At 40.0% G+C, this 44,388-nt stretch carries 35 protein-coding genes and 2 pseudogenes (1 of these 37 cut by a window edge); 36 read left to right on the forward strand and 1 reads right to left on the reverse strand.

Annotated features, from left to right (window positions below; translation table 11 throughout):
* The 15 genes and pseudogenes from ACPC58_RS02685 to ACPC58_RS02755 all read left to right on the forward strand — a co-directional run.
* Positions 1–64: pseudogene (locus ACPC58_RS02685) on the forward strand (chlorophyllase/cutinase-like alpha/beta fold protein); its annotated part reaches 330 nt to the left of the window's first position; the annotation flags it as partial.
* Between the two features lie 160 nt (positions 65–224).
* The gene (gene tig, locus ACPC58_RS02690) at positions 225–1,508 is read left to right on the forward strand and encodes a trigger factor (protein WP_434065155.1); all 1,284 of its coding nucleotides are present in this window, start codon (positions 225–227) and stop codon (positions 1,506–1,508) included.
* Between the two features lie 251 nt (positions 1,509–1,759).
* A pseudogene (locus ACPC58_RS02695) lies at positions 1,760–2,134 on the forward strand (metal ABC transporter solute-binding protein, Zn/Mn family); the annotation flags it as partial.
* On the forward strand, positions 2,041–2,460 hold the full coding sequence (locus ACPC58_RS02700; protein ID WP_434065179.1) for a hypothetical protein: 420 nt from the start codon (positions 2,041–2,043) through the stop codon (positions 2,458–2,460). The pseudogene ACPC58_RS02695 and the gene ACPC58_RS02700, both read left to right, overlap by 94 nt.
* 176 nt (positions 2,461–2,636) lie before the next feature.
* Entirely contained in the window at positions 2,637–3,221 is a 585-nt protein-coding gene (gene rpoE, locus ACPC58_RS02705) for a DNA-directed RNA polymerase subunit delta (RefSeq protein WP_434065156.1), read from the forward strand.
* 166 nt (positions 3,222–3,387) lie between these two features.
* Entirely contained in the window at positions 3,388–4,989 is a 1,602-nt protein-coding gene (locus tag ACPC58_RS02710) for a CTP synthase (RefSeq protein WP_217374183.1), read from the forward strand.
* 200 nt (positions 4,990–5,189) lie between these two features.
* The gene (locus tag ACPC58_RS02715) at positions 5,190–5,444 is read left to right on the forward strand and encodes a DUF1912 family protein (protein ID WP_130555007.1); all 255 of its coding nucleotides are present in this window, start codon (positions 5,190–5,192) and stop codon (positions 5,442–5,444) included.
* 15 nt (positions 5,445–5,459) lie between these two features.
* Positions 5,460–5,846 (forward strand): helix-hairpin-helix domain-containing protein, encoded by a 387-nt coding sequence (locus ACPC58_RS02720; RefSeq protein WP_130555008.1) that lies wholly within the window; start codon positions 5,460–5,462, stop codon positions 5,844–5,846.
* 241 nt (positions 5,847–6,087) lie between these two features.
* Positions 6,088–6,477, forward strand: a complete 390-nt coding sequence (locus tag ACPC58_RS02725) for a VOC family protein (RefSeq protein ID WP_434065157.1) — start codon at positions 6,088–6,090, stop codon at positions 6,475–6,477.
* The gene (locus ACPC58_RS02730) at positions 6,474–7,046 is read left to right on the forward strand and encodes an AAA family ATPase (protein WP_217374180.1); all 573 of its coding nucleotides are present in this window, start codon (positions 6,474–6,476) and stop codon (positions 7,044–7,046) included. The genes ACPC58_RS02725 and ACPC58_RS02730 overlap by 4 nt, the downstream gene beginning before the upstream one ends.
* Positions 7,047–7,313: 267 nt before the next feature.
* A complete protein-coding gene (locus tag ACPC58_RS02735; protein ID WP_434065158.1) occupies positions 7,314–9,962 on the forward strand; it encodes a valine--tRNA ligase in 2,649 nt (882 codons plus the stop codon).
* Between the two features lie 181 nt (positions 9,963–10,143).
* Positions 10,144–10,350: a hypothetical protein gene (locus ACPC58_RS02740; RefSeq protein ID WP_434065159.1), complete on the forward strand. Its 207-nt coding sequence runs from the start codon at positions 10,144–10,146 to the stop codon at positions 10,348–10,350.
* Positions 10,335–10,889 carry a hypothetical protein gene (locus tag ACPC58_RS02745; protein ID WP_434065160.1) on the forward strand — a complete coding sequence of 185 codons (555 nt, stop codon included), beginning with the start codon at positions 10,335–10,337 and terminating at the stop codon, positions 10,887–10,889. The genes ACPC58_RS02740 and ACPC58_RS02745 overlap by 16 nt, the downstream gene beginning before the upstream one ends.
* Positions 10,890–10,904: 15 nt before the next feature.
* Entirely contained in the window at positions 10,905–11,405 is a 501-nt protein-coding gene (locus tag ACPC58_RS02750; protein ID WP_434065161.1) for a hypothetical protein, read from the forward strand.
* 84 nt (positions 11,406–11,489) lie between these two features.
* Positions 11,490–14,363, forward strand: coding sequence for a DEAD/DEAH box helicase (locus ACPC58_RS02755; protein ID WP_434065162.1), 2,874 nt, complete (start codon positions 11,490–11,492; stop codon positions 14,361–14,363).
* 24 nt (positions 14,364–14,387) lie between these two features.
* On the opposite strand, the gene ACPC58_RS02760 is transcribed toward ACPC58_RS02755, so the two are convergent.
* A complete protein-coding gene (locus ACPC58_RS02760) occupies positions 14,388–14,780 on the reverse strand; it encodes a (deoxy)nucleoside triphosphate pyrophosphohydrolase (protein ID WP_217374176.1) in 393 nt (130 codons plus the stop codon).
* A 74-nt stretch (positions 14,781–14,854) separates the two neighbouring features.
* Between ACPC58_RS02760 and ACPC58_RS02765 the strand changes: the two genes are divergently transcribed.
* The 21 genes from ACPC58_RS02765 to ileS all read left to right on the forward strand — a co-directional run bounded on the left by ACPC58_RS02765 (position 14,855) and on the right by ileS (position 44,188).
* Positions 14,855–15,904 (forward strand): MmcQ/YjbR family DNA-binding protein, encoded by a 1,050-nt coding sequence (locus tag ACPC58_RS02765; protein ID WP_434065163.1) that lies wholly within the window; start codon positions 14,855–14,857, stop codon positions 15,902–15,904.
* A gap of 83 nt (positions 15,905–15,987) precedes the next feature.
* On the forward strand, positions 15,988–16,980 hold the full coding sequence (gene asnA, locus ACPC58_RS02770; RefSeq protein ID WP_434065164.1) for an aspartate--ammonia ligase: 993 nt from the start codon (positions 15,988–15,990) through the stop codon (positions 16,978–16,980).
* Positions 16,981–17,197: 217 nt separating this feature from the next.
* Positions 17,198–19,048, forward strand: a complete 1,851-nt coding sequence (typA, locus tag ACPC58_RS02775) for a translational GTPase TypA (protein ID WP_434065165.1) — start codon at positions 17,198–17,200, stop codon at positions 19,046–19,048.
* Between the two features lie 14 nt (positions 19,049–19,062).
* Positions 19,063–19,341, forward strand: coding sequence for a DUF3165 family protein (locus tag ACPC58_RS02780; RefSeq protein WP_024391047.1), 279 nt, complete (start codon positions 19,063–19,065; stop codon positions 19,339–19,341).
* Between the two features lie 387 nt (positions 19,342–19,728).
* Positions 19,729–24,042 (forward strand): SpaH/EbpB family LPXTG-anchored major pilin, encoded by a 4,314-nt coding sequence (locus ACPC58_RS02785; protein WP_434065166.1) that lies wholly within the window; start codon positions 19,729–19,731, stop codon positions 24,040–24,042.
* A 16-nt stretch (positions 24,043–24,058) separates the two neighbouring features.
* Positions 24,059–25,660, forward strand: coding sequence for a SpaH/EbpB family LPXTG-anchored major pilin (locus ACPC58_RS02790; protein ID WP_434065167.1), 1,602 nt, complete (start codon positions 24,059–24,061; stop codon positions 25,658–25,660).
* A gap of 30 nt (positions 25,661–25,690) precedes the next feature.
* Positions 25,691–26,557: a class C sortase gene (locus tag ACPC58_RS02795; protein WP_434065168.1), complete on the forward strand. Its 867-nt coding sequence runs from the start codon at positions 25,691–25,693 to the stop codon at positions 26,555–26,557.
* Between the two features lie 271 nt (positions 26,558–26,828).
* A complete protein-coding gene (locus tag ACPC58_RS02800) occupies positions 26,829–31,289 on the forward strand; it encodes a starch-binding protein (RefSeq protein ID WP_434065169.1) in 4,461 nt (1,486 codons plus the stop codon).
* A gap of 178 nt (positions 31,290–31,467) precedes the next feature.
* Positions 31,468–32,820 (forward strand): UDP-N-acetylmuramoyl-L-alanine--D-glutamate ligase, encoded by a 1,353-nt coding sequence (gene murD, locus ACPC58_RS02805; RefSeq protein WP_434065170.1) that lies wholly within the window; start codon positions 31,468–31,470, stop codon positions 32,818–32,820.
* A gap of 3 nt (positions 32,821–32,823) precedes the next feature.
* Complete coding sequence (locus ACPC58_RS02810; protein ID WP_434065171.1) at positions 32,824–33,888, forward strand: UDP-N-acetylglucosamine--N-acetylmuramyl-(pentapeptide) pyrophosphoryl-undecaprenol N-acetylglucosamine transferase; 1,065 nt, start codon at positions 32,824–32,826, stop codon at positions 33,886–33,888.
* Positions 33,889–33,895: 7 nt separating this feature from the next.
* Positions 33,896–34,918 (forward strand): cell division protein FtsQ/DivIB, encoded by a 1,023-nt coding sequence (locus ACPC58_RS02815; RefSeq protein WP_418126697.1) that lies wholly within the window; start codon positions 33,896–33,898, stop codon positions 34,916–34,918.
* A gap of 143 nt (positions 34,919–35,061) precedes the next feature.
* On the forward strand, positions 35,062–36,438 hold the full coding sequence (ftsA, locus tag ACPC58_RS02820; RefSeq protein ID WP_274504224.1) for a cell division protein FtsA: 1,377 nt from the start codon (positions 35,062–35,064) through the stop codon (positions 36,436–36,438).
* Between the two features lie 23 nt (positions 36,439–36,461).
* A complete protein-coding gene (ftsZ, locus tag ACPC58_RS02825; RefSeq protein WP_217374164.1) occupies positions 36,462–37,697 on the forward strand; it encodes a cell division protein FtsZ in 1,236 nt (411 codons plus the stop codon).
* A gap of 1 nt (position 37,698) precedes the next feature.
* Positions 37,699–38,373: a YggS family pyridoxal phosphate-dependent enzyme gene (locus ACPC58_RS02830; RefSeq protein ID WP_434065172.1), complete on the forward strand. Its 675-nt coding sequence runs from the start codon at positions 37,699–37,701 to the stop codon at positions 38,371–38,373.
* 14 nt (positions 38,374–38,387) lie between these two features.
* Entirely contained in the window at positions 38,388–38,954 is a 567-nt protein-coding gene (gene sepF / locus ACPC58_RS02835) for a cell division protein SepF (RefSeq protein WP_434065173.1), read from the forward strand.
* A gap of 5 nt (positions 38,955–38,959) precedes the next feature.
* The gene (locus tag ACPC58_RS02840) at positions 38,960–39,223 is read left to right on the forward strand and encodes a YggT family protein (RefSeq protein ID WP_277837689.1); all 264 of its coding nucleotides are present in this window, start codon (positions 38,960–38,962) and stop codon (positions 39,221–39,223) included.
* A gap of 2 nt (positions 39,224–39,225) precedes the next feature.
* Entirely contained in the window at positions 39,226–40,017 is a 792-nt protein-coding gene (locus tag ACPC58_RS02845; protein ID WP_434065174.1) for an RNA-binding protein, read from the forward strand.
* An 8-nt stretch (positions 40,018–40,025) separates the two neighbouring features.
* Complete coding sequence (locus ACPC58_RS02850; protein ID WP_434065175.1) at positions 40,026–40,718, forward strand: DivIVA domain-containing protein; 693 nt, start codon at positions 40,026–40,028, stop codon at positions 40,716–40,718.
* Between the two features lie 226 nt (positions 40,719–40,944).
* Positions 40,945–41,199, forward strand: a complete 255-nt coding sequence (locus ACPC58_RS02855; RefSeq protein WP_434065176.1) for a hypothetical protein — start codon at positions 40,945–40,947, stop codon at positions 41,197–41,199.
* A 33-nt stretch (positions 41,200–41,232) separates the two neighbouring features.
* Complete coding sequence (locus tag ACPC58_RS02860) at positions 41,233–41,388, forward strand: GNAT family N-acetyltransferase (protein ID WP_289648223.1); 156 nt, start codon at positions 41,233–41,235, stop codon at positions 41,386–41,388.
* A gap of 10 nt (positions 41,389–41,398) precedes the next feature.
* Positions 41,399–44,188, forward strand: coding sequence for an isoleucine--tRNA ligase (ileS, locus tag ACPC58_RS02865; RefSeq protein WP_434065178.1), 2,790 nt, complete (start codon positions 41,399–41,401; stop codon positions 44,186–44,188).
* The last annotated feature ends 200 nt before the right edge of the window (positions 44,189–44,388 follow it).

Genomic DNA, 44,388 nt, shown 5'->3' on the forward strand with positions numbered 1-44,388 from the left:
CTTTATTGTCATTGGTACTGAGGAAGAATATTCTTGGAATAGATTTTCATCCGAAACGAGCTTGACTTACTGCAAGTGGTCGGCTTATGTTGGACAACAACCAGATTAGAAGATTAGTTTCCAGCTCTGCCAATTGCCCAAAACTCAATCATAAAATCGTTGAAATCCTTATCAATTGTGTTATAATGAAGAGTATGCAATAAAATTTTAAGGAGAATGACAGAATGTCTGTATCATTTGAAGCAAAAGACACAAACCGCGGTGTATTGACTTTCACAATCGGTCAAGATGCGATTAAACCAGAATTGGACCGCGTTTTCAACAAAGTTAAGAAAGATATCAATCTTCCAGGTTTCCGTAAAGGTCACTTGCCACGTGCCGTATTTAACCAAAAATTTGGTGAAGAAGCACTTTACCAAGATGTTTTGAATGCACTTTTACCTGCAGCTTATGAAGCAGCAGTTGCTGAAGCTGGTCTTGAAGTCGTTGCACAACCAAAAATTGAAGTAGTGTCAATGGAAAAAGGCCAAGATTGGACTATTAATGCTGAAGTTGTGACAAAACCTGAAGTAAAATTGGGTGACTACAAAAACTTGACAGTTTCAGTAGAAGCAACTAAAGAAGTATCTGATGAAGAAGTAGATGCGAAAATCGAACGTGAACGCAATAACTTGGCAGAATTGGTCATCAAAGAAGGTGCTGCTGAAGAAGGTGACACTGTTGTCATCGACTTTGTTGGTTCTGTTGATGGAGTTGAATTTGACGGTGGTAAAGGTGAGAACTTCTCACTTGAACTTGGTTCAGGTCAATTCATCCCAGGTTTTGAAGCACAATTGGTAGGTCATGCAGCTGGTGAAGAAGTAAATGTTGAAGTTACTTTCCCAGAAGATTATCAAGCAGATGACCTTGCAGGTAAACCAGCACTCTTCGTAACAAAAATCCATGAAGTAAAAGCAAAAGAAGTTCCAGCTTTGGACGATGAACTAGCTAAAGATATTGACGAAGAAGTAGAAACACTTGATGAGTTGAAAGCGAAATACCGTAAAGAATTAGAAACAGCAAAAGAAATTGCATTTGATGATGCAGTTGAATCAGCAGCTCTTGAATTGGCAGTTGAAAACGCTGAAATCGTTGAATTGCCAGAAGAAATGATTCACGAAGAAGTTCATCGTGCAATCAACGAATTCTTAGGTGGTTTGCAACAACAAGGTATCTCACCTGATATGTACTTCCAAATCACTGGTACAACTCAAGATGACTTGCATAAACAATACGAAGCCGATGCTGAAAAACGTACTAAGACAAACTTGGTTGTTGAAGCAGTAGCTAAAGCAGAAGGCTTTGAAGCAACTGAAGAAGAAATCAACAAAGAAATCGAAGACTTGGCAGCAACATACAACATGGAAGTGGAACAAGTTCGCAACTTGCTTTCATCAGAAATGCTTAAACACGATATCGCTGTGAAGAAAGCAGTAGAAGTGATTACAAGCACTGCAACTGTAAAATAATTGGTTATGATAAAACTCGACCTATGGTCGGGTTTTTTATTTGGGAAACTGTAGAGAGTTAGGAAATACCGTTTGCAAATAGGAATGAAATTGATCTAACTCGTTTCTATAAGAGATAGGAATACTGGGCTTGGTCGTTCTTGAGCAATAGTTTGATGTTGGATTGGTTGATGGAAATAAATCCAAACAAATATTTGACTGGTTAACTATCTTGTGATATAGTTAACTGGTTAATAAAAAAGAAGGACATTATGATAAAGAAAATAATCCATTGCGGTATCTTAATGGTACTTGTTTTTTTTCTTGCTGCTTGTTCAGTGCAGAAGGAGTGAAGTCAGGTTCTGTCTGGATTGAAGGTTGTCACTTCATTTTACCCAATTTATTCACTGGTTAAGGAGGTGTCTGGTGAAAGGAATGATGTCCGAATGATTGGTTCAAGGTAGGGGATTCATTCTTATGAACCATCGGCAGCAGATATTAAGGCTATTTATGATGCCGATGTCTTTATTTATCACTCACGGATTCTGGAGTCGTGGGCGAATCGGTTGGAACCGAATTTACAAGGGTCATCCGTCAAAGTCTTAGAGGCCTCAACAACTATACCCTTGATAAATATGGTAGGAGTAGTCGTCATACATGGCTAAGCAAAGAGCAAATCGCGACTATCCGCTATATCATGCAACACCCTGACATTCGACCATCCGCCTGGACATCAAGTGGACATGGTGATGTAGAAGCGACGGACATTGTGCCACCTATTTTAAATGCAACACCAAAAACCAAACGTGTAGGTTTGAAAAACTGGCAAATTATTTATACAGCAGAAGAAGTGATGGCTGCGCGTGCTCAGGGAAAATTTGCAACCAATGATGGGTATATCTTTATAGCTGAAGACGTCTTGGATCCAGCCAGTTCTGTTGCAGATTGTTCACTCTGCAACAGAACTGGCTGAAGCTAAGTCTGCAGGGAAATACACAACAAAAGATGGCTATATTTTTGATCCAGCAGATTTGTTAGACCCTAAAGTAAAAATTGGCAGTAATCATTTCCGAAAATTTCATCAGTTTCTTTGACTATTTGCTTGTTTTAGCGTAAAATAGAAAGGAAAGACAAAAAAGGAGAAAAGCCTTGGAACTTAACGTATTTGCAGGACAAGAAAAAAGCGAACTTTCCATGATTGAAGTAGCTCGTGCTATTTTGGAAGAACGTGGACGTGACAATGAAATGTATTTCAACGACTTGGTCAATGAAATTCAAAATTACCTTGAAAAATCAAATAGTGAAATTCGTGCAGCTCTACCAATCTTCTATTCAGATTTGAATGTGGACGGTAGCTTTATCCCACTTGGGGATAATAAATGGGGTCTTCGTTCATGGTATGCTATCGATGAGATCGACGAAGAAGTGATTACTCTTGAAGAAGATGATGATGCACCAAAACGTAAGAAAAAACGTGTCAATGCCTTCATGGATGGAGATGATGATATCATTGATTATGGTAATGATGATCCAGAAGATGAAGAAGGTTACGAAGATACGGATGAATCAGGATATGGCGATGAAAATCCTGATGATGAAAAAGATGAAGTGGATTCATACGATTCTGAAATAAATGAAATCATTCCGGAAGACGACTTAGTTGATGAGGATGTTGATTTGGTTGAAGTTGACGATGATGATGATTATTCTGACGACGAAAATTTGGAAGATTAAAATCAATTGACAAGATAGCTAAATTGCGATAAGATAATATCGGGCACCTCTTTTGAGGTCGGAGCTCCCTAGTTCATAGGGAGCTATTTTTGTTTTTTCGTCAGGTTGGTAAAAGGATTTTCCCCAAGATCTTTCAATTAGCTTGATTTGTAGAAAGGGAGTTTGCATGACAAAATATATTTTTGTAACAGGTGGTGTGGTTTCATCTATTGGTAAAGGGATCGTGGCAGCCAGCCTTGGTCGTCTATTGAAAAACCGTGGACTGAAGGTAACCATTCAAAAATTTGACCCATATATCAATATTGATCCAGGAACCATGAGTCCTTATCAGCATGGTGAAGTGTTTGTGACGGATGATGGTGCAGAAACTGATTTGGATTTAGGTCACTATGAACGTTTTATTGATATCAACCTCAATAAATATTCAAATGTTACAACTGGTAAAATTTATAGCGAAGTCCTTCGTAAAGAGCGTAAAGGTGAGTATTTGGGCGCAACTGTTCAAGTTATTCCACATATTACGGATGCTTTGAAAGATAAAATTAAACGAGCTGCCCGTACTACAGATGCTGATGTCATCATCACGGAAGTAGGTGGTACAGTTGGTGATATTGAAAGTCTGCCTTTCCTTGAAGCGCTTCGTCAAATGAAAGCGGATGTGGGTTCAGATAATGTCATGTATATCCACACGACACTTCTACCCTACCTTAAGGCGGCTGGTGAAATGAAAACAAAACCAACCCAGCATTCTGTTAAAGAACTGCGTGGTCTGGGGATTCAACCAAATATGTTGGTGATTCGTACTGAGCAGCCAGCAGGTCAAGGAATTAAAAATAAATTGGCTCAATTCTGTGATGTGGCTCCAGAAGCTGTGATTGAATCACTGGATGTTGAGCATCTTTATCAAATTCCACTCAATATGCAAGCCCAAAATATGGATCAAATCGTTTGCGACCATTTGAAATTAGATGTGCCACCAGCAGATATGACAGAGTGGACTGCAATGGTAGACAAGGTATTGAACTTGAAGAAAACGGTGAAAATTGCCCTAGTTGGTAAATATGTCGAACTTCAGGATGCCTATATTTCAGTTGTCGAAGCTTTGAAACATTCCGGGTATGCTAATGATGCTGTTATCGAATTGGACTGGGTCAATGCCAATGATTTAACAGCTGAAAATGTAGAGGAGCGTCTTAGCCAAGCCCAAGGGATTATCGTTCCTGGTGGATTTGGTCAACGTGGAACAGAAGGTAAGATTCAAGCTATTCGATATGCGCGTGAAAATGATGTGCCAATGCTAGGTATTTGTCTGGGAATGCAATTGACTTGTGTTGAGTTTGCTCGGAACGTTCTAGGTTTGGAAGGTGCTAATAGCTTTGAATTAGACCCAGAAACTAAATATCCGATCATTGACATCATGCGTGACCAAATTGGAGTAGAAGACCTTGGTGGAACACTTCGTTTAGGCTTGTATCCAAGTAAACTCAAACGTGGCTCAAAGGCTGCTGCTGCTTATGATAACCAAGAGGTTGTGCAACGTCGTCACCGTCACCGCTACGAGTTTAATAATGCATTCCGTGAGCAATTTGAAAAAGCAGGATTTGTCTTCTCAGGAGTATCACCTGACAACCGTTTGGTAGAAATTGTTGAAATTCCTGAAAATAAATTCTTTGTAGCTTGTCAATACCATCCAGAACTGCAATCTCGTCCAAATCGTCCAGAAGGTTTGTATACAGCTTTTGTTACGGCAGCGATTGAAAACAAATAACTGTTATGTTGAAGAGGAATACAGGGTTTCAGTGGATTCCTCTTTCCTATTTTTATCAATTAGATGCTATCTCATCACCAATTGATAGAGATATAATTATATTTGTGTAAGAAATGACTATTTTTTTGACTTTCCAAATGGTGATTTTATGGTATAATATGTCGGTGTGTTTTTTATTGAAACAGACGAAAGAGGAAAAAATGACAAAAGAACAAGAATTTTTAAAAGAATTTGAAGCTTGGGTGAACACTCAAATCAAGGTCAATGAAATGGCTGTTGAAGAAAGTCTCCGTGTTTTGGAAGAAGATAAGGATGAGCGTGCTGCAGATGCATATATTCGTTATGAGAGCAAGCTGGATGCCTATCGCTTTATTCAAGGGAAATTTGCCAACTACCACGCTGATAAAGGATTTCATGATTTACCAGATGAATTGCTTGGTCAACGGAATTACTAAGGAGAGGATTTAGCATTGTCAAAGAAAAAAGCAAATCGTAAAAAACAATTGAAAAAACAACTAGCAGACTTGAGACGAGCAGGGCGTGTCGGTCTTGAAACTGCTGGCGAAACTGTTGAGACAGTCGCACATCAGGCTGAAACTTTCGTAGAACATGCTGTGGAACAAGTGAAAGAAGTTGTAGCAGAGGTGACTTCTTCAGCGGCTTCATTGGAAGACTTTTTGGCACTTCCTGAGTTGGAAGGCATTGCAGCAGCGCGTTTGGAAACTTTCTATGAAGCTGGGATTCAATCTGTAGCTGATTTTGCAAGCCACACAGAAAAGGATCTCTTGGCTCTTAAAGGAATCGGACCAGCGACCATTAAGCAGTTGAAAGAAAAAGGGATTGAGTTGAAAGCTTAAATCCCTTGCTTTTCAAGGTTCAATTTGTTACAATAAAGCCATTCAGAGGTGTTTTGAGCCCCATTTGTCACAGGAAGCGGTGGTACTGAGAAATCCGCACAAATGTCAAAACTGGTTGCTGATGATGTGAATCGAATAAGCAAAGTGCAGATAAATTATCTGAACAAGGGTGGTACCGCGGAATAACTTCGTCCCTGTCTAGCAAGTCTAGGCAGGGATTTTTATTTTGGAAAGGAGAAATATGCTACATCATGTTGAAATTTACGTTTCAGACTTGGAAACCTCACGTGTATTCTACGATTTTCTTCTGACCAAGCTGGACTACTCTCTTTATCAGGAATGGGAGGACGGGCTGTCTTTTAAAAAAGCAGAGCAGTACCTGGTCTTTGTCCAAACACCACAGGACTTCCTAGAGCCAGGTTATCACCGTTGCCGTACAGGTCTCAATCATCTGGCTTTTCATGCGGGAACACCGGATGACATTGACCAATGGCGGAAGGAATTTTTGACCAGACGAGTCAAACTGCTCTACGATGACCGCTATCCCCACGCAGGAGGGCCAGATAACTATGCCCTCTATTTGGAAGATCCGGACGGGATTAAGATAGAGTTGGTGGGGGAGGGAGTATGAATCTAATTATTATTGGGGCACAGGCTTCTGGCAAGATGACCGTTGGGCAGGAGGTTGAAAGATTAACTGATTTGGTTTTATTTCACAATCATGAATCAATCGACTTTGTAACCAAATTTTTTCCAATGTCTGACGAAGCGAGAGAACTTATAAATGATATTCGTATGAAGTTTTTTGAAACCTCTGCGAAAACTGATTTGGGTTTGATTTTTACAGTTGTTATTGACTTTAATGATCCAGCAGATATATCCTTTTTAGAGCAGATTCAAGCGATTTATCTTAGTAGGAATCAAGCTGTTCTGTTTATTGAATTGGAAACAGACCTGCAAGAACGTTTAAGAAGAAATGTGACTGAAAATCGTCTGCAACATAAACCTTGGAAAAGAAATATTGAGTGGTCTGAAAAAGATATTCTAGATACTATGAAGTTTGTAAACTTTAATCCAGAATTTGCTCCTAAGCAACTCTACCATTATCATAAAATTAATAATACCCACCTTACTGCCAATGAGGTTGCTCTATTGATTATCCAAAAAATGGAGGAACTTGAGCAAGAAAAAACGAAATAGCCAGCCCAGAGGACTGACTATTTCAAAGAGAATTTATTTGCTATTCTTAGCTATATAGTTAGTATATCTCTTCAAACTTAAATGAATCTGAAAGCCTAATCCATCTAAGTGGAGAAATATACGATTCGTAATGAGAGAATCTAAAAACGAAAACAGCCGACCAAATCGACTGTTTTCTAGGAGATTATATGAAAAAGAATTGGGCTATTTCTAGCCTGAAGATAGTATAAACCAATTTTCTTAAAGAATACTAAAGGAGAAAAACTAATGTCAAAAGAATTATCACCAAAATACAATCCAGCCGAGGTAGAGGCTGGTCGTTACCAAACTTGGTTGGACCAAGAGGTCTTTAAGCCGTCAGGCAATGCGGAGGCGAAGCCGTATTCTATCGTCATTCCGCCGCCAAACGTAACAGGTAAGTTGCACCTGGGACACGCTTGGGATACCACCCTTCAAGACATCATTATCCGCCAGAAACGCATGCAGGGCTTTGATACCCTGTGGTTGCCAGGTATGGATCACGCGGGGATTGCGACTCAGGCTAAGGTTGAGGAACGCTTGCGGGAGCAAGGTGTGACGCGCTATGATCTTGGTCGTGAAAAATTCCTCGACAAAGTCTGGGAATGGAAGGATGAGTACGCGGCGACCATTCGTGAGCAATGGGGCAAGTTGGGTCTGTCTTTGGACTACCAACGTGATCGCTTCACGCTTGATGAAGGCCTGTCGAAAGCTGTTCGCAAGGTCTTTGTAGAACTCTACAAAAAAGGCTGGATCTACCGTGGCGAATTTATCATCAACTGGGACCCAGCAGCTCGCACAGCTCTTTCAGATATAGAAGTTATTCACAAGGACGTAGAAGGTGCCTTTTACCACATGAATTACATGTTGGAAGATGGTTCTCGTGCGCTTCAAGTTGCGACAACTCGTCCGGAAACCATGTTCGGTGACGTTGCGGTGGCAGTTAACCCAGAAGACCCACGTTACAAGGACTTGATTGGCAAAAACGTTATCCTTCCAATCGTTAACAAGTTAATTCCAATCGTTGCGGATGAACACGCAGACCCAGAATTTGGTACGGGGGTTGTGAAAATCACACCTGCCCACGATCCTAATGACTTCCTCGTTGGACAACGCCACAATCTGCCACAAGTCAACGTAATGAACGACGACGGTACTATGAACGAGTTGGCTGGCGAATTTGCAGGTATGGACCGCTTTGAAGCTCGTAAGGCAACGGTTGCTAAGTTACAAGAGCTGGGTGCCCTTGTTAAAATCGAAAACCGTGTGCATTCCGTTGGACACTCTGAGCGTACTGGTGTGGTAGTCGAGCCACGCTTGTCAACCCAGTGGTTTGTTAAAATGGACCAATTGGCTAAGAATGCCATTGCCAACCAAGACACAGCTGATAAGGTAGAATTTTACCCACCGCGTTTCAACGATACCTTCCTGCAATGGATGGAAAATGTGCATGACTGGGTCATCTCGCGTCAGCTTTGGTGGGGTCATCAGATTCCAGCATGGTATAACGAATCTGGCGAAATGTACGTCGGAGAAGAGGCTCCAGCAGGTGACGGATGGGTACAGGATGAGGATGTCCTAGATACCTGGTTCAGCTCTGCCCTTTGGCCATTCTCAACTATGGGCTGGCCTGACGAAAACGCGGCGGACTTCCAACGTTACTTCCCAACCTCAACCTTGGTAACAGGCTACGACATCATCTTCTTCTGGGTGTCTCGTATGATTTTCCAATCGCTTGAGTTCACAGGCCGTCAGCCATTTAAGAACGTGCTGATTCATGGTTTGATTCGTGACGAAGAAGGTCGCAAGATGTCCAAGTCGCTCGGAAACGGGATCGACCCAATGGACGTCATCGAGAAATACGGTGCAGACGCTTTGCGTTGGTTCCTGTCAAACGGCTCTGCTCCTGGTCAAGATGTTCGCTTCTCTTATGAGAAGATGGACGCGTCTTGGAACTTCATCAACAAGATTTGGAACATTTCCCGTTACATCCTCATGAACAATGAAGGCTTGACTTTGGATGCGGCGCGTGAGAATGTTGCCAAAGTCGTAGCTGGCGAGGCTGGCAACGTGACGGACCGCTGGATTCTCCACAACCTCAACGAAACCATTGTCAAGGTTACTGAAAACTTCGACAAGTTCGAGTTTGGTGTGGCTGGTCACATTCTCTACAACTTCATCTGGGAAGAGTTTGCCAACTGGTATGTCGAGTTGACCAAGGAAGTGCTTTACAGCGACAACGAGACCGAGAAAGTTATGACCCGCTCTGTCCTTCTCTACACGCTGGACCAAATCCTTCGCCTCCTCCACCCTATCATGCCGTTTGTGACGGAAGAGATCTTCGCTCAGTACGCAGAAGGCTCAATCGTAGTGGCGGCCTACCCTGTGGCCAACCCAGCCTTTGAAAACGCTGAAGCTCACAAGGGAGTGGAAAGCCTCAAGGATTTGATTCGTTCGGTGCGAAATAGCAGAGCAGAAGTCAATGTTGCCCCTTCTAAGCCGATTACCATCTTGATTAAGACAGCGGATGCTGAGCTTGAAACCTTCTTCAAGGCAAATGAAAACTATATCCGACGCTTTACAAACCCAGAGCAGTTGGAAATCAGCTCAAGCATCGCTGCACCAGAATTAGCTATGTCAGCCGTTATCACCGGTGCTGAAATCTTCCTGCCACTAGCCGACCTCCTCAACGTAGAAGAAGAGTTGGCTCGACTAGACAAAGAATTGTCCAAATGGCAAAAAGAACTAGACATGGTCGGCAAAAAACTCAGCAACGAACGCTTCATGGCCAACGCCAAACCAGAAGTCGTTGAAAAAGAAAAAGAAAAACAAGCCGACTACCAAGCAAAATATGATGCGACAGTAGCGCGGATTGAAGAGATGAGGAAACTGGTCTAGTGGGCTAACATCCCTTGATGCTGTGTCAATTTACCTTGCTGTACTCAAGTACTACCTGCGGTGTCGATTCCTATTCTCAAGCTGATTTTAACCGCACTAGATTAACTAAATGCCCAGCCTAAGGAGGCTGGGTTTTGTGTTATAATTATTTTTAATATATTATGTATAAGAGGCCAATCAAATGGATAATAATTTGGTATCATTAAATTATTTAATAGATCAACCTAGTAATTTGGAAGGTTTTTCTATATTATTGAATGGAGAAGTGCCGTCAGAAATTTCTGAGTTTAAAAGTTCGGTTTCTAATTTTTTTCAAGAATCTGCCCTATTTATGGAAAATTTTTCTCAACAAGGTTGGTGTTCCATGAAAGTATGGACTTTGATATAGTGCAGAGAGTAAACTCAGAATATGAAAAAAATGGTATTGATAAAGCAGAAAGAATACTGTTAGCTTACTTCAAAAATGAAGTAAGAAAAAAAGTGCCTTGGATTAAAAAAAGTTCCAAAGTTCTTTTAGATAGGTCTCATTTGATAGATGTATTTTTTGAGGAACATTTTAAAGGCAATTATATTTGTAGCGTGCCACTTGGTTTAATCATTGTTGACGGTGCAGTTAATGATTTTACAAAAAACAAAGATAACAAAGGTTTGTTTGCAGAAGGTTTGGAACTAAATGTATGGGATTCATTTGTGGGTAGTAATAAGTCTTTAAAAGAAATAGTATCAATTTTTACATCTAGTCGACGAAAAACGAATAAAGATGAAATTAGATTGCCATACAGAAATGGAATATTACATGGAAGGGATATTAACTTTGGTAATGAGTATGTATCTTGCAAGTGTGTTTCATTACTTTTTGCTGTCGCTGATTGGATAAAGCAAAAAACAAATGAGGTTGAGAGAAAAAATAGGTTTGTTAAATCATAAACAAATGTATCTATTGTGGATTTGATTAATAGATATCAGGAACTAAAGAAGTTTGATGATGAAATAGCAAATTGGAAAAGACGGGATATAATTCTCGGTACTGATATTCCCGTAAGTGGTGTAAGAGATGATTATGGCGAGTATTCATATTTATACCCTATATTAGATATGTTCGAATACTGGAGAGATGGAAATTATGGACAACTTTCGAAGTCATTAGAAGATGCAAAAAATATGAATACTTCCAATGGAAAATGGGCAGGTCAAATAAGAGAAATATTTAATGAAAAGAAATATAATTCATTTGAATTCATAACGATTGATGAAAAAACATATGCAAAGTCAGAGATTACTGTGAAAGTAGAATGGGAACAAGATAGTTCGATAAGAACCGAATCTTTGAGATTCAACTGCGTTTATACTGGTCTTAAAGAGGAGGATAATTTGGTTGCACCGTGGAGGGAAAATGGAGAGTGGAGGCTCATTCCCTTGGATGTGGAGAAAATTTTCTACTAAGTTATTAAAAAATTTGTTTCCTGACTTTACAATTTTCTGAATTTTACAGATAATAATTCTATATAGAGATAAAGGAAACCTATCATGTCCAACAACAACTTATTCCAAGACCACCTTCTTCACTCCTTACAATATGGTTTTATCGATAGAGAGATTTTTCAAGAAGGGGTCTATTCGCCTAAAATTTTAATAAATGATACAGAGACTCATCGTTATGTCTTAAATGATATTCAAGAAGAGTTAAGCAAAGCTAAATCATTTGCTTTCAGTGTGGCTTTTATTACTCAGTCTGGACTAGCCCTAATTAAAAGTCAATTATCAGATTTGGCGGATGAGGGAGTTCAGGGGAGAATTTTGATTTCCCCTTATCTAGATTTTAATGATCCCATAGCGATGAAAGAATTGCTTAAACTGAAAAATGTCCAAGTACGGATAACACCAGTCAATTTGCAAATGCATGCTAAGTTTTATCTATTTGAGCAAAAAGATAAACAAGTTATCATTTCAGGTAGTTCAAATTTAACTCATACAGCCTTGAAAATTAACTATGAGTGGAATGTGAAATTGACTTCAACACATAATGGTGATTTTATCCAGAATGCCAAAGAAGAGTTTGAACGTATTTGGGAAAAATCAATCATTTTAGATATAGAAGCAATCAATGCTTATTCGGCTCGTCGAAAGACAGTGATAAAAACAGCGTCGATTCAGGACGAGTCAATAGCATCTTACCAAGAAACCATTCGTCCCAACAAGATGCAAGAGCAAGCTTTGGAAGGCCTCGCAACTGTTAGGGAAAATGGTGCTCACAAAGCTCTGGTCATCAGTGCAACTGGAACAGGTAAAACCTATCTTTCTGCCTTTGATGTCAAACAATACAATCCAGATCGAATGTTATTTATAGTCCACCGAGAACAAATCCTACAAAAATCATTAAAAGATTTTCAAAAAGTGTTAGGATTTGAGGATGATGAGGGCTGTATTTATAAGAGTGGGATGGATATATCACAGAAGAGGTATATCTTTGCGACTATTCAGACGATTTCGAGAGCAGATAACCTTCAAGCTTTTGACCCAACTTTCTTTAACTATATTTTGATTGATGAGGTTCATAAAGCAGGTGCAGACTCCTATAAAAAAGTGATGAATTATTTTCAGCCAGATTTTTATTTAGGGATGACAGCAACACCAGAGCGAACAGATGGACAAAATATTTATGAGCTTTTTGACTATAATATTGCCTATGAGATCCGTTTACAAGAGGCACTTGATAATGATATGCTTTGTCCATTTATATACTACGGTGTTTCAGACATTAAGATTGATGGCCAGTTAATAGATGAGAAAGCCAGTTTTTCGAATCTAGTATCAGAACAACGAGTTAATCATATTTTAGAAAAAGTTACTTATTATGGAGTAAGTGGAGAAACGGTAAAAGGTTTAATTTTCTGTTCTTCAGTAAATGAAGCAAAAGAGCTAGAGGGACAGTTTAATGCAAGAGGACTCCGTACACGCGCTCTTTCTGGGGAACATAGCCAAGAGGAACGACAGAGAGTTGTTCAAGACTTAGAAAATGGAAACTTAGACTATATTCTGACAGTTGATATTTTTAATGAGGGAATTGATATTCCGAGTGTCAACCAGGTTGTCATGCTTCGCAATACCCAATCGAGTATCATTTTTATTCAACAATTAGGACGAGGCTTGCGAAAGCACGATTCCAAAGAATATGTTACGATTATTGATTTCATTGGAAACTATCAAAACAACTATCTAATTCCAGTAGCACTCTTTGGTGATCAGTCTATGAACAAAGACAATTATCGTCGTGAGGTCAGAGAGCCCAACATCTTAAAAGGATTGACGACAATCAACTTTGAGAAGGTTGCCAAAGAACAAATTTTTTCTTCTATCACAAATACGACACTCTCATCAATCAAAATTTTACGAGATGCTTTTAAAGACTTAGAGAATAAGTTGGGTAGAGTTCCGTATCTATCAGATTTCGTAAAATTAAACAGCATTGATCCGCTTGTCTTTTTTGAAAACTCCAGTTTTCAAAATTATGGAGATGTCATCAATAAGTTTTCAGAAGAAACAATCCTTCTATCAGAAGTTGAAAAGCGATTTTTGAATTTTATTACGTTTGAAATTTTGAACGGGAAACGAAAACATGAACTGTATTTGTTGAAGTTGCTTGTCGAAAATGAGGGACTAGTTTCGTCAGATAAATGGTTTGAATGTATTATTGAGCATGATTTAGATTTTCAAACAGATGTTTTAGATTCGGTAACAAGAGTGTTGGACCTATCATTTCTAAAAGCCCAGGAGCAAAAGAAATATGGTACGGATGCACTGGTTACTTTTGACGGTGAACTGTATCGGTTGAATGAAGAAATCCAAGAATCTTTGGTGAATAATACCAAATTCACTCAATTATTTTTGGATGTTATTGAAACAGGGATTCTAAAATCGAAAGAGTATCCTGAAATTTTTACACTAGGGCAAAAATATACCCGACGTGACGTGCTTAAATTAATGAATGTCTCAAAAGATGAGCCGCCTTTAAATATTGGTGGATACAAAATTGATAAGGAAACTAATTCTTGTCCGATTTTCATCACTTACCATAAAAGTGAAGATATTAGTGATACGATCAAATACGAAGATGAATTACTGAATGAGTCAACATTAAAGTGGTTCTCAAAGAACAAACGTACATTGGATTCTAATGATGTATCGACTATTATTCATTCTAATGAAAATGGATTGAGGCTAGAACTTTTTGTCATTAAAGATGATTCAGAAGCCGGAGAATTTTATTATCTTGGTCCACTAAGATACGTTGAAAATAGTGCAAGTGAAATAATAAAATCTGGAGACTCGGTAGTTCAAATGCTATTTAAGATAGGTTCACCTGTGGAGACAAACTTGTATAAGTACTTGACAGATAAATAAAAAAATAGAGATTCGCTGGAATCTCTATTTTTGTTGCAAACATTTGACGGCAGGAAGATCTACTGGAGCCCATTCTAATGTATCTAACTCTTCGATGGGAAGCCATTTAGAATCCTGGTGTTCTAATAATGTTAAATTTCCAGTGTGTAATTTTGAACGGTAAGTTTTCATTGTAACAATACCAAAATCATACTCATAGGAGGCTTCATTGATGAAGGAAACGATTTCAATTTCAGAATCAAATTCTTCTTTAATTTCGCGAATTAAAGCTTCTTCGGGAGTCTCACCTTGCTCAAGCTTTCCTCCAGGAAATTCCCAATAGCCTCCTAAACTTTTTCCTTCAGGCCGTTGAGCGCAAAATATTTTTCCATCTTTTTCAATTGCTGCAGCTACCACACTAATAATTTTTTTTGACAAGATTTGACCTCCACAATAAACTCTTTTACAGATTTTGTTATACTTTCTCTATATATTACTTTAAAGGAGTTAAAATGTCTAGACAAAGAGCCAACCTCCCCTCCCTCATTCCTTTCGGTTTCACCTTTGCCGACAATCGTTACACCTACCGTGAGGTGTTCATGGAGGGGCAGTTTGAGGCGGTGGTAGAGGTTGATGAGGCTGGTCAGCTGTCGTCCTTTATCTGGGATTGTGAGATGGAGGAGGTCTATACCGCCCATCTGGTGACTGCGGCAGTAGGGGCTTTTGTGGGGCAGGTGCGTGAGGCTTATCAGTCCATTTTGGCTCGGGTAGAGGATGATTGTTGTGTTGCTCTGCCATTTTCCAAGGACCAAAGCAACCGCATAGCCCAGCTCATCAAGGAGCAGTGGGGCGACCTTCCTGACTATCCCTTTGCCAAGTTGCCGACCTATGGGGCCTTTCGCCATCCCTCCAATAATAAGTGGTACGCCCTGGTCAGTCAGATTCCGAGGGACAAGCTGGATGGGAGCGCTGACCAAGAGCTAGTGGAGATTGTCAATCTCAAGGTCGATGTTCGGGAAATAGCAGAGCTGCTGAGTCAGTCGGGCATCTATCCTGCCTACCATATGTCAAAGAAGACCTGGGTGTCGGTCTTGCTGGATGATACGGTGGAGGACCAGGCGATTTTGGCCCTCCTTGAGAAAAGTCGCCATCAGATAGGACCAAAATCCTACAAGGCGGAGCAAGGGCCGGATTACTGGGTTATTCCTGCCAATCCAAAGGTCTATGATATTGATACCGAGTTTGCGGAAAATAAGATAGTCTATTGGCCACAAAAATCAACCATTCAAGCTGGAGATATTGTAGCCATCTATGTGACGACGCCTGTACAGGCCATCCGCTATGTCTGCCGTGTCTTGGGGGCGAACTTAGAAAAACGCGGGGAATCAGACATTCCTACAGAGAAGAAAGTTATGCAGGTGGAATTGATTGCGCAGCTATCTGATGCTGTCTTACCGAGGGAGCGTATGTTGGACTTAGGGGTCAAGGCGGTACGTGGTCCTAGACGCCTCACAAAGGAATTGATAGACGTTCTGAGATCGGAAGTGATAAATAATTATTAAATTATCAGAATATTTAATAAAACTCTTTACATCTGCAAAAAAAGCGGTATAATAAGACTATTAAAATTTAAGGAGGAGCAGGTATGAAGAAAAGCTTCATTCATCAGCAAGAGGAGATTTCTTTTGTCAAAAATACATTTACACAGTATTTGAAAGACAAATTAGATATCGTAGAAGTGCAAGGACCGATTTTGAGTCGTGTCGGGGATGGTATGCAGGATAATTTGTCCGGTGTGGAGAATGCAGTTACCGTTAATGTGAAGCTGATACCAGATGCTACTTATGAGGTGGTTCATTCGCTTGCAAAATGGAAGCGTCATACCTTGGCTCGCTTTGGATTTCACGAAGGAGAAGGTCTTTTTGTACATATGAAAGCCTTGCGTCCAGATGAGGATTCCTTGGATCCGATTCACTCGGTGTATGTGGATCAGTGGGACTGGGAAAAGGTCATCCCTGATGGTCGTCGCAACTTGGCTTATTTGAAGGAAACGGTCGAACAAATCTATAAGGCCATTCGATTGACAGAGCTTGCGGTTGAAGCGCGCTACGATATCGAATCTGTCTTACCGAAGAAGATTACCTTTGTTCACACAGAAGACTTGGTGAAAAATTTCCCAGACTTGACACCAAAAGAGCGTGAAAATGTGGTTACCAAGGAATACGGTGCGGTCTTCCTAATCGGTATCGGTGGTGAATTGGCAGATGGTAAACCACATGATGGCCGTGCACCTGACTATGATGACTGGACAAGCCCATCTGAAGCAGGTTATAAAGGCCTTAACGGAGATATTTTGGTATGGAACGAAGTTCTTGGGTCAGCTTTTGAAATCTCATCAATGGGGATTCGTGTTGACGAAGAAGCACTCAAACGCCAAGTTGCCATTACAGGCGATGAAGACCGTTTAGAATATGAGTGGCACCGTGCACTCTTGAATGGCTTGTTCCCATTGACAATCGGTGGAGGGATTGGTCAATCACGTTTGGCTATGTTCTTGCTTCGCAAGAAACATATCGGTGAAGTGCAATCTAGCGTTTGGCCACAAGATGTTCGTGACACCTTTGAAAATATTCTTTAATTACAGGATAAAGAATTGTGCAAAATGGCCTTGCCAGCGATAGGAAAATGATAAGAATGTTTGGACTTATTTTAGAAGTTCCAAACTTTTTTATTTTTATTCTCTTTTTGAATACTTGCAATTCATTGTTGAAAACATTTACAACATGATTATTTGTGATTTTTAGGCCAATCTATGATATACTTTTTTAGTTAAATTAAAATATACAGAGGATATTATGACAAAACTTAGAGAAGACATCCGTAACGTTGCTATTATTGCCCACGTTGACCACGGAAAAACAACCCTCGTTGATGAACTGTTAAAACAATCCCAAACATTGGATGAGCGTACGCACTTGGATGAGCGTGCCATGGACTCAAATGATATTGAGAAAGAGCGTGGTATCACCATCCTTGCAAAAAATACTGCCGTAGCTTATAACGGTACTCGTATCAACATCATGGATACACCAGGACACGCGGACTTTGGTGGTGAGGTTGAGCGGATCATGAAAATGGTTGATGGTGTAGTCCTTGTCGTGGATGCTTATGAAGGAACCATGCCACAGACTCGTTTCGTGTTGAAAAAAGCGCTTGAACAAAACTTGACACCTATCGTGGTTGTGAATAAGATTGACAAACCATCTGCTCGTCCTGCAGAAGTAGTGGATGAAGTGCTTGAACTCTTCATCGAACTTGGGGCAGACGACGATCAATTGGAATTCCCAGTTGTCTATGCTTCAGCGATTAATGGTACTTCTTCATTGTCTGATAATCCAGATGACCAAGAAGAAACAATGGCACCAATCTTTGATACCATCATCGAGCATATCCCAGCTCCAGTGGACAACTCAGATGAGCCATTGCAGTTCCAAGTTTCACTTTTGGACTACAATGACTTCGTAGGTCGTATCGGTATCGGTCGTGTCTTCCGTGGTACTGTTAAAGTTGGTGACCAAGTTACCCTTTCTAAACTAGATGGCACAACGAAAAACTTCCGCGTTACAAAACTCTTTGGTTTCTTCGGTCTTGAGCGTAAAGAAATCCAAGAAGCTAAAGCGGGTGACTTGATTGCCGTTTCTGGTATGGAAGACATCTTCGTTGGTGAGACAGTAACACCGACAGATGCAGTTGAGGCACTTCCAGTTCTTCGTATCGATGAGCCTACTCTTCAAATGACTTTCTTGGTGAACAACTCACCATTTGCCGGTCGTGAAGGGAAATGGGTAACTTCACGTAAGATTGAAGAGCGTCTCTTGGCTGAATTGCAAACAGACGTATCCCTTCGTGTTGACCCAACAAATTCACCAGATAAATGGACCGTTTCAGGTCGTGGTGAATTGCACTTGTCTATCTTGATTGAAACCATGCGTCGTGAAGGCTATGAGCTTCAAGTATCACGTCCAGAAGTTATCATCAAGGAGATCGACGGCGTGAAGATGGAACCATTTGAGCGCGTGCAAATCGATACTCCTGAAGAATACCAAGGCGCTGTTATCCAATCCCTTTCTGAGCGTAAGGGTGATATGTTGGATATGATTTCAACAGGTAATGGCCAAACACGACTTGTCTTCCTCGTACCTGCGCGTGGTTTGATTGGTTATTCTACAGAATTCCTTTCAATGACTCGTGGTTATGGTATCATGAACCATACTTTCGATCGGTATCTACCAGTTGTTCCTGGTGAAATTGGAGGTCGTCACCGTGGCGCCCTTGTCTCTATCGACCAAGGTAAGGCAACGACTTACTCTATCATGCGTATCGAAGAACGTGGTACCATCTTTATCAATCCAGGTACTGAAGTATACGAGGGAATGATCATCGGTGAAAACTCTCGTGAAAATGATTTGACTGTTAATATCACAACTGCTAAACAAATGACCAACGTTCGTTCAGCGAACAAAGACCAAACAGCGGTTATTAAGACACCACGTATCTTGACTCTTGAAGAATCACTTGAATTCTTGAATGATGACGAGTACATGGAAGTCACACCAAAATCCATTCGTCTTCGTAAGCAAGTCTTGAACAAGGCAGAGCGTGATAAGACTGCTAAAAAGAAAAAATTAGCGACTGAAGAAGGATAAGAAAAAGGAGAGGCATGTTTTATCTAATCTTAGCCATGTTGCTGGTGCTATTTTATATCTTTGCAGCACCAAACAATATTCGAGGAACCATTAATCTCATGGTTGCAGTATTTGTTTTGGTAGCACTTTTTATAGCCCTCTTATTAGCTTTTTTAAAGGTTTTAGAATTTTCTTCTCATGTCTGGGTTGCCATCATCATGCTCATGATTGCATTCTGGGCTATGTGGGATATACATCATTTAGATAAACCAAATACCAAACGTTCATCAAGAACGAAGAGAGATACCTACTAAAATTTGTGAAAACGTGAATGCCTCCTTTCGGCCACCAGCTTAACTTGCTGGTGGTTTTTTGCATGTTTAAAAATCTAACAAGACTATTTATTACAAATTTTATGCAAACGTATACATAATATTGTTTGTCAATAATGACACGAAAAATGGCTAATTTGCAAAATTGTTACCGGTAACAATATATTTTGAAAATAAATGCAAATAAATGAAAAACACCAAGAAAACATGTAGGTAAAAACCATATTTATGAAAAAACATAATATTTTAGGAGCTTGTTTTTTTTTATTTTTGATATGATACAATAAAGCAAACGTTTGCATGTTGTGTGCAGAATGATGTCAATTGGATACTAACTTGCTTTTTTTCATGAAAAGGAGAAACTGACTTTTGAAATTAATAAGGAAATTAGTGACAGGGCTGATGATTCTTCTTGTAGCTCTTGGGAGTAGTCCTTTGGAGGTGTTTGCGCTACCGAATAATGGTCTTACTGAGTGGCCAACGGGTGGTACTAACGGTGTTAAAACGGACTTGCCCCCACCACCTGCTGTGAATAATATCGTAGACCTAAGTTCAATGTTTAACTATCCAAAGTTGGATTACGGCGGATTGTCAGTACAGGATCAAAATAGAAAATATGAGTTAGATTCAATACGCTATTTGAAAGGTTATGTTACAAATGTTGATAGCTCTGTCGCAGTCATCACTCGTGATGCACCGTGGCAAGCTGGGGTAATGTGGAGCAAAGAGTCCAATAAGATTAACCTCGCTGAGCCATTTCAAATGGTATCTTATGTCTATTTAGGGATTCGTGGACAAGCAGAAAGGAATGCAGATGGAAATCGAGCTGGTGCTGATGGAATTACATTTACCATGCATAACGACAAAAAGCAACCTGTTGCTAGTGAGTCAGGAAGTACGACAAATACTGGTATAAATGCTTACGGTGCGCTTGGAAATGGTTTAGGGGTATACGGAAATAATTTCAGTGCCAATACCCTTTCAGAATACAACAACATGGCCTATATGACCAAGGGTGTTACCAATGGTATCGCATTAGAATTCGATACATTTTATAATGATGAAAAAAATTTGAATGGTAAACAGTTTACAGATACGGATCTCTGGCATTATATAGAATCGGGGGGTCTTCTAATAGAAGATGGTAAATCTGTTAGACAAGGGGCACCGAATACCAATTATGGGCACATAGCGATAAACTATCTTAACGATATACAATACAACCGTGCAAATGAAGACGTGACCACAGTAACACCACCAAGATATAAAAAATTTAGTAAATCCGTTTATGAATATAACTATATGATTAAGCATAATACCATGTTGGCTGTCGGATGGGACGGTGGTATTGAAAAAGACGGTGATATTGAAAGACTAGATTCCCAAAATGGTTGGCAAGTTTCGACATCAAATCCACCCAAAACGAAATTAGCTGACAATAAGTGGCACCGTTTAGAAGTGAAGTGGGAGCCTACCACTTCGACGACAGGAAAATTGACCTACAAAATTTACCGACAAGGTCACAATGGGAATCGTAATGTTCGTTCGATATATGATACATCAAATGATGGAACTAGTACCATTGATAAAATAGTGGATATCGATGTTAAAAAAGTATTTGATGTTCCTGATATAAATAATACAGTGTATTGGGGATTCTCAGGTTCAACTGGTTATTATCAGAACAACCAAGCTGTTCAGATGTTGCAATTGCCTGCTCCATATTATAAATCAGGGATTCGGAAAGTGGATCAAGACGGTAATCTTGTCAAAAAAGCTAAATTCCAACTTCAAGTTCTAAACGGAGGGACTTGGCAATCAGTCGTATTCCAAAAGGCAGTCGGATCAGAAACTCAGGACTACGTCTTAACAGGTGTTGATAATGGTCTAATAGGAGTCATTACTGATTTAGAGGAAACATCACCTACTTATGGAAAAGTAACTGCTACACAGTTACTTAAAGGAACCTATCGGTGGGTTGAAATTGAGGCTCCAGAAGGTTATCAGAAAAATAATGAATATTACCCAAGTGAGACTGGCGTTGTAGTTAATTATTCTGAGTCGCAAAAAGAAAATGCTTTTCAATACACAGCAATAAATACCAAACTCAGCCAAATAGAACTCTACAAGAAAGATAAGGACACTGGTGATCCGTTGAATGGCGTCAAGTTCACAATTTCTAAAGTGCTGAATGGCGTAACGTCATACCTGAAAGCTAAATCAGATAATTCTGATTTTGAGTGGACAAAGAATGAAAGCGAAGCAAAACAATTTGAAACGGGCATATCCTATTTTGTAAGAAATGGCAAAATAGTGGAAGAGGCTAAAAAAGATGGATATATTCGTATCGGCTATATTGAAAATGGTGCAGTTCTCAGATGGAAAGAGGTTTCAGTACCTGCGGGATATGATTCTTCTGGTACGTTGGAAGGTTCCTTTAGTACACCAGTACATAATAAGTATCTGTATCAAGCAACTCAAACCAACTCACGACTCTATCAAGTGAGTCTAGAGAAAAAAGCGAGCGACACCAATGCGGCATTGCCTGGAGCAGTCTTTTCCTTGGAACAATATGACGGTTCAGTATGGAAGGCAGTAGGTGATAACAAAACCACAGGTGAAGATGGTAAAATCACCATTTCAAATTTAAAGGCTGATACCTATTATCGTTGGAAGGAAGTTAAAGCGCCTGACGGGTATCAAATTTCACAAACATATTATCCAAACCAAGATGGATTTAAGGTGGTATATGATAGTACTTTAAAAGAAAAAATAGACCCAGGCACAAATAACTATATCTTTAATACTACAAGTGTGATAAATCCCCCTCGTGATTTTGAATTAACGCTTGAAAAGTTATCGTCTACCTTCCAAAAACCGCTAAAAGGTGTGGAATTTAAACTATATGATAGTGCAGGTGGGACTGACTTTTCAACTCTGACTCCGAAAGCTACCGTAACAACAGATGCTGACGGAAAAATTGTTTTGAATAAGGAACAGATTCAAGCAGATAAGACCTATTATCTAGTTGAAAGTCCAGTAGATGGTTTCATTCAATTAAAGGGTTACTTTACCATCAAGACTTCCAAAACCGATGGTTTCACAGACACGGCCGTCACCTATACGAAGGCTGGAACTGAAACCGATGCAAGTCCATTTAATTTTACGAGAAATGCTGATGACAAATACTCAGGACATTTGACAATCTACAATAAGCGGCGGGAATCAATCCTACCAACAACCGGTGGAAATGGTATTTTAGGCTATGTTGGTATTGGCTTGACGATGACCATCGTAGCTCTGCTATTTTTCATAGCGAGAAAACGTATCTTCAAATGGTTGATCATCCTTCTGGTAGCGACATCTGGTCTGGCTGGTTTGGCAGGGGGCACGCAAGTAGTGTCTGCTCAGGAACAGGAGCAGGTACAACTTGAAGTAAATCGTCTGGTTTATCAGCCGAGTGATAGGCAGTACAAGTCTGGAGTACCAGTTGCTGGTGCTAAACTTGAGGTTGTGGATGTGACCAAGAGCTTCTATGAACTCGTCAATCGTCAGAAATTAAGTCTGAAAGAGGCGCAGGAGGCAGTGAGTAAAAGCAACAAGATTGATGGACAATCGCTTGCTGTAGCAACTACGGATCGATCTGGTTTAGTTCGCTTCACGGTTTCGAAAACCAGTCAACAGCGCCCCACGGTTTATCTCATACGGGAATTGGTTACACCTGTAGCAGTGACGAAGATGGAAAATATGGTGGTTGTTCTACCTATATTGGATGAAAGTGGTAATGAAAAGTCACTCATATCTTTGTTTCCAAAGTCACATGGAATATTTACTTTTGATAAAACAATTGACGAGAAACAGTCTAGTTATAGCATTGGTAAGCCGATTCCCTATCGCTTATCAACAATCATTCCGCAAGACATGACGAATTTATCGTCCTATGAGATAGAAGATATCTACGATCAGGGCTTGCGATTTATTTCTGAAAGTTTGGAGATTTTTATTGACGGAGAAAAACAGTCAGATAGTATCAAAGCTGTAAGTCTGTCAGAAAATCAATTTAGAGTAGTGTTTGATGTAGCCAAATTGGCAGACTTTAGTGGGAAAAAACTTGAAGTAACCTATCAATTGGTTATTAAGGATGAGGCTGCAATTGACCAAGATTTGGTCAATAAGGCAACCCTTTATCCAGGAGATTTGACCCCGTTGGTCGATAGAGAAAATGTCCAAACAGGAGGTTTTCGATTCATCAAACGTGCAGCTGAGGGGAAACAAAATCCCTTAGCCAAGGCAACTTTTGTTATCAAAAATCCTACTGACGATACGGTCCTCACCTACAAGGAAGGAAAGTATCAATTCGAAAAGGTAGCTACAAATGCATCTGGGGTTGTTCGTTTAACTTCGGATGATGATGGCTATTTTGAGATAAGAGGATTGAGATATGGCGAGTATCTTGTCAGTGAGATACGAGCACCTTCTGGTTATGTCTTACAAGACAAACCAACTGCATTTACTGTTGGGGTTTCAACTTATTCCCAAGGTCCGGTCTTATCGATATTAAACGTCAAAAAACCGAAAATTCGATTGCCAGAAACGGGTACCGTTGCAACATCAACCGCATTTGTGGGATTGTTGATAATGGCTTCATCACTTGTGATGATTAGGAGAAGAAAAGATAACTAATTTAAGGAGAATAAAAATGAAGAAGATTAAAGTTTTTGCTTTACTAGCGACACTTTTTGTCGGTATCTTTAGCAATTTGTTTACCCCAGTCGTATCGGCTGAAGAACCGCCTGCAACTGCAAACGTAACAATTCATAAAGTTAAAGACTATAAAAACGATACCACTAAAGATAGAATCACGAATACTGGTATTGAGTTGAATTTGCAAGGTGTAAAATTCCTAGATGGTATCACATATAATGTCTATGATGTGACTGAAGCATACCACGCTAAGTACTACGAAGTTTACACAACAACAGATGCTAAAAAAGCTGATGATTTAGCTCGTGAGCATGTTCAAGGAACTGCGGGTCATGCTCCAACAGTTCCAGGCGCTACTCTTGTAGGTGAACCACAAGTAACAAAAAATGGCGGAGCTGCAACATTTACGTTACCTAAAAAATCTGGTGGTAAAGATGCAGTCTACGTCTTTGTAGAACAACCTAAAACTGGTATTACTGGGGCTGCAGATAACTTAGTACTTAGCTTCCCAGTATATCAATTAAATGGTGATGGAACATACACTGGCACAGAGTTGCCAACTATTCACTTGTATCCAAAAAACACAACCGAAACAATCATTCCAGTAAAAGAAATCATAGAACCAAATACAGATGGTGCTGAACCTGATGAACATATCAACTATAATGTTAATGTTGGTGAGGAAATTAAATTCAAATTATCAACAAAAATCCCTGCTAATATTGGCATTACAGAAGTTAATGGCGAAACACGATACTACAACACTTTTGGTTTAATCGATACACATGACACAACATTGACATTTAATCCAGCTGGGTATGAATTGAGAGTTACAAATGAAGCAAAAGAAACTGTTTCTACTCTTATTGAATCTAAAGAGAACGCACCTGCTCACTATACTATCGAAGTTGGTCAAGGTCAAGACACCTTCAAAGTGAAATTGACTCAAGCAGGTATTAACGAACTTGCTAAACAAAAACTACTAGGCGGTAAAACTCTTGAATTCACTTACACAATGAAATTGAATGCTGGTGCAAAAATAGACGAAGCAAATGTCAACCAAGTAACTGTTGAATATGGTCGTAATTTTGGTGATTTCAGTGACGTTGTGACAACACCAGGTAACGAAAAAGAAGTGTACACTGGTGGTTACCGTTTCATCAAGACTGACGTTAGCACAAACGAACCACTTAAAGGCGCAACCTTCGTTGTACGTGATGAAGATGCTCCTACTGCAAAATTCTTGAAGATTGATGACAAGAAAGAAATTTCATGGGTTACTTCTGATGCGGATGCAACTAAATTCTCAACTGAAGCTGACGGTATCGTTGACATCAAAGGTTTGACTTATGGTACTTACTATCTTGAAGAAACGAAAGCACCAACAGGCTATGTGAGATTGTCTAAACGTATTCCGTTCACTGTTGCATTTGAGTCATATAAGAATAAAACTACAACTCCACATAACGTTGCTAACACTCCTAAAGGTTTCCTTCCTTCAACTGGTGGTGCAGGTATCATCCTCTTTGTAGCTCTTGGTGCTGCTATGGTTGGTCTTGCAGGTGTTTACTTTACATCTCGTCGTAAAGATGCCTAATAATAATTAAATGAAAAGGGAGGTGAGAACATGGCTCGCACCAGAAAAAACGTCAAGCGAAAAATAATTGATACAATCATGGTATTGATTTTGGTTGCTGGTCTAGGCGTTCTCTCCTACCCATTTGTTCGGAACTCTTTAAATGACCTGATCAATCAACAGTTGATTCGTCATTATCAGGCAGAAGCCAATCAAAAAAGTAAAGAAGAGTACCAACAACAACTTGAAAAAATGGAGGAGATGAATAGGCAGTTTGCCTATCAAAATATCTCTCCAGGCTTTGATCCATTTTCGGAAGAAGCCAAAGAAATTGAGCAGACAAAGGTTATCTACGAAGATCATATCATCGGAGTAATTTCTATTCCTAAGATAGCGGTGCGCTTGCCTATTTTTGACCAGACGACAGAAGCTTTCCTTGCAAAGGGAGCTGCTTATCTAGAGGGGACATCATTTCCCATAGGAGGTGAGTCTACTCACTCGGTGATTTCTGGTCACCGTGGTCTGACGGAGGCAAAACTCTTTACAGATTTACCAGATTTGGAAAAGGGAGATCGCTTTTATATCGAGCTTGGGGAAGCTGAGATACATGCCTACCAAGTGGACGATATCAAAGTGGTAGAGCCGACAGATGTTAGTAGTTTGCAGATTGAGAAAGGGAAGGATTACATTACCCTTGTCACCTGTACACCTTATATGATTAACAGTCATCGCCTGCTCGTTCGTGGTCACCGGGTTCCTTATGTTCCAGAATTAATGGAAAGTGAAGTGAAGGAAGCAAAAGTTGACTACTACACCTTGATGCCGATAGTGATACTAGGATTAGTATTGTTCTTTATCCTCATAGTCATATTTAGAAAATTTAGAAGAAGCGGTAAATCTTCTCCTACACGTTCATAGCCCAAGACGGCGGACTCAAATTTTTTTATGACGAGAATGGATGATGACTTCACTTTGAGATAGGAATTCATTTCGATTGCTTGTCCTCGGTATACTTAATTTATTCTAAGAAAATCCCATAAAATAAAGTGGCTTTTCCGATAATGACAAATCGGTCCACTTTATTTTTTGAGTTCGAATGAAAACGGTTGCACAATTTCATTTGGTTTTGGGAAGACTGTAAAGTGCTTCCTAATTGTTGGAGATAAAAGAATGTTTAAAAAGGTGACGAATGAAAAAGAAACAGTTTGCAAGTAAAGTAACAAGGCTAACCATGTCAATGGTGCTTGGGGCGAGTATTATCGTTCCAAACATGCTTCCCCTGTATTCACAGACAGTCTCTGCAAATACTCAAAATACAGGTATTTTGTCAGCGAAAGATCGTGGGATTCTCTATGCCAATTCACGGACGGATTTTCGGGATGAAACCATCTATTTTTTGATTACAACTCGTTTTTATGATGGTGACTCAAACAATAATGCTCGCACGTCTGAAGACAAGAAGGCCAATAATCCTGAAAGTGATCCATCCTGGCGTGGTGACTTTGCCGGCTTAATTGAACAGTTAGACTACATTAAAGCATTGGGATTCACGGCTATTTGGATTACTCCTGTTGTCCAAAACAATTCTGGCTATGACTATCATGGTTACCATGCTTCTAATTTTAACGCGGTGGACTATCGGTACGAATCCAATGGAGTTGATTATCAAACTCTGATTGATGCCGTGCATGCCAAGGGGATGAAAATTATTCAGGACGTAGTTTTCAACCATACTTCCAATTTTGGTGAAGAAGGCCTGAACGAACTGGGTGGAGAAAGTCTGAAAACCCAAATTTCTAGCAATGATTATCCAACTCGCAACAAGGTAGTTATGAATGGTACAGGAGATCCTCTGAATATTTACCACCATAATGGGTTTGCGGGAGGTGGTGACTGGGATAACTATGAAGCTCAGCGGAAAACGATTGCGGATGACTGTTTTGATTTGGAAACGGAAAATCCGCTGGTCTACAATTACCTCATTGATGCCTATAAGAAATACATCAATATGGGTGTGGATGGCTTTCGTGTTGATACGGTGAAGCATTTATCTCGTTTGACCTTAAATACCACCTTCCTTCCTCAGTTACAAGGGGCAGCTGAAGCGAACGGGAACAATGATTTTTATATGTTCGGGGAGATTTGTACAAAAGGACACGATGTCTGGTACCGTGATGCTCCGCCGATTTCAACCTCTTTCTACACTTGGGATACGGATGCAAGTTATAAGGCAAGATGGAGCGATACCGATTTGGCGACCAATGAAAAGTTAGTCGAGTCTCACTATCTTGATCATATGAATACAGGGAATCAACCGACTTCTTCCAATGCGTTTTTGAATGGCAATGATTACCATGCAACAGATTATTCTCAAAAATCAGATCTCGGTGCGATTGATTTCCAAATGCACTGGTCCTTTAACAATGCCAACCAAGCCTTCAATACGGCAAAATCACAGGATCCTTATTTCAACGATGCGACCTGGAATGTGGTTTACGTGGATTCACACGATTATGGACCAGATAATTCTCAAACAGTACGTTACAATGGTGGTACAGATGCTTGGGCAGAAAATCTCTCATTGATGTTTTCATTCCGTGGGATTCCGACGCTTTACTATGGTAGTGAAGTAGAGTTTCAAGCTGGAAAACCAATAGATGTTGGGCCGAATGCGCCTTTGAGTGCAACAGGTCGTGCTTATTACGGGGATTACCTTGAAGGAAATGTCGATACGACTGACTTTACAGAGTTTGGAAATCTGAGTGGAAAAGTTGCTGAGACTTTACAGGCTCCTCTTTCTCAACATATCATTCGCCTCAATCGTCTCCGCCAAGCTATTCCTGCTCTTAGAAAAGGGCAATATTCTACTGATGGTATCTCAGGAAATATGGCTTTCAAGAGACGGTATACAGATGATAAGACAGATAGTTTTGCCTTGGTGGCTATTTCAGGCAATGCAACCTTCTCAGGAATCCCAAATGGTACCTATGTAGATGCTGTTACAGGCGATACAAAAGTGGTGTCAAATGGCACATTAACAGCTCAAGTTTCTGGTAAAGGAAACATGAAGGTCTATGTGTTAAATACAAGCAAGACACCTGCACCAGGCCGTGTCATTCCAAATGGTCAATATTTGACTGATGGTGGCGCAGTTGCACCGATTGATAATGGCCAAATTTCAGTTGTAGAACCTACAAACTTGGAAGTGAGCACGTCATCCGTTACCATCAAGGAAACAACTTCTACAAAAGTAACGGCTAAAGTAAGTCCTGTAGGAGCTTCTCCTATTGTAAAATGGACTTCAAAAAATCCAGATATTGCAACGGTTTCAAATGGTGAAATTACCGGTGTATCTGTAGGGAAAACGACAGTAACTGTAAAAACCACAAATGGCATTGAAAAAACGATTCAAGTGACGGTTGAAGAAAATCCAGACATTATCAAGCTGACTTCTATCACATTAAATAAGAAGAGTCTGACTCTATTGACCAAGGAATCGGAACAATTACAGGCTAAGGTTGAACCAGAAAATACCACTTATCCGGAGGTAGTTTGGGAAAGTTCGGATCCAACAGTGGCGAAGGTGGATGAGTCTGGAAAAGTGACTGCTCTGAAACCTGGTACAGCAACGATTACGGTGACAAGTCGGTATGGCAATCATAAGGCTCAATGTGAAGTAACCGTTGAGAAGAATACGAATGCAACAACCATTTACTTCAAAAATACGGCTAATTGGGCGATAGTAAATGCCTATGCATGGGATTCAACCAGCAATCCAATTCCGAAAAATGCAGCTTGGCCAGGTGAATCCATGGTTGCTTTAGGAGATGGAATCTATAGTATTGAATTGTCTCCTGAGACTAATTACGACAAAATTATTTTTAATAACGGTAGCCAACAAACCAAAGATTTGACAATTGATGTGGCAAAGACTCTCTATGATTTCGGTTCATCTTTATGGTCAACCTATGAGTCTGCTGACGTGAAGGCGGTAGAGGGCGTAACCTTGAATCAAGCAAGTTTAGAGCTTGATATTGATCAATCGGAACAATTAACAGCAACAGTTACACCAAGTGGTGCGACCAATAAACGATTGTTATGGACTTCTAGTCAGTCAGATATTGCGACTGTGTCACCGGATGGTCTTGTAAAAGCAATCAAGGCTGGAAAAACGGAAATAACTGTTACAACAGTGGATGGTTCACATGTGGCGACTTGTCAAGTGACGGTAAAGGAAGCGCCAGTGAAACCTGTTGTTCTTGGAGTGAAAGATCAATCTATGGATACAATTGACATCTCCAATACTGCAACATTGACATTGGAAGTGGCCAATGCGAAGACGGCTTCTTACAAGCTGGGAAATGGTCCTGCTGTCACATTCAGCAACGGACAAACCATTACAGTTGGTCAAAATTTGGCAGCAGGTAGCAGTGTGACATTGACATTGGCTGCAACATCATTGGATAACCACCAGTCCGTTACAAAAACCTATACCATCACGAAAAAAACGGTGGAGCTTCCAGAAGAGCCGAAAGAGGAGCCAATTACTCAAACGACAATCTATTTCGACAATCCAGACAATTGGACAGATGTCTATGCCTATATGTATGATGCCAAAGGCAACCACCTTCTTGGAGCATGGCCGGGTACTAAGATGACAAAAGAGGTATCAGGTGCATATGCTCTAAATGTACCTTCAACATACAGCACATTGGGTGTGAAAGTTTTATTCAGCAATAACAGGGGGGGCCAATACCCTCAATCTGTTGGTTTTGATTTTGTTGCAAAAGGAACCTATTCTAAGACTGGTTTGAAAGCGGCAGAAGAAGTTAGGGTTAAAGAGGAGGTTGTTACAGAATCCATTCCATTTGAAACGAAAACGGTGGAAAACCCTGAGGTGGACAAGGGTGTGACCAATACCCTTTCTGAAGGAAAAGCTGGTAGCAAAGAGATTACCTATAAAGTGACCTATAAAAATGGGGTTGAAGCTAGTCGTGAAAAAGTGAAGGAAGTGGTTGTAACGGAACCAACTCCAAAAGTTGTCGAAGTTGGAACCAAAGTGAGTGTAGATGAGGAAAAGATCGCTACACGTGTGTATTTCAGCAATCCTCAGAAATGGAACAAGGTCTATGCCTATGTTTATGACCAAAAAGGTCAACCTGTTGTTGGCACTTGGCCAGGGAAAGAGATGACCAAGGATGAGTATGGCTACTATATTGAATTGTCTGTTGATTTGGTGGGGGGAAGAATTATTTTCAATAATCCTGAGACTAAGGTACAATATCCTACGCAAAATCAAGCTGGCTTTACGATTGAGTTAGGACATTTGTATGATCAGACTGGGAACCATTATCCTGTCCTACCAGAGGAAGGATTTACCCGGATTCAGTTTGGAAATCCTGGTGGCTGGGATGCTGCCAATGTCTATGCATATTATGGAAATCCGATTCAAAGTCCCCTTGGGGCATGGCCTGGAAAACCAATGATAAAAGGAAATGATGGTCATTTCTTCATAGACTTACCAGAAGAATATGCAGAAAAGAATGTGAAAATTCTTTTCAATAAACCAAATAGCAATGTACAATTTCCATCTGCAGTTGGTTTTGATTTCAAATTGAATGGTCAATATCCGAAAGATGGATTGAAATAAAAATCATCTATGTAAAGAGGGAAGGTCACTCCCTCTTTTTTGATTTTATCAAATTTCGTAAAGGTTACTATTTGGTGACGGGTTGTTACCTAATTGACATAGACTTTCTACCCCTATGTCTTGAAAATGGTGCTATTTCAAGGTAAAATAGAGTGTTAGAAAGTCAAAGGTAAAGTATATGAAAATGATTGAAGAGTTTAAAAATAAAAAAGTATTAGTTTTGGGATTGGCAAAATCTGGTGAATCAGCTGCTCGTTTATTGGATAAATTGGGTGCGATTGTGACAGTGAATGATGGAAAACCATTTGATGAAAATCCGACGGCACAATCATTGTTAGAAGAAGGGATTCGTGTCATTTGTGGAAGTCATCCCTTGGATTTACTGGATGAAGATTTTGCGCTTGTTGTGAAAAATCCAGGTATTCGCTATGATAATCCGATGGTTGAAAAGGCTTTGCAAAAAGGAATTCCTGTGTGGACTGAGGTTGAATTGGCTTATTTGATTTCAGAGGCTCCAATTGTCGGCATTACTGGCTCTAATGGAAAAACAACTACAACCACTATGATTGCTGAAGTCTTAAATGCTGGACACAAACCTGCTAAATTATGTGGGAATATTGGCTATCCCGCTTCATCTGTGGCACAGACTGCAACAAAGGACGATACTTTGGTCATGGAGTTGTCTTCTTTCCAACTAATGGGAACAGAATCGTTCAGACCTCATATTGCAGTACTGACAAATTTGATTGCAAGCCATATTGATTACCATGGGACATTTGAAGACTATGTGGCTGCGAAATGGATGATTCAACGTCAAATGACAGAAGAGGATTTCATTGTCTTGAACGTCAATCAAGCTGAAATCAAAGAATTGGCTCTACATACCAAAGCCAATGTTGTGCCATTTTCAACCTTGGAAGAGGTGGATGGTGCATATTTAGCTGATGGAAAATTGTACTTCAAGGGTGAATATGTCATGGACGCAGATCAGCTGGGTGTCCCAGGAGCTCATAATATTGAAAATGCCTTGGCTACCATTGCAGTTGCCAAGATTTTGGGAGTAACGAATCAGGCGATTCAAGAGAGTTTGTCTGCATTTGGTGGTGTGAAACACCGCCTACAGTTTGTTGGTAAAATAAACAATGTGTCATTCTATAACGATAGCAAGTCTACCAATATATTAGCAACTCAAAAAGCTCTTTCAGGATTTGATAATCAAAAGGTAGTATTGATTGCGGGCGGTTTGGATCGTGGCAATGAATTTGATGATTTAGTACCAGATCTTGTAGGCTTGAAGAAGATGGTTATCTTAGGTCAGTCAGCACCACGTGTGCAACGGGCTGCTGAAAAAGCTGGTGTTGACTATATCACGGCTGATGAGATTGCGGATGCTACTCGTAAGGCCTTTAAAGTTGCTGAACCAGGGGATGTTGTCCTTTTGAGCCCTGCAAATGCAAGTTGGGATATGTATCCTAATTTTGAGGTACGTGGCGATGTATTCCTACAAACCTATGAGGAGTTAAGTAAATAAAATATGAAAAAAATTGTTTTTACAGGTGGAGGAACAGTTGGACACGTGACGCTCAATCTCCTTTTAATCCCTCGTTTCATCAAAGATGGTTGGGAAGTGCATTATATTGGGGATCGAAATGGGATTGAGTATGAGCAAATTAAAAATTCTGGCTTAGATGTCCAATTTCATTCCATCGCTACTGGGAAACTGCGTCGTTATTTCTCTTTCCAAAATGTGTTGGATGTATTCAAGGTTGGGTTTGGCATTCTTCAATCCATTGTGATTATTGCCAAAATTCGTCCTCAAGCCCTATTTTCAAAAGGTGGTTTTGTTTCTGTACCACCAGTAATCGCAGCAAACTTGTTAAGAGTACCGGTCTTTATTCACGAATCTGATTTGTCGATGGGACTAGCCAATAAAATTGCCTATAAGTTTGCGACGACAATGTATAGTACCTTTGAGCAACCATCAGAACTGACAAAAGTAAAACACGTTGGGGCAGTGACCAAGGTCGGGCAGCATACAGACAAGGTTACTCCAATCCAATTACCTGAAATCCTAAGCCATTTTGACAAACAATTGCCGACTTTGTTATTTGTTGGTGGTTCTGGTGGAGCCAAGGTATTTAATGATTTAATCAGTCAGCATGCTAAGACATTGACAGAAGGTTTCAATATTATTAACTTGACTGGCGATGCACGACTCAACCAACTGGATAAACATATCTATCGTGTAGATTATATTACGGAGCTTTATCAACCCTTGATGGATTTTGCGGATGTCGTGGTGACACGTGGTGGTTCCAATACCTTATTTGAATTGATTGCAATGAAAAAATTGCATCTCATCGTTCCACTCGGCCGTCAAGCAAGTCGTGGAGATCAGATTGAAAATGCTCTGTATGCGGAGAAAAAAGGTTACTCTCGACAAATTAGTGAGGAGCAATTTACAGTTGATACCTTGTTGTCTGAGGTGGAAGCTTTGCTAGAAAACAAAGACTTTTATATCCAAAATATGGAACAATCTACTGAAATACAGTCAGTTGATAGTTTTTATCGCTTATTAATGGAAGATATAGGAAGGTAGATGAGGTATGGATGAAAAAGACCCGAAAGAGTTGGTAGAAAATAAGAATTCAGAGCCATCTCTTGATTTAGAGTCCTCTGTTCCGACAATGGATGCCTCAGATGATGAAAAAAGTGCCTTCTTTGAACAATGGAAAGCACGGCATCAAGCTTATTTGGAGCAACATAATCAGCAAGATGAAGAAGTTTTTGTTCCTGTAGATGAACCGGAAAAGAAAAAAGATGGCTTCCTAAAACGCTGGGAAAAAAACAAGAAAACGAATGAAACACCAACTGAAATAATGGATGATGCATTAGAACAAGAGCCGGTGGCTTTAAAGAAAAAGGATCCACTTCCTAGAATGGCCCTTTTAAAAGCAATCCCAGTTTTGCTGGGTAGTTTGGTTCTGTTTTTGCTCTCGCTGTATTTTATCACACCATTTAGTAAGGACAAGATCATCTCCGTACAAGGGAATGAGCGGTTAACTGCCCAAGAAGTGGAACAGCTCAGTTTGATTTCGAATCAGGATTATATTGTTACGATAGCATTGAATGCAAAAAATTATGCTGAGAACATCAAAAAAGCGAGTCCTGAGATTTCTGAAGCAACCATAGCCTATCGTTTTCCAAATGCCTTTACTATTCACGTTAAAGAGTATAAGTTGATAGGTTATCTGGAAGAAAACAGTCAATATTATCGGATTCTTTCCAGTGGAGAAATAGCTAGCGAAGCAATCCCAGCAGATCAACTTCCTGAAACCTATCTTTTAGTAAAATTGACAGATAAGGCATCAATCAAATCGCTTGCGGAGCAACTGGCCAAGGTGGATGAAACAATTACTTCCAAGATTCAAGAAATCACTTTAACACCAAGCAAAGTTACAGCGGATTTATTGACTTTGACCATGACAGATGGCAATACGATTTTGGTTCCTTTAAGTGAAATTGATACCAAGTTGCCATACTATTCAAAAATTGTGTTGGATATTGTCGAACCGTCTGTCATAGATATGGAAGTAGGAATCTATAGATATGTCAAAACTAGTCAATAAAAATCTAGAAATTTTCTTAGAAAAAGCCATTCGAGACACTTTTTTTCTAGAAGATATGATATAATAAAAGATGACTAATTGCACTTTTTTTTGAAAATTGGAATTATGTTTGTTAAAGTTGAAAGTAAGAGAGGACGGATAGAATGGTAAAAAGCGGCTTTTTTACGGGTTTAGATATTGGTACAAGCTCCGTTAAAGTCTTGGTGGCTGAATATACAGATAATGAAATGAATGTGATCGGAGTTAGTAGCGTAAAAAGCGCTGGCGTTAAGGATGGCATTATTGTAAATATTGATGTAGCGGCAGGTGCGATTAAAAAAGCACTAGAACAAGCAGAAGAAAAATCAGGAATTCGTATTGATAGAGTAAATGTTGGTTTACCAGCAAATCTATTGCAAATTGAACCAACCCAAGGGATGATTCCTGTCACAACAGATTCTCAAGAAATTACAGATTTAGATGTTGAAAATGTAGTGAAGTCTGCTTTAACAAAGAGTATGACACCTGAGCGCGAAGTTATTTCCTTCATTCCAGAAGAGTTCGTTGTAGATGGTTTCCAAGGGATTAAAGATCCTCGTGGTATGATGGGGATTCGTTTGGAAATGCGTGGCATGCTTTATACTGGACCACGTACCATTCTTCATAACTTACGAAAAACAGTTGAACGTGCAGGTGTTCAGGTTGAGAACATTGTGATTTCACCACTTGCTCTTACACGCTCTGTTTTAAATGAAGGAGAACGTGAATTTGGTGCAACTGTGATTGACCTTGGTGGAGGTCAAACGACTGTAGCAGTTATGAGAAATCAAGAGTTGCACTATACGAATATTTACCAAGAAGGTGGAGACTACATCACTAAGGATATTTCTAAGGTATTGACAACGTCACAAAGTATTGCAGAAAACCTTAAATTCAACTACGGAATTGCATATCCGCAGAATGCAAGTGATAAGGAAAAATTCACTGTTGAGGTGATTGGAGAAAGCACACCTGTTGAAGTAACAGAACGTTATTTATCAGAAGTTATTTCAGCCCGTCTTCGTCAAATTTTTGATCGAGTAAGACAGGATTTGGAACGTACTCGTGCTCTTGATTTGCCAGGCGGTGTTGTCTTGGTTGGTGGCGGTGCCATTTTACCAGGTATCGCAGAATTGGCCCAAGAAGTATTGGGAGCTAATACAAAACTTTTTGTTCCAAATCAAATTGGTATCCGCAATCCTGCTTTTGCTAACGTGATTAGTTTTGTTGAATATGTTGGTGGTTTAGAAGAAGTTGAAAAGATTGCACAGCGCGCAGTAAATGGTGAAGCTGATTTGCGTCAAAAACCTATTGATTTTACTGTTTCTCGTCCTCGAGTTGTTCCAACTATTCAACCTGAGGTGACTATTCCTGTTGAGACCAACGAGGAAAATGAAAGATCTCTTCATGATTTTGAAGATGAGCATGATGAAACACAATCAGCGACAAGAAGCAATTTCACAGATCGTCTTCGTGGTTTGTTTGGTAGCATGTTTGAATAAGTATAGAAAAGGTGATAAAAACTATGGCATTTTCATTTGAAGCAGCAGCAAGTCATGGTGCTGTCATTAAAGTAATTGGTGTCGGCGGTGGCGGTGGTAACGCCATCAACCGTATGATTGAAGAAGGTGTGGCTGGTGTTGAATTTATCGCAGCCAACACAGACGTACAAGCATTGAGTAGCTCAAAGGCAGAAACAGTTATCCAATTGGGTCCTAAATTGACTCGTGGTTTGGGTGCTGGTGGTCAGCCTGAAGTTGGTCGCAAAGCAGCTGAAGAGAGTGAAGAAGCTTTGACCAATGTTCTTTCAGGAGCTGATATGGTCTTCATCACTGCTGGTATGGGCGGTGGATCTGGTACAGGCGCAGCTCCAGTGATTGCACGCATTGCAAAAAATTTGGGTGCTTTAACAGTTGCGGTTGTAACACGTCCATTTGGATTTGAAGGAAACAAGCGTGGCAACTTTGCGATTGAAGGAATTGAAGGTCTTCGTGAACAAGTAGATACACTCTTGATTATTTCAAACAACAACTTGCTTGAAATTGTTGATAAGAAAACTCCATTGTTGGAAGCCTTGAGTGAGGCTGACAACGTACTCCGTCAAGGTGTACAAGGGATTACCGATTTGATTACGAATCCTGGTTTGATCAACTTGGACTTCGCTGATGTGAAGACAGTGATGGAAAACAAAGGAAATGCTCTTATGGGTATTGGTATCGGTACGGGTGAAGATCGTGTTGTTGAAGCAGCTCGTAAAGCGATTTATTCACCACTTCTTGAAACAACAATTGATGGTGCTGAAGATGTCATTGTCAACGTAACTGGTGGTTACGATATGACGTTGACAGAAGCCGAAGAAGCTTCAGAGATTGTAAATCAAGCGGCTGGACAAGGTGTCAATATTTGGTTGGGAACATCAATCGATGAGTCAATGAAAGATGAAATCCGAGTAACTGTGGTTGCAACTGGTGTTCGTCAAGAACCAACAGAGCGTGCTAGCCGTTCACGTGTATCAGAGCATGTAGCACCTCGTCGCACTCAGCATTTTGATTTACCAACTAATCCTACGCCATCTGCTAGCCGTGGTGTGACTCAACCTGAGTCACCAAAAGCATCAGCATTTGGTGAATGGGATTTACGTCGTGAAAACTTAATCCGTTCTACAGAAGCAGAACCACAATCTGGTGTTTCCGTTGAAAAATTTACAATGGATGCGGATGAGGACGAATTAGATACACCGCCATTTTTCAGAAATCGTTAAAATGAATCTACAAAAAAATAGAGATGATGTGTTTGCTACTGTTGAACAAGCAGAGAAAAATGCAAATCGGCCTAGTCAATCAGTGAATGTCATAGCTGTCACAAAATATGTTGACAGCTCTATTGTTAGAGAATTGATTAAAACAGGCATTCATCATATTGGTGAAAATCGTGTTGATAAATTTTTAGACAAGTATCATGCCTTATCTGATCAAGAATTGACTTGGCATCTGATTGGTACACTTCAAAGAAGAAAAGTGAAAGATGTGATTAATTATGTCGATTACTTTCATGCTTTGGATTCAGTCAAATTAGCTGAGGAAATCAATAAACGTGTAGAAAAACCGATTAAATGCTTCTTACAATTGAATATTTCGGGTGAGCAAAGTAAGCATGGCTTCTCTGTTGATGAATTAGAGGAGATTATTCCTCAATTAATCCCTTTTGAGAAAGTGGAAGTTGTTGGTTTGATGACAATGGCACCTTTTGATGCTGATTCAGAAGAATTAAACAAAATTTTCTCAAAAATGAATGAGATACAGAAAACACTATCAGCGAGAAACATACCGCATATGCCATTTACTGAATTAAGTATGGGAATGAGCGGTGACTATGTACAGGCAATACAAAATGGGGCAACCTTTGTCCGTGTAGGCTCTGCATTTTTTACTGAATAGGGGATGAAGTAGGTATGGGAATTAAAGATACATTTAAAAATTTAGTTAACTATTTTGAAGTAGAAGATGCAAACGAGGTTGATGAACAGTACCAAGCAAATTCTACTGGTAATAAACGACCAGCAATGCATGCTGCTACAATAAAACCGAACAGCAGACCTGTTGAAAGACCAAGTCGTGGCGAATCACGAGGGGATGCAAACAGTGGATCAGAGTCGCGGTTGCAACGCTTACATGATCGTCAGAAAGAATTAATGTCTCATAGCGAACAAGGTGATTTGAAATCAACAATTGATATTAAGTTTCCAAAACGTTATGAAGATGCACCAGAAATGGTTAATCTCTTGTTGGATAATGCAAGTATTTTAATTGATTTCCAATACATGTCTGAACATCAGGCACGCCGTTGTTTGGATTATTTGGATGGGGCACGATCAGTTCTTTCTGGAAATTTAAAGAAAGTTTCAAATACAATGTGGCTGTTAACCCCTGTAAATGTAACGGTGCATATTGAGGAACTCCGTAACACAAATGTCGGTGCGAATCAAGATTCTCAATTTGATTTTGATATGAAGAGGTAAATTTTATGCAATTTTTGATTTTTCTTATTTTAAAAATTGTAGATATCTATTCGTATCTTTTATTGGCATATGCATTATTGAGCTGGTTTCCCAATCTCTATGCGACTCCATTGGGGCGTTTGATTCAGTGGGCTGTGGCACCTATATTAAAGCCCTTTAGACGGCTCAATCTACAGTTCATGGGCTTGGATTGGACAATTATGGTTGCAATGATTGCACTCAACATTGGAACACGGATACTGATTCGCATCCTGCTTTTGCTAGCTTAATCATGAAAAATGATAAACAAATAATGCAACATTTTGCCAAGGAAGAAAGGGAATTCGTTGAGAAAATAATGGATATGTGTCAGCAAGTTGAAGATACATATTCCTATAGATTAACGCACGTTCTACATCCCCGACAAGATGATATTGTATCTAAAATTGCGGATTACTATCAATTACAAACTTTGTCAAGTCGTGACTTCTTGCCAACTGAACATTCGAGAGTCATTATTGCTCCAAGTTACTATGAAATAGATACTCAGGATTTTAGGTTAACAGCTCTTGATTTATCTTTTTCAAGAAAGTTTCATACTCTTTCTCATTCTCAAGTATTAGGAACTTTTCTAAATCAATTGGGGATTAAAAGAGAATACTTGGGTGATATCATTGTCAATGAAGAACAGCTTTTGGTGTTTTTAGATGAAAAGTTTGGACAGATTGCTCAACAGTCTATCACCAAAATTGCTCGTGTTCCTGTCAAGGTACGAGAAGTTTCGTGGCTGTCAGTTCAATTATTGAACCAACAGGACTGGCATTCAAAGGATGTTCTTGTTTCCAGTTTGAGACTGGATAAGTTGGTTGCGGTTGCTTTTAATCTTTCACGCTCTACTGCGAATAAGTTGATAGAAGCAGGGCATGTAAAGTTGGATTATCTCCAATCCGATCAACCAAGTCGGACAGTTGAAATTGGGCAATTGATTAGTGTGAGAAAATACGGTAGAATTCGATTAAATGAGTTTTTAGGTTTTTCTAAGCAAGGAAAGATAAAATTAAAGATAGACATAGTAAAAACTTAGGAGGAACTATGGTACTAACATCACTAGAATTAAAAGATAAAACCTTCGGAACAAAATTCCGAGGTTATGATGCAAATGAAGTTGATGACTTTTTAGATATTGTAACGCGTGATTATGAAGAGTTAATTCGTAAAAATCACGAACAAGAGCTGGAATTGAAGAGTTTGCGTGAGCGATTAGCTTATTTTGATGAAATGAAAGAATCGTTAAGCAAATCCGTTCTATTGGCTCAAGATACTGCTGAAAAAGTGAAAAAAGCTGCGGAGGAGCAAGCAGCAAATATCATTAAACAAGCAGATTATGATGCGGCAACCTTATTGCATGAAGCGAAAGATAAGGCAAATGAAATTCTTCGTATTTCGACTGATAGTGCTAAAAAAGTAGCGGTTGAAACAGAAGAGTTGAAAAATAAAACACGTGTGTTCCATCAGCGCTTGAAATCAACAATCGAAAGTCAGTTGTCATTGGTAAACTCACCTGAGTGGGAGGATATTTTACGACCAACTGCATCTTACATTCAAACAAGCGATGAAGCCTTTAGAGAAGTATTGGTAAAAGTGCTTGATGAAAAAGCACCTGTGGAAGAGAATCACTTGGATTATACCTTACAACTTTCTGAAGAAGAAATTGCAGAATTGACACGTCAAGCAACAGCATTTGAAGAAAATGAAACAATTGCCTTGTCAATTGATGAAAAATAACTGAGAGCAAAGACACTATCAATAGAAATATTTTTAGCGAGTAGGAGACGGTGGAAGCCCTACAATCCCTTTCTTGCGATAATCCCTTTGCATGATTTTTCCTGAAAGAAGTAGGGAAAGACGTCGGTTCACGTTACGAATGCTTGAGGGATAGGGGAAACTCTATCTGAACTAAGGTGGTACCACGAACTTTCGTCCTTATTTGGCGGGAGTTTTTTTATTTTTTATGGTACGATTAGAACTGGTAAACAAAGATAATTTTGATCAGGTGCTAGATCTTGAAGTGGCACCTAAAGATCAGCGCAGAGTGGCGTCAGTTGAATATTCATTAGCTCAGGCATGGCTGTATCGAGATAGTGAAGACCTATTTCCATATGCTGTTAAATCTGGACAGCTAACAGTGGGATTTCTCTTGTTGTCCTATCAGCCCATGGAAAACAGTTATTATATCTGGCGCTTGCTCATTGATCAAGAAGTATAAAATCAGGGCTTTGGCAAGGAGGTCATTCGGCAAGTGTTACAACGAGCTAGGGATGATCAGCAGTGCCATAAGGTTACCGTAAATCATGTGATCGGTAATCATAAAATGCGGTACATCTTAGAAAAATTTGGCTTTCAGCCAGTCGGTTTACATGGTCAAGAAATAAAAATGGAATTAATTGTTAAATAAAGGAGTTATGATGAAACTAAAAGAAACCCTCAATTTGGGTAAAACAGCCTTTCCTATGCGCGCAGGTTTGCCAACACGCGAACCTGAATGGCAAAAAGCTTGGGATGAAGCAAACTTGTATGCGCGACGTCAAGAACTGAACGAAGGAAAACCATCCTTCCACCTACACGATGGTCCTCCCTACGCAAACGGAAATATCCACGTTGGGCATGCCTTAAATAAGGTTTCTAAAGATATCATTGTCCGTTCTAAATCGATGTCTGGTTTCCGAGCTCCTTACGTACCAGGTTGGGATACTCATGGTCTTCCAATTGAGCAAGTCTTGGCAAAACAAGGTGTTAAACGGAAAGAGATGGACTTGGTTGAATACCTTGAAATGTGTCGTGATTATGCCTTAAGTCAGGTAGATAAGCAACGTGATGACTTCAAGCGTCTGGGTATCTCTGCTGATTGGGAAAATCCATACATCACCTTGACGAAAGACTACGAAGCAGCTCAAATCCGTGTCTTCGGTGCTATGGCAGACAAGGGCTATATCTACCGCGGTGCTAAGCCTGTCTACTGGTCATGGTCATCTGAATCTGCCCTTGCTGAAGCAGAAATCGAATACCATGACATTGATTCAACATCCCTTTACTATGCTAACAAGGTCAAAGATGGCAAGGGGGTGCTGGATTCAGATAGCTATATCGTTGTTTGGACAACTACACCATTTACTGTTACAGCTTCACGTGGATTGACAATGGGTGCAGATATTGATTATGTACTTGTTCAGCCAGAAGGTTCTGACCGTAAGTATGTATTGGCAGAAGCCTTGGTTGATAGTTTGGCAGCCAAATTTGGTTGGGAATCCTTCGAAGTGATTTCAAAACACAAGGGTGCTGAGTTTGAATATATTGTCACAGAACACCCATGGGATACTGAAGTGGATGAATTGGTCATCTTGGGTGATCATGTAACGACAGATTCAGGTACTGGTATTGTCCATACGGCTCCTGGTTTTGGTGAAGATGACTATAATGTCGGAATCAAATACAATTTAGAGGTGGCCGTAACTGTAAACGAACGTGGCTTGATGATGGAAAATGCTGGTCCTGATTTTGAAGGGCAATTCTATGACAAGGTTGTTCCAACTGTAAAAGAAAAACTAGGAGACTTGCTTCTTGCTAGTGAAGTGATTAATCACTCTTATCCATTTGACTGGCGGACCAAGAAACCAATTATCTGGCGTGCAGTGCCACAGTGGTTTGCTTCTGTTTCTAAATTCCGTCAAGAAATTTTAGATCAAATCGAAGCAACAAACTTCATTCCAGGTTGGGGTAAAACACGTCTCTACAATATGATCCGTGACCGTGGTGACTGGGTCATCTCACGTCAGCGGGCTTGGGGTGTGCCACTTCCTATCTTCTATGCAGAAGATGGTACAGCAATCATGTCTAAGGAAGTGACGGACCACGTTGCTGCTCTCTTTGAAGAGCATGGTTCAATCATCTGGTGGAAATCAGAAGCTAAAAACCTTCTTCCAGCTGGATTTACTCATCCAGGTTCACCAAATGGCGAATTTACAAAAGAAACAGATATCATGGACGTATGGTTTGATTCTGGTTCATCTTGGAATGGTGTCATGAACGCTCGTGAAAACCTTGCCTATCCAGCAGACCTTTATCTTGAAGGATCTGACCAATACCGTGGCTGGTTTAACTCTTCCTTAATCACCTCTGTAGCAGTCAATGGTCATGCGCCATATAAAGCAGTATTATCACAAGGATTTGTCCTAGATGGTAAAGGCTTGAAGATGTCTAAATCCCTTGGTAATACGATTTTACCAAGTGATGTTGAAAAACAATTTGGTGCAGAAATTTTGCGTTTGTGGGTGACTTCAGTTGATACGTCAAATGATGTCCGTGTATCAATGGAAATTCTTGGACAAGTTTCTGAGACTTACAGGAAAATTCGTAACACCCTCCGCTTCTTGATTGCTAATACCTCTGATTTCAATCCAGCAAGCGATGCGGTAGCTTATGACGAGCTTCGTTCAGTTGACCAATACCTCTTGGTGAAATTCAACAAACTGGTAGCACAAATCCGTGATGCCTACGATAGCTATGATTTCATGACCATCTACAAGTCTGTGGTAAACTTTGTCACGCTTGACTTGTCAGCCTTCTACTTGGATTTTGCTAAGGACGTGGTCTACATTGATGGTGCGAAATCTTTGTCTCGCCGTCAGATGCAAACTGTTTTCTATGACATCTTGGTGAAAATTACCAAGCTCTTGACCCCAATCTTGCCACATACCGCAGAAGAAATCTGGTCATATTTGGAACACGAACCAGAAGAATTTGTACAATTGGCGGAAATGCCAGAGGTGGAAACCTTTGCGAATGATGCGCAGTTGTTGGCTGACTGGGAGAAGGTTATGGTCTTCCGTACTCAGGCACAAAAAGCCTTGGAAGAAGCGCGTAATGCAAAAGTGATTGGTAAGTCACTTGAAGCGCATTTGACAGCCTATGTCTCAGCTGAAACCAAGTCATTCTTGGAAGGCTTAAATGCTGACCTTGCTCAACTTTTGATTGTATCTGATTTGACAGTTACCTCCGAAGTTGCTCCTGCATCAGCGGTAGAAGTTGATGATCTTGCCTTTACTGTTGCTCGTGCAACTGGTGAAGTTTGTGATCGTTGCCGTCGCATTGATACTAGTGTTGTAGAGCGTAGCTATGGTGCAACAATCTGTGACCACTGTGCAAGCGTAGTAGAAGAAAACTTTGCGGAAGCAGTAGCTCAAGGTTTTGAAGCATAGTAAGCGCCCCATAACAAGGTATCTATCCAATCACTCCTTCCTCCAGTATACTGTTATAAAAAACAAACTGGAGGATTTTTTATGTCACAACCTATCGTCCCATTGACTCTTCCCAAATCGCGACGCTTTGAAAAGAAAAGCAGAAACGATATTCTGATGAAGATTCGTCTCGAAAAAGTAGAACTCACATTCTTTCACTC

The organism is Streptococcus sp. VTCC 12905 (genome assembly GCF_049893385.1).
Taxonomy (GTDB): domain Bacteria; phylum Bacillota; class Bacilli; order Lactobacillales; family Streptococcaceae; genus Streptococcus; species Streptococcus suis_AA.

Excerpts from the sequence above, each read along its gene's own strand:
- asnA (WP_434065164.1), top strand. The coding sequence starts at position 15,988 with ATGAAGAAAAGCTTCATTCATCAGCAAGAGGAGATTTCTTTTGTCAAA.
- ACPC58_RS02850 (WP_434065175.1), top strand. The coding sequence starts at position 40,026 with ATGGTACTAACATCACTAGAATTAAAAGATAAAACCTTCGGAACAAAA.
- ftsZ (WP_217374164.1), top strand. The coding sequence starts at position 36,462 with ATGGCATTTTCATTTGAAGCAGCAGCAAGTCATGGTGCTGTCATTAAA.
- ACPC58_RS02840 (WP_277837689.1), top strand. The coding sequence starts at position 38,960 with ATGCAATTTTTGATTTTTCTTATTTTAAAAATTGTAGATATCTATTCG.
- ACPC58_RS02790 (WP_434065167.1), top strand. The coding sequence starts at position 24,059 with ATGAAGAAGATTAAAGTTTTTGCTTTACTAGCGACACTTTTTGTCGGT.
- typA (WP_434065165.1), top strand. The coding sequence starts at position 17,198 with ATGACAAAACTTAGAGAAGACATCCGTAACGTTGCTATTATTGCCCAC.
- ACPC58_RS02845 (WP_434065174.1), top strand. The coding sequence starts at position 39,226 with ATGAAAAATGATAAACAAATAATGCAACATTTTGCCAAGGAAGAAAGG.
- ACPC58_RS02780 (WP_024391047.1), top strand. The coding sequence starts at position 19,063 with ATGTTTTATCTAATCTTAGCCATGTTGCTGGTGCTATTTTATATCTTT.
- ACPC58_RS02745 (WP_434065160.1), top strand. The coding sequence starts at position 10,335 with ATGGACTTTGATATAGTGCAGAGAGTAAACTCAGAATATGAAAAAAAT.
- ftsA (WP_274504224.1), top strand. The coding sequence starts at position 35,062 with ATGGTAAAAAGCGGCTTTTTTACGGGTTTAGATATTGGTACAAGCTCC.
- ACPC58_RS02800 (WP_434065169.1), top strand. The coding sequence starts at position 26,829 with ATGAAAAAGAAACAGTTTGCAAGTAAAGTAACAAGGCTAACCATGTCA.
- ACPC58_RS02730 (WP_217374180.1), top strand. The coding sequence starts at position 6,474 with ATGAATCTAATTATTATTGGGGCACAGGCTTCTGGCAAGATGACCGTT.
- ACPC58_RS02795 (WP_434065168.1), top strand. The coding sequence starts at position 25,691 with ATGGCTCGCACCAGAAAAAACGTCAAGCGAAAAATAATTGATACAATC.
- sepF (WP_434065173.1), top strand. The coding sequence starts at position 38,388 with ATGGGAATTAAAGATACATTTAAAAATTTAGTTAACTATTTTGAAGTA.
- ACPC58_RS02815 (WP_418126697.1), top strand. The coding sequence starts at position 33,896 with ATGGATGAAAAAGACCCGAAAGAGTTGGTAGAAAATAAGAATTCAGAG.
- ACPC58_RS02765 (WP_434065163.1), top strand. The coding sequence starts at position 14,855 with ATGTCTAGACAAAGAGCCAACCTCCCCTCCCTCATTCCTTTCGGTTTC.
- ACPC58_RS02830 (WP_434065172.1), top strand. The coding sequence starts at position 37,699 with ATGAATCTACAAAAAAATAGAGATGATGTGTTTGCTACTGTTGAACAA.
- ACPC58_RS02755 (WP_434065162.1), top strand. The coding sequence starts at position 11,490 with ATGTCCAACAACAACTTATTCCAAGACCACCTTCTTCACTCCTTACAA.
- ACPC58_RS02855 (WP_434065176.1), top strand. The coding sequence starts at position 40,945 with ATGGTACGATTAGAACTGGTAAACAAAGATAATTTTGATCAGGTGCTA.
- ileS (WP_434065178.1), top strand. The coding sequence starts at position 41,399 with ATGAAACTAAAAGAAACCCTCAATTTGGGTAAAACAGCCTTTCCTATG.
- ACPC58_RS02810 (WP_434065171.1), top strand. The coding sequence starts at position 32,824 with ATGAAAAAAATTGTTTTTACAGGTGGAGGAACAGTTGGACACGTGACG.
- ACPC58_RS02710 (WP_217374183.1), top strand. The coding sequence starts at position 3,388 with ATGACAAAATATATTTTTGTAACAGGTGGTGTGGTTTCATCTATTGGT.
- ACPC58_RS02735 (WP_434065158.1), top strand. The coding sequence starts at position 7,314 with ATGTCAAAAGAATTATCACCAAAATACAATCCAGCCGAGGTAGAGGCT.
- ACPC58_RS02715 (WP_130555007.1), top strand. The coding sequence starts at position 5,190 with ATGACAAAAGAACAAGAATTTTTAAAAGAATTTGAAGCTTGGGTGAAC.
- murD (WP_434065170.1), top strand. The coding sequence starts at position 31,468 with ATGAAAATGATTGAAGAGTTTAAAAATAAAAAAGTATTAGTTTTGGGA.
- ACPC58_RS02725 (WP_434065157.1), top strand. The coding sequence starts at position 6,088 with ATGCTACATCATGTTGAAATTTACGTTTCAGACTTGGAAACCTCACGT.
- ACPC58_RS02740 (WP_434065159.1), top strand. The coding sequence starts at position 10,144 with ATGGATAATAATTTGGTATCATTAAATTATTTAATAGATCAACCTAGT.
- tig (WP_434065155.1), top strand. The coding sequence starts at position 225 with ATGTCTGTATCATTTGAAGCAAAAGACACAAACCGCGGTGTATTGACT.